The sequence below is a fragment of the Rhodanobacter ginsengiterrae genome, assembly GCF_050026815.1.
GTDB lineage: Bacteria > Pseudomonadota > Gammaproteobacteria > Xanthomonadales > Rhodanobacteraceae > Rhodanobacter > Rhodanobacter ginsengiterrae.
Map to the genome: position 1 here is coordinate 1 of NZ_JALBWO010000037.1, position 53,194 is coordinate 53,194.

Here is a 53,194-nt window from a genome sequence, read left to right on the forward strand (position 1 = left end):
AACGTTTGACGCCGCATCAACCTGACAAGCAGCACGCAACACGAAGCACAACACGATCGACAGCAGTGGCCCGAAAGCTCAGGGCAAAAGCATCATGCACCCGGGGTTGACCGGAAGTCTCCTAAGGAATTATTAGACCTGTCCCCAGGGTAAATAAAGTCTGAAAGATGGGCTGATCGATCTGAAGGAGTCACCTACTGCGTGAAGCTGTTCTTCAAGGGCGTCGGCGTCGATTGCGCCCCTCTCCGCATCGTGGACCGCGGAGGAGACTCGCTTGTTGCCCGAAAGGATCGCTTCCGCAGCTACGGGATGCCCAAAGTGGGCAAAGTCGCTAGCCACTTGAAAAAGCTTGGCGCTTGAACCGCGATTCACAAGAACGTGGCTAGTTTCCTGCATGTACTCGATGCTATTAACGTGACGAAACAGCTCTGCTCTAAACGAGTCAAACCGATTGCGTCTGGAAATGATGAGTCCAGAGTAAAGCCCGGTTACTAGACCCGAAATTAAGCCCGTACCGAGCCCAATGAGAATGTTTGCACTGAGAGCTTCCATGATTGGCCTAACGCTGGAGTTAAGCGGCGGCGTAGCCGTCCGCCTTGAACGAGTGGCTAAACCCCACCGCGAGGTTCAACCATGAAAAGCGCACACCGCAGGGTTCCTTGGAACAAGGGCAAGTTGGTCGGGCCAACTGTTCTCCCGCGGCCGTGTGAGCCATTTATTTAGGCTTGCTAACCACGTCATGAGGTGGCGTCAACATGTTGTTGCCTGCCGGCGCCGACTCTTTGGCCGCGTGAGGTGGTGTCGCCATGGCTGTAGTAGGCAAGTGCGCATCAAGCGATGTCGTCCGGCTCCCGAGCGGCGATGCGACGCGCAGATGCCACGCCATGCCGAGTACAAGCACCGCAACGATGACAATCAAAACTAGTACGCCATTGAGGGTGCGGTTTTGCTTGTTGACGCGGACGGTGATTTCGGTAAACGCATCAGCAAACCGTGAGGCGACAGCCACGGGTTGCTTGTCCACCAATTCCTTTCGCAGTTTCACTTCGTTCGCGATCGAGCTGACTGAACTTTTCTGATTGCCCACAAGAGCCATCATGAGGGCGGCGAAAATCATGACTCCTACCACAATCGAGACGTTCTTGACGCCATTCCCTGGCTCGAGGCTGCCTGCCGCGAGGATCAACGCGGCGGGCAGTGCCAGGAGTTGATTCTGGATATCGGCGAGTGTCTTGTTTAGGCGTAAGGTGTCGTCGAGGTTTTGCTTTTCGATTTCGGAGCGAACCTTCTGGTAGGAAAAATCGGCAGCGAAAATAGCGTAGGCATCTGTCACCTGCTGCACGAAGAACTCGAACTGATCGATCAATGCGCCCAATGTGGTACGTCCTGGGCCCAGAATATCGATCAGGGCGGCGCGCACCATGTCGCGCTTTTGTTCGCGATGCAAATCGGTTCTTACAAAGTCACTACTGAACTCCTCCAGGCCCGGCAAGGGCCGCAGGTTCGCAGCGGCATAGCGCAAACTGACTTCGATCTTGCGCGTAGGGCTCTCGATGAAGAACAGCGAGGGCGGCACTTTGATCACGTGATCAGCCAATTCCGTGACCAGCGACCACAGCTGAACGGCCTGAAGATATCCCCGTATGAGTTCAGGAACTGGCTCAGCAGGGGTGGTGTAAGCGAGCTCGCGGACGGTAAATGGGTCGGGCACGCGTTCCTGGTTGACGGGGGTGCATACCAGTTGTGCGACGGTCTGATAGACGTTGCCTGCGGCCGGCAAAAATTCAATCGACCGGCTTGCCGCCAAAGTGAGTCCGCACACCTTAGGCGCGGAACGATCAATCTCATCCACCACGGTATCGAAGTCATACGCCAGCGGCAGGATGCCACGATAGGTCCCATTGCCGAGTTCGTGGACACGCTCGAGGTTCGCGAACAACCACCGCGCCCAGTCGTGGGGTGTTTTAGGGAGCGAGGGCATTGTCTTCGATCCCTTGAATCAGCTCGCGCGTCGGATCGCGCAGGATGATCACGTTGGCGTCCGGGTCGTAAGCGACGCGACTTTGCTGCACATCTTCGACCGAGAAGCTGAGCGTGATCGTCTTGCCGATGCGGCCCTGAATGCGCTTGAGTCGATCGAACGTTTTCCGATCCGGCTGGAACCGGTGCGAGAGTTGATATCGATCGGCCAAAGCGGCGTCGCGGATGAAGTCCATAAAGTTGTCCGGGTCTTCCGGCATGATCGCCGCTGCGAGCGTTTGGAGCACGACTTCCTTCCGGTTCTGCGCAAAGCAATCATAAAGTCTTGCACGCATGTCGATCAGCTCGATCCGGCGCGCATCGTCGGTCGTCAGATCTTCCCTCGCCTCGACAAAGTCCGTGGCAGCCTTGATCAACAATTCGGTATGAAACTTGGCGCTCGTGAAATTTTGGCACGCCAGAGCGGTACGGAAGTACTCGGTCACGCTGCCGGCCCGCGACTTGCCGCGGATGAAGGTTAGGTAGGGTTGCACACCGGCCTCGTACTGACTGAGGTTGATTCGCGCCGCTTCGTGCAAGAGATTGATATCGATGTTGAGCGTGGGCTCTAGGTCCAGCGTTTGCTCATTGATACCGGCACCTGGCTTGAGCTTCAGAACAGCGACAAGCAGGTAGTCGTTGTTGTTTTGCGTGTAACGCAAAAAAGCACGAAGCCGCCACTGGCGAGTAGCGTCTTGGCCATTTCCTGCTCGATGAGCCTCAAAGACTTAGTCGTGAACTCGAAAAACGACAGCGCATCCTGATGATATCGAGTCAAAAGGATCGGAAACTGGTGAACGGTCGGGTCTTCACCGAAAGTACCCGTGCTGTTCGAACGCGTGGAGTACATCGCCAACAGCTCCTTGCTGATGGTTCCGAGCGTGTCGTCGATCGGCAGCGGCGTGGTGCGCTCATGCCGGGTGACCGAACCTTCCCCGCGCGTCTGGATGGCCTTGCTCAATTGATGAATTGTCGCTTCCTTGATATCCATGCCGACTCCCCTGTGTCGCTGTCAGCTTACGACGTGTGGACGACCGCCTCAAATCGCCCTGCAGCGGCGAAGCCTAGCCTCACATTCCGTTGTCGCGCACAGTGAGACGCCAGAGCACCTTGCCGTCCTGTGGTTCTAGCGTGCGAACCCGAAGTCGCCAGGCCTACTTGCCGAGGCGTCGAGGGAGCGTTGCTTTCGCGGTGCGCGATGCACCTTCGGTTTGGTGGGGGAACAGATGCCCGCCCTACCCACAATGACACCACCTAATCGCCCTGTCCTACGTCCGCTTCCGGCCAGAAGCGGACGTTGGGAAAGCTTGGCCGACTGTCCGCGTTTGACTGGTTTCTGCCGCTCGCTGCGAGGATGCTGGGGCGGCGGCTTTTGATTCAGAGCGATAGGTCGTTTGTGTTGATTACGCCGATGACCGGTCGCTCAACGTTGAGCTTGGGCCACTGACGTATCGGCGGGGAATGGTACATGCCTCACCTGCAGGTCTGGAACTGATGCTGTTGGTCTTCACGCCTCCGGCGCGGCCACGACACCTGTAGACTCAATCGGCGTACTCGAGGTGCCTTCATGGCCGCGCTCCGAAAGCCTCTTGGTCAGGCTCATCAAATTGCTACTCAATTAACGCAGGCACGTTGAACACGAAACACCTGCATCAGGAAGAAACCACAGCCTACATCGGCCAACAATTCAGGGAGGGAGCTCCAATGACGAATGATCCTGCCGGCTCGACTTGGAAAAAATGGGACTTGCACGTCCACACTCCATCGTCGGTCGTCCACAACTACCCTGGCGCCAGTCAAGACGATGCGTGGGAGGCCTTCCTTCAAGATCTCGAGGCCCTGCCGCCCGAGTTCAAGGCCATCGGCATCAACGACTACATCTTCATCGATGGTTACGAGCGTGCGCGCAAAGCCAAGTCCGAGCAAGGCCGGCTCAAGAACATCGACCTGCTGCTGCCCGTCATCGAGCTGCGCTTGGACAAGTTCGCCGGGGTGGTCAAGAAGGAGAAGGACGGGACCTACTCGCAGTCCGGCTGGAACCGCATCAACCTGCACGTCATCTTCGACGCGATGGACTCCGAGGTCATCCAGCAACAGTTCCTCAACTCGTTGACTCCGAGCTACCAACTGATTCCCGACTCCAGCGACTGGAAGGGCAAGTGGAAAGGCGTCATCACCCGCGACAGCTTGTCCGAACTCGGCAAGATGATCGTGGAGTCGGCGCCGGCCGACAAGCAAGGAGACTATGCGCCGCACTTGCAGGAGGGCTTCAACAACCTGTGCGTGAGCCTGGAAAAGGTGCTCGAGGCGCTCGACAAGCACTACTTCGCCGGCAAATACCTGATCGCTGTGGGCAAGACGGAATGGGACAACCTCAAGTGGGATGACCAGTCCATCGCCGAGAAGCGCAACATCATCAACCAGGCCGACTTGGTCTTCACAGCCTCCGCCAATCCGGCCGCATACGACGCGGCTCGTAAGAAGCTCTCGGAGTCAAACGTCAAGGCCACGCTCCTGGACTGCTCGGATGCCCACGCGCCGAGCAGTTCGGAGAACAAGGATCGCGTCGGAAACTGCTTCACCTGGATCAAGGCCGACGCCACCTTCGACGGCCTCGTCCAAGCCATTACCGAGTTCGAGGACCGCGTGTTCATCGGCGACGCGCCGTCCAAGCGCTTGCTGGTCGAGGCCAACCGCACCAAATACGCGTCCAAAATTCGCATCGGCCGCAAGGCGAGCTCCACGCTGGCCGACACTTGGTTCAACGTGGACATGCCGCTGAGCCATGACTTGGTCGCCATCATCGGCAACAAGGGCAGCGGCAAGAGCGCGATGGCCGACATCGCCGCCCTGGCCGGCGACACCAAGAACTTCAAGAGCTTCTCGTTCCTCAAAGACACGCGGTTTCGCAATCCGAGGAACAAGCTCGCGCAGCACTTCCTCGGCGCGCTGGGATGGCACGATGGCACCGAGTCCGAGCGCCAGCTCGACCAAGACCCGTCCGAGACAAGCGTGGAGCGGGTGAAGTATCTGCCGCAGAGCTACCTCGAGACGCTGTGCAACGAACTCGGCGACGGCGGCTCGGCGACCTTCGACACCGAACTGCGCAAGATCATCTACACGCACGTCCCGGAAGAAGCCCGCCTAGGCTACACCTCGATGGACGAGCTGCTCGACTTTAGAGTCGCCGAGATCGACAGCGCGCGCGAGCAAGTCATCAAGGAAATCTCGAAGGCCAACGCCGAGATTTTGCAGACCGAGCGCCGGCTCACGCCGGAGTTCAAGCAGTCGCTGCAAGAGCAGCTCGACGCCAAGATCGCAGAGTTCAACTCCCTCGTGGCCTCGAAGCCCGCTCAGGTGGAAGATCCCACGGCGTCGGAAGCCGCGCAGGAAGAATCGACAGCGGCCACCGAGAAAATTCAGGCGCTCGAGGACGAACTCAAAAACCTTCGCGAAGAGGAGAAGCTGCTTCGCGACAAGAAGGCTGCCGACGCGAAGTGCCAGGCCGTCTTGAGCCGTATCGCCCAGGCCATCGCCAACCACAAGAAGGCCCACGATCAATTCGTGGCTGAGCTGGCGCCCATGCTGGCCGAGGCTGGCGCGGAGTTGAAAGCCTCCGAGCTGGTCGAGTTGAAGATAGACACCACGAAGATCGACGCGCTGGCCAAGGCCGCCAAAGAGTCGATTGCCGGAGTGGATGCGGCGCTCGCCAATCAAGAGCTCACGGGCCTCTCCAAGCGGCGCGAGGTGGCCGAGGTGGCAATGGCTGAAATCAAGAGCAAGCTCGGCGAGAAGCAGCGCTTGTTCATCATCTTCAGGGACCAGATCGCCAAATGGGAGCAGGCCAAGGAGGAGCTTGTCGGCAACAAGCACAAGCCCCAGTCGATTGAATGGTTCAAGGCCGAGATCGAATCCTTGGCCGTCCTGCCCGACAAACTAGCGGCGCTGCGCGCAAACCGGGTGGAGTTGGCCAGGGCCGTCCACGAGCAGATCGGCAAGACCGTCGAGGAATACCGCCGCCTGTATGAGCCGGTGCAGCAGTTCGTCAAGTCCGCCGCCCAGTTGGAGATGCACCTGCCTCTGGACTTCGACGTGCGCATCGAAGAGTCGAACTTCCAGGAGCAGTTCTTCCCTCGCATCAATCGGCAGTCGCGGGGCAGCTTCTCAGGCGTGGACGAGAGCAATCAGCTCATGCGCGGGCTGCTCATGGAGGTCAACTTCGGAGATGTGGACTCGACGCTGAAATTCCTCGAGACCATCGACGACATGCTGCACTTCGACCGGCGCGAGTCCGGCGCTGGCCGCGAGACCCGGATCGTCGATCAGCTCCGCAAGGGTGGCGAGCCCCAAGACATCCTCGACTACCTCTACGGCATGAGCTATTTGGCGCCGAGGTATTCGCTGACGTTCGACCAGCAAGAGATCAGCCAGCTCTCGCCCGGCGAGCGTGGCCTGCTTTTGCTCGTCTTCTACCTGCTCGTGGACAAGGACGACATCCCGATCATCATCGACCAGCCCGAGGAGAACCTAGACAACCAGACCATCTTCAAGGTGCTTGTTAAGTGCATCAAGGCGGCCAAGCAACGGCGCCAAGTCATTATGGTGACGCACAACCCGAACTTGGCGGTGGTCTGCGACGCCGAGCAAATCATTTGCGCGACCTGTGACAAGGCGACCAATACGTTCAATTACGTCTCTGGCGGCATCGAGTCGCCAGTGATCAAGAGGACAGTCGTTGAAATTCTTGAGGGCACCGAACCTGCCTTTAAGAATCGGAAGCGCAAGTACGGTCTTTGATGGAGATGCACTGGTGCACAAGGCTTTGAAGTCACAGTCATTGGGTACGCTGGCCGGACCGCAGAACCGCTTGTCCCACTCACTGACCCACAAGCGGAGCGCGCAGGTCCACCAGGACTGAACGCATCAGGGATCAAAGCCGAATGGCCGCAACTCCCGGAGGCGCGGGGCGCAGCCCACGAGACCGGAGGCGGCACGCCGAAACACTTCAAAGAAGCCGGTGGCCACTGCGCCACACCCTATTCAGCAGACCGTCCTCGAAACAGGACAGCGAGCTTCGACAATCGAGCGGCTTTCGGGTCAACAACACGCACGAGGATCCCGACAGGCATTCGGACTCCTGATCTACTCTCGCGGCTAACCCCGCCTGGGACAGCTTCGATAGATGTTCTTAGATCTCTCGGAAGCCTTGAAAGCAGCAGCGGGAAGAGGTTCCTTTAACTTCATTTGATCCGAGTAGCGGCGGTCGAATGAATCGCGACTCATGCGGCGGAATGACGTGTTCTCGATGGACGGACCTCGGACGAGATTTGCCGAGCCGGCGTAGACCTCGCTCCAGTTTTCTGAGATGCCGGCATAGAACTTGGCATGGAAGTCCTGCTTGCTTTGCCCAGCGGAGACGACCTTGTTCTCCAAGCCGAAGTTCTCAAGCACATCCGAAGGCAACCCTGCGTCCGCCAGCACCCTGCGGTAGCTCTTCCATGTCGTCGACCGGGTGAGGAAGATAGCGATCTGCGGATCGAGCAGACCGAGGAGCCATTCCCAGATCGTCAACTGCTCTGCGGCCGACATGTATTGGTGGCCGACGAATGGAGAAGCGACGAGTACCTGGTCGGCCAAGAGGTTCCAGCGCAGGATTAGCTTGCCGAGCAGATCCATCGCATCGGTCTTCGAACGGATTCCGTCCAGCACCTCTCCCAGTTCCACTCCGCTGACATCTGCGAGGATGTAGTCCTCCAGCCTCGGCCGCTTCGCGGGGTCGATCAGGAAGCGCGTATACAGCGTGGCCGTATGGGACAGGCTGCAGGAACACTCGAAGGCGACATCCACCGTCATATAGTGCGCGTTGAAGTGGCCCTTGAGGGCATAGTTCAAGTGACTCGTGAATTCGCCCTGTATGTCTTCGAATTCAGCAGCTAGCTGTTTATAGGCGAGTTCATCCAGCGGTTGCCCGCAGGGGCATTCGTAGAGTGCGCAGCTCGCCAGGTCGTACACCAACGCTAGGCGGTTCAAGTCCAGCCGGTAGATCGCGATCTCGGTCGCCACGGGGTGCGGGGACTCGTCGACGTCGTCCTCGCTTCTGTTCACGATGTCGACCTGCGCATCCGCGTACGAGTCGAAGACGTCGTGCAAGCCGGGAATGCAGAAAATCTCCCTGCACTCCATACACCTCACCTCCCAGTACCCTGGATCATTGATGATCGGATGCCGCAGATTGGTGTAGTGGTGCGGTTTACTACACCCCGGGCACTTCGCGACCATCGAGCGCGTACGGTCGGAGGTTAAGCTTTCCAGGCTGAACATCAATCAATCCCGAGGGGCAGTTCGGCAATATTGCGGGCTTCGCGGCGTTGTGGCCAGACCGCCCGCGCGATGTCGGCATTCCTATGAAGCCGGCAATCGCTCGCGCGTTGGGGTCACTCCCTCAAACGCGAGCAAGGTCGCAATATAAGACAAACCAATCGACCAGGACGAAGAGACATGGAATGCGCCGCTCCGAGCAATCGAGTCACCTTGAAGGTGAAGATAACCCGCGATGCGAAAGCGCGTCGCAAGATCGTGACGCTGGACAAGAGTGGCCTGGCTCGGATCAAGAACTGGAACGCGACCGCGTGCGTCTATGTGATCGTCAGCAATAAGATCATTCAGTACGTGGGCTGCTCGTCAAGCAACTTCTTCGGACGCTTCACCTACGGGATAAGCCAAGCCCACGCAAAAGGGTACCGCTGGCCGACATATGACGGGCCATACCAGCTATTCATCTGGAAAATCGCCGAATCTCGCCATTTCGTGGAAGCTGTCGAAGCAGAGGTCGCGTTCCTCCACCGCGCGGTACTCGGAGATTGGCCCATCGAACTCAACCAGATATCGCCGAAACGGCATCTAGTCCACGCCGGGGCGTCTGCGTTCGGAAAATCATTGGCCTTCGGCATCTACTCTTGGTTGATACGCAAGGGATATGTTATCTCCAATGGCGACGACGTCACCTTCCTGAGGCTGCTACGAGACCGCTCGATCATCTGCTGAAAGCAAGGCGGACGTCCGTGTTCAAGTCGGTATCTGCCCCGGACGCGCGGCACAGAGACCGAAAAGGTAGCGCCAAGCCCGCCCGCTTCCTGCGTCGCGACAAGCTCAGTCATGCCGCCACCCGGCCCTGCACGATCAGGACACCGTGATCAGCTTCAGTATCCGCTCGGCGGGCCGGTACTCAAGGACGACCACCATGCGCTCCGGCGGCCCGTCCTGCCGCGGGAACTCGAGCATGATGTTGAACTTGCTGAGCCGGTGCGTGTCCTCGTCGACCCATTCCATGTTGTAGAGGTAGCTCATCCGCAGCTTCTCGCGGATGGCGGCCTCCAGCTCGGCCTTGGTCAGGCCGTCGAGGCCGGCCCTCCTAAGCTTTCCCAGCTTGGCGGTCTTGAGGTACTTGTCGAATTTATCGTCGCCTATGGCGACCGTGAACTCAGCGAGCGGCGCGACCTCCTCTGACATCGACCGCAGCGCGATCTCCAAGTCGTCGTCCGATTCCTGCAGGAACATCTGCTCGGGCTTGTAGGACAGGAAGGTGCTGAAGTACATCGACTGGAGGCTCTTCAGCCGAAGCCCGAGCGCGGTGTAGTCGAGGAGATGGAGGTTATGGTTCTCGGTGTTCGGGCGGTCATCCTCGTGACCGAGGATCACAGTGCCGCCCTGCTTGATCGTCAGGTGAACCAGGCGCATCGAGACGAAGGTCTTGGCCAGACTCGCATAGGTGCAGGGGACGTAGCCGAGATAGGCATTGTTCTCCCGTAGCTTGCCGTCGATGGCGGCGATGCTCGCTGCCGAGAGGTTGTTGACGTAGAGGACGTAGCAGAAGCACGGGTGCTTGAAATCGAGGTCCTTGGCGACCACCGCCGAACGGGCCAGCAGCGGGCGCGCGATCTCGTCCCGATCGTCGACCAGCTCGCCGCCCAGGATGCTGTGGGTCGTCTTGGGGTCGAGCGCCCTTAAAAGCGCATCGGCACATTCCACGCCCGGCACGAACGTGTTGTCGCAGCGGTCTTCGTCGAACAGAAACGCCGCCTCGTGCTTGGTCGGCTGCGGGGTCAGCGCGCTTCGCAGGGAGGCGTAGTCGATGCGCTTCGCGCGAAGGATGTCTAGCAGATCGCGGTGGAAGTGCTGGATTTCCCGAAAGGTCTGCGCATCGACCCACGCGAAGTGCTCGCGGAGGGTCGAGAGCATGACGTTACCGCGCGAGTTGAGCGTATGGATGCCGGCCATATCCGGAGAAAACACCAGCCGCCCTAGATCGTCAAGGCGCGGTCAGGGCCGGGCCCGGCAGGCTCGAGGGACCCGATTTCCGACGACCGGGACCTGAGCCCTGACTCAGCCGCGAACCACCAGGGGTTCGCCGTTCTCATCGAGATGGGCCGCCAGACAGAATATGCGCGCGCGATGGGCTTCGGGCACCGATTCCGCCCAGGTCTTCGGCGAATCGATGTTGATGAAAACGCCGAGCGGGTAGTTCAGGGCGTCGATCATCGCGACCAGGTTCCTGAACGCGTTGGCGGCGGTGTCGGGAGTGGCACGTCGCTTAAGCTCCATCGCCGCATGGTTGCCCTCATCCCGACCACGATGCCGACTAGGATCGAACGGCTCGTGGAGAATGATGTCTGGACGGATCCGCAGACCATGCTCTGCCAACCTCTTCTGGTACTCCTCCCGAAGCAACGCGCCCTCCGGCAGCGCCATGTCCCGCAGCCGCAGCCGCAGTTGCGCGTATAACTCGCCTTGGAACCCTCGCTCATCCTCGTAGTAGTGCGGGTCCGTGACCGAAGTCAGCGCCGCTGCGATGACGTTCAATAGCTCTTTGCTGTCCATACGAGGAACCTTAGGCTGTACCGCGCCCACTAGCGGCTGCGAATCCTAACTCAAACTCGCTATGCGCCAGCTAGTCGGATGTCTCCTTTGGGTCGACAAGAGACGGTCAACTAATTGGCCACCCGTGTAGCAAACTGGGTCAAGTCGTTTCGCGAGCATCGTCAACAGTGGTGACGATCTGCGCCGCTGTGCAGGAAGGCATCGAAAAATCGTTTTAGAGCGTCCCCGAATCGCATTCGAAGGCGATGGTCGTGCATGGTCCGTTCCTGTGCCTACAACGAAGTGACTAGAGAGAAACGCGCAACGAAACACAACGAACTCGAATCAGAAACAAAAACGGCTGGCATACCAAATGGCATACCAGCCGCTCTTGCTTACAAATAAATTGTTGTCAATCAACAACTTATTCCACGGTGTTGGCGGAGAGAGAGGGATTCGAACCCTCGATCAGGTGTTTAGCCCGATACTCCCTTAGCAGGGGAGCCCCTTCGGCCACTCGGGCATCTCTCCGGGGTTTTGTTCCGCATTGCTGCGGAGCCGGCAAGGATACTGACCGGCGCGGTCGAGGTAAAGGCTTAATTCACTCGATCAGTGTTCGACGGACTCATCGGAGCCACTGCCGGGTTCGCCTTCGCCCTTGATGCGCTGATAGATCTCTTCGCGATGCACAGCCACGGTCTTCGGTGCATTGATACCGATGCGCACCTGATTGCCTTTCACGCCAAGAACGGTGACGGTCACCTCGTCGCCGATCATCAGGGTCTCACCGACCCTGCGGGTCAGAATCAACATGATTTTGCTACTCCATAAAAGCTGTTGGTCACAGGCCTGCAGATCGACGCTGCCTCACCCCTGAGCGTCCGTCTTTCCGCAGTTCGACGAATGATCCGTCGAAGGCCCTACCGCCTTCCCGGCTCACAGCCAAAACACTCCATTAGCGTCCTGACTGGCGACGCGGCCTTTCTCGACCGCGTCGACACTGTTTTGATAGTAACTGAGCACGATTCTCCGGCGCAATCCGCCGACATCGTGACGAATGGCACGTGCAAGCGCCGGCGAAGGCTAACGCGCCGAAATCCACTGCGGCAATGCCGCCAGCAGCGCTGGCAGGTCGGGCGTGTCCATTCCGCCGCCCTGGGCCATGTCCGGTCGGCCACCGCCCTTGCCGTCGATCTGACTGGCCACGTGCGCCACGACGTCGCCTGCCTTGACCCGGGTCAGCGCCTTGCCGTGTACCCCGGCGATCAGTGAAACGCGACCATCTGCCGCACCGGCGAGCAGGATCACGCAGTCGCCGAGCTGCTGCTTCAGCTGATCGATGCTGTCGCGCAACGACTTGGCATCGAGTCCTTCCAGGCGCGCGGCAACCACCTTGATGCCATCGACCTCCATGGCCGAAGCGGCCAGGTCGGCGGTGGCGGAGCCGGCCGCCTTGCTGCGCAGCGATTCCAGTTCGCGCTCGAGTTTTTTCTGCCGATCGAACAGCTGCCGCAGCTTTTCCACCGCGTCGTCGCCACTGCTGGAAAGCAGTTGCGAGAACTCCGCGAGACGGCGTTCCTCGTCGGCCACATGCGCCAGCGCGCCGGCGCCGGTGACCGCCTCGATGCGGCGCACGCCGGAGGCCACGCCAGCCTCGCTGACGATCTTGAACAGGCCGATGTCGCCGGTGCGTCCTACGTGCGTGCCACCGCACAGCTCGGTCGAAAAATCGCCCATCTTGAGCACGCGCACCTCGTCGCCGTACTTCTCGCCGAACAACGCCATCGCGCCGAATTCGATCGCCTGGTCGTAGCCCATGTTGTGGGTCTCGGCCACCGCATTGCGGCGCACCTCGGCATTCACCATCGACTCGATTCGGGCCAGCTCGTCGTGGCTCATCGGCTTGTGGTGCGAGAAATCGAAACGCAGTCGCTCGGCCGCGACCAGCGAGCCCTTCTGCGTGACATGGGTACCCAGCACCTGACGCAGCGCCGCGTGCAGCAAATGGGTGGCTGAGTGGTTGAGCACGATCGCCTGGCGTCGCGAGGCATCGACTTCGGCGTCGACCACATCGCCGCTGCGCAGCGGCTGCGCGCCGTGCCAGCGACCGGCGTGACCAAAGAACACCCCACCCATCTTCAGCGTGTCGCTGACCTCGAAACGACCGGATGCGGCGGACAGCGTGCCGGTGTCGCCGACCTGGCCGCCCGACTCGGCATAGAACGGCGTGCGATCGAGGATCAGCAGACCCTCCTCGCCCTCGGCCAACCGGTCCACCTGCTTGCCGCCGCGCACAATGCCGAGCACCTTGCTGCCGGCACCGTGCAATGCCTCATAACCCAGAAAGGCGGTGGGCGGGAGCTGGCTGGCCAGCTCGGCCGGCATCTGGCCCCTGGCTTCGAACTTGCCGGCGGCGCGGGCACGTTCGCGCTGTTCGTTCATGGCCCGCTCGAAGCCGGCCATGTCGACGTCAAGCCCGCGTTCGCGCGCGATATCGGCGGTCAGGTCGACCGGGAAGCCGTAAGTGTCGTACAGGCGGAACGCGTCGACGCCGGGAATGGTCTTGCCCGACTTTCCGGCTACCTCGTCGAACAGGCGCATGCCGTGTTCCAGCGTCTCGCCGAAGCGCTGCTCCTCGGTGCGCAGCGCATCCTCGACGAACGCCTGTTTCGCCCGCAGTTCGGGATACGCTTCGCCCATTTCCTCGACCAGCGGCCGCACCATCTTCCAGAAGAAGTCGCCACGCACGCCGAGCATCCAGCCATGCCGCAGCGCACGGCGGATGATTCGGCGCAGGACGTAGCCGCGCCCCTCGTTGGACGGCAGCACGCCGTCGACGATCAGGAAGGAACAGGCGCGGATATGGTCGGCAATCACGCGCAGCGACTTGTTGGAGAGATCCTGCGTGCCGGTAAGTTCGCCAGCAACGCGGATCAAGTGCGCAAACAGGTCGATCTCGTAGTTCGAATGCACGTGCTGCAGCACCGCGGCCAGGCGCTCCAGGCCCATGCCGGTATCCACGCACGGCGCCGGCAGCGGGCTCAGCGTGCCATCAGGCGCACGGTCGAACTGCATGAACACCAGGTTCCAGATCTCGATGTAGCGGTCGCCATCCTCGTCCGGCGAACCGGGCGGACCGCCGGCGATGTCCGCGCCGTGGTCGTAGAAGATCTCGGTGCATGGGCCGCACGGGCCGGTATCGGCCATCTGCCAGAAATTGTCCGAGGCATACGGCGCGCCCTTGTTGTCGCCGATTCGCACGATGCGTTCGGCGGGTACGCCGACCTGCTTGTTCCAGATGTCGAAGGCTTCGTCATCGGTGTGGTAGACGGTGACCCACAGCTTGTCCGCCGGCAGCTTGAAGACTTCGGTCAGCAGTTCCCATGCGTAGGCGATCGCGTCGCGCTTGAAGTAGTCGCCGAACGACCAGTTGCCCAGCATCTCGAAGAAGGTGTGGTGGCGCGCGGTATAGCCCACCGCGTCGAGATCGTTGTGCTTGCCGCCCGCGCGCAGGCAGCGCTGCACGTCGGCGGCGCGCACGTAACCTGGTTTCTCGCTGCCGAGGAACACGTTCTTGAACTGCACCATGCCGGAGTTGGTAAACAGCAAGGTCGGGTCGCTGGATGGCACCAGCGAGCTGGACGGCACGATGGTGTGGTCCCTGGAACGAAAATAGTCGAGAAAGGCGGAGCGGATTTCGGAGGTTTTCATGCGGATCGCGATGGCTGGCGGCAAAGGCCACGCCGCGATCGAGCCAATCGCTCCGTCAATCCATGGCCGTTGGGCGAGGGGTCTCAGGAAATGTCGTCGGCGTCGTCCACGTCGGCGTGGGTGACACTCCGTACTGTGGCGGCCGCAAAGCCGCGACGCAAGAGGAACTGCGCCCGGCGGGCCCGGTCGGCGGGGTCTGCATGGGCTGCACCGCCATAACGACGGCGAAGCTGGGCGGCAGCGGACGCGTCCCAGTCAACCTCGGCGGCGTCCAGCAACTGGCGAATGCGCGCGTCGGACAAACCGTGGGTTTTCAGCTCCATCCTCAATCGCATCGGGCCGTAACCTTGTGCAATCCGGCTGCGCAGCAGCACTTCGCCGAAGCGGTCGTCATCCTGGTAATGCTGTTCGCCAAGACGATCGATCGCCTCACTGGTTTCGTCGCCCTCGTAACCGCCCTGGCGCAGCTTGGTTTTCAGCTCCTTGCGCGAATGTTCGCGACGGGCCAGCAGCCCGAGCGCCTTGTCGTAGGCGCTGCGCTTCGGCTTGGCGGGGGCGTCCTTGCCGGGCGGACGCTTCATGACCATGCAAACGGACATGGTCCGGGCAAGCCGGACCATGTTTTCTGCAGCAGACTGTTACAAGTCACCGCTCACACTTCCTCGAGCGCCTCTTCCGCTGCCGCAGCGGCAGGCTTGCCGACCGGCACCAGCAGGCGGGCACGCAGCTCGGCATCCACTTCGTTGGCGATGGCCGGGTTGTCGCGCAGGAACTGGCGCACGTTTTCCTTGCCCTGGCCGATGCGGTCGCCCTTGTAGCTGTACCAGGCGCCGGACTTGTCGATCAGGTTTTCGCGCACGCCCAGCTCGATGATCTCGCCCTCGCGCGAAGTGCCCTCGCCGTACAGGATCTCGAACTCGGCCTGGCGGAACGGCGGCGCCACCTTGTTCTTGACCACCTTGACGCGGGTTTCCGAACCGATGATCTCGTCACCCTTCTTCACCGCGCCGATGCGGCGGATGTCCAGCCGCACCGAGGCGTAGAACTTCAGCGCGTTGCCGCCGGTGGTGGTTTCCGGGCTGCCGAACATCACGCCGATCTTCATGCGGATCTGGTTGATGAAGATCACCAGCGTGCCGGACTTCTTGATGTTGGCGGTGAGCTTGCGCAGCGCCTGGCTCATCAGGCGGGCGTGCAGGCCCACATGGGAGTCGCCCATCTCGCCCTCGATTTCCGCCTTGGGGGTCAGCGCGGCGACCGAGTCGACCACGACCATGTCCACCGCGCCCGAACGCACCAGCATGTCGGCGATCTCCAGCGCCTGCTCGCCGGTGTCCGGCTGCGACACCAGCAGGTCGTCGACCTTGACGCCGAGCTTTTCCGCGTAGGTCGGGTCGAGCGCGTGCTCGGCGTCGATGAACGCGGCGGTGCCGCCGGCGCGCTGGCAGCTGGCGATCGCCTGCAGGGTCATGGTGGTCTTGCCGGACGACTCCGGGCCGTAGATCTCGACCACGCGGCCACGCGGCAGGCCGCCGACGCCCAGCGCAATGTCCAGCCCCAGCGAACCGGTGGAAACCGTCTCGATGGCTTCGTTGACGCGATCGCCCATGCGCATGATCGCGCCCTTGCCGAACTGCTTTTCGATCTGGCCGAGGGCGGAAGTGAGCGCCTTGCGCTTGTTGTCATCCATCGTCTTTGTTCCGGTTGGGCTGTGAATGGGAAGCATGATGCCCGGGTCGAATCTCACGGGCTGCGATCTGCGCCATCGACGCGAATCGGCGTTTGCGCAAGCAGTATCCCACACCGGTCAAGCCGGTCTGGCGGCGGAGCGCGCTTCATTCGGTCAGCGCTTTGCGCAGGCCGATGAGCGCGGCCGCCACCGTCTGTCGGCGTACCGCCTCACGATCACCGGGAAAATGGAACAGCTTCGCGTGGCCGTAGCCACCGCGACGCTTCCAGCCGATCCACACCGTGCCCACCGGCTTGTCCGGAGTGCCGCCGGATGGCCCGGCGATCCCGGTTACCGCCACCGCCACCCCGGCGCCGAACCGCGCCAGCGCACCGGAGACCATCTCCAGCACGGTCTCCTCGCTGACCGCACCGGCATGTTCCAGCGTGCGCGGATTGACCCCGAGCAGGGCTTCCTTTGCCTCGTAGCTATAGGTCACCACGCCGGCATCGAACCAGGCCGAGCTGCCTGGCAGGTCGGTCAGGGTCTTGGCGATCCAGCCGCCGCTGCACGATTCGGCCGTTACCAGCATCAGCCGGCAGCGCTGCACCTCGGCAGCAACCTCGCCTGCCAGCTGAAACAGCTCGGCATCGGTAGGAACAGACGACAACTCCATGCGAGACTCCCGGGACTTGAATGCACTTTGCGCCACGCGCGAAGGCACCGTTCTACCTGTTCCGCGCGACCACGCCAAGACTTGCATTGCATGAGCCACGACGATCTCACCAAGCACACCCCGTTCATGCGCCAGTACTTGTCGGCCAAGGCCGAGCACCCGGAGGTGTTGCTGTTCTTCCGCATGGGCGACTTTTACGAGCTGTTCTATGACGATGCGCGCAAGGCGGCGCGACTGCTCGACATCACCCTGACCCAGCGCGGGCAGTCTGCCGGCGCACCGATCCCGATGGCCGGGGTGCCGTATCACGCGGCGGAAAATTACCTGGCGCGGCTGGTGCGGCTGGGCGAGTCGGTGGCGATCTGCGAGCAGATCGGCGATCCGGCGCTGGCCAAGGGCATCGTCGAGCGCAAGGTGGTGCGCATCATCACGCCCGGCACGGTGACGGACGCCGCGCTGCTGGAGGACCGCCGCGACAATCTGCTGCTGTCGATTGCCGCCGGTCCGAATGCCAGCTATGGCCTGGCCTGGGTCGACCTGTCCAGCGGCCGCTTCCTGCTCAGCGAAGTACCCAGTGCCGAAGCGCTGGCTGCCGAACTGGCGCGCCTGCAGCCGGCCGAAACCCTGGTCGGCGAGGATGTGGTGTGGCCGAAGCTGGTCAGCAGCCTGCCCGGCTTGCGCAAGCGCCCACCATGGCACTTCGACGCCGACGCGGCCAAACGCGAGCTCAACCGCTTTTTCGGTACGCGTGACCTGGGCGGCTTCGGCGTGGACGGCATGCCGTTGGCGATTGCCGCTGCCGGCTGCCTGCTCGGCTACGTCGAGGAAACCCAGAAGAGCGCGCTGCCGCACCTCACCGGCATGGCGGTGGAAAGCGCCAGCGAAACGATCGCGCTGGATGCCGCCACCCGCCGCAACCTGGAGCTGGACACCCATCCCAGCGGGCGCACCGAACACAGCCTGCTCGGCGTGCTGGACGAAACCGTGACACCGATGGGCGCGCGCCAGCTGCGCCGCTGGCTGACCCGACCGTTGCGCTCGCGCAGCCTGCTGCGCCAGCGTCACCAGGCGATCGGCATGCTGATCGACAGCCGTCGCCACGACAGCCTGCGTGAACAGTTGCGCGGCATCGGCGACCTTGAGCGCATTCTCGCCCGCGTGGCTTTGCGTTCGGCGCGACCGCGCGACCTGTCCACCTTGCGCGACGGCCTCGCCGCGGCGAAGGGTATTGGTGCGATCATCCTTGATCGCCAGAATCAAGAAGCGGCCATCCTTGACCGCGCTCTTCAACAACAGACTTCTCCGCTGCTGCATACGCTGGTGCAGCGCATCGGCGATCACGCCGACAGCGCCGCCCTGCTCGCCCGCGCCGTGGTCGAACAGCCGCCGGTGCTGCAGCGCGACGGCGGCGTGATCGCCGACGGCTACGACGCGGAACTGGACGAACTGCGCCGGCTGTCCACCCACGCCGACCAGTACCTGGTCGAACTGGAGGAACGCGAGAAAGCCGCCAGCGGCATCAGCACGCTCAAGGTCGGCTACAACCGCGTGCACGGTTATTACATCGAGATCAGCCGCGCCCAATCGGACAAGGCGCCCACGCACTACACCCGCCGGCAGACCACCAAGAACGCCGAGCGCTACATCACCGAGGAGCTGAAGACCTTCGAGGACAAGGTGTTGTCGGCGAAGGAGCGCTCATTGATGCGCGAGCGCGCGCTGTACGAAGCGCTGCTCGACACGCTCACCGACAAACTCGAACCGCTGAAAGCCGCTGCCAGTGCGATGGCCGAACTGGACGTGCTGGCGACCCTGGCCGAGCGTGCCGAGGCACTGGACTGGAACGCGCCCGAGCTCACCGACGAACCCGGCATCGCGATCGAACGCGGCCGCCATCCGGTGGTGGAGAAAGTCCGCGACGAGCCGTTCGAACCGAACGATCTGCGGCTCGACGACAGCCGTCGCATGCTGGTGATCACCGGCCCCAACATGGGCGGCAAATCCACCTACATGCGGCAGAACGCGCTGATCGTGCTGCTCGCCCACATCGGCAGCTACGTGCCGGCCAGTCGCGCCGTGATCGGCCCGATCGACCGCATCTTCACCCGCATCGGCGCCGGCGACGACCTCTCGCGCGGCCAGTCCACCTTCATGGTGGAAATGAGCGAGACCGCGAACATCCTGCACAACGCGACCGCCGAAAGCCTGGTACTGATGGACGAAGTCGGCCGCGGCACCAGTACCTACGATGGCCTTTCGCTGGCCCGCGCCGCCGCCGTGCACCTGGCGCGCAGCAGTCGCGCCTATACCTTGTTCGCCACGCACTACTTCGAGCTGACCGAACTGGCCAGCGAATTCCCGGCCATTGCCAACGTGCACCTGGACGCCGTCGAGTACGGTGAACAACTGGTCTTCATGCACGCGGTGAAGGAAGGCCCCGCCAACCGCAGCTTTGGCTTGCAGGTCGCCGCACTGGCCGGACTGCCGAAATCGGTGATCGCCGATGCCAGGCGCACGCTGGCCGAACTCGAGCGCGGCGTGCACCAGCACACCAACGCCTCCGCACGCGCCGCCGAAGCCTCGCCGCAGTTGGGTTTGTTCGCACCGGCGCAACCTTCGGCCGCAGAGCACGCGCTGGAAGCGCTTGATCCGGATGCGCTGAGTCCGCGCGAGGCGCTTGAGGCGTTGTATCGGCTCAAGTCGCTGCGTTGATGGTGGATGGTGGATGGCGGATGGCGGCGACTGCGCCATGAAAAAAGGCCGGCGTCGCGTGACGCCGGCCTCTCCAGGCCCTCCCAGCCAATCGCCGATGATCAGGACCGGCGATACCCCTCCCCAACCGTCGCCGCCCGCAAGCGGCCTGATTCGTCAGGCCGCTTCGCTGAGCCGCGCCGCATCCAGCGCCTGACGCAGATCGGCCCACAAATCCTCGACATGCTCGATGCCGACCGACAGGCGCAGCAGTCCAGGCGTGATGCCGTGCAGTGCCTGGGTGGCGGCGTCGACGACGCGATGGGTCAGCCCGGCGGGGTGCTGGATCAGCGTATCGACCGAGCCCAGGCTCACCGCCGGTGTCGCCAGCTTCACCGCCGCCATCACCGCGCTGGCGGCGGCATGACCGCCATGCATCTCGAACGCCATCAGGCTGCCCGGGCCGTGCATCTGCGTATCAACCAGATGCGCATTGGCTACCGTGCCGAGGCCGGGATAGCAAACCTTGGCCACTGCCGGATGCGCCGCCAGTCGTTTGGCCAGCTGCCGCGCGTTGTCCTGCGCTTTCAGCACGCGCAGCGACAGCGTCTGCAGGCCGCGATGCAACAGGTAGGCGCCCAGCGGATGCAGCAGGCCGCCGGTGGCCGCGCGCACCTGACGCAAGGCCGAAGCCCACTCCGCGTTGCAGGCGACCACGCCGGCCATCACGTCACCATGACCGCCGAGGAACTTGGTCGCGCTGTGCAGCACCAGGGTGGCACCCAGCGACGCCGGCTGCTGCAACACCGGCGTGGCGAAGGTGGAATCGACCAGCACCGGCGCCGCGCCGGCGGCCTTCACCACCGCGGCGATGTCGATCAGGTCCAGGGTCGGATTCGCCGGCGTCTCGATGATCACCAGCGCCGTCTCCGCATTGATCGCGCCGGCCACCTCCTGCGGCTTCACCCACCGCGTGGTGATGCCGAGCAGGCCCGAGTTGAGCAGGTGATCGTTGGTGCCATACAGCGGGCGCACCGCCAGCACATGCTTGCCGCGCTGGCCCGCGGCGAGCAGGCAGGCGGACAGCGCCGCCATGCCGGAGCCGAACGCGACCGCGTCGGTGGTGCCTTCCAGTTGCGCCAGCGCGTTCTCGAAACGCGCCACCGTGGGATTGTGCAGACGCGCATAGATCGGGTTGGCCGCCGTCGCCGCGCCGCCCACCAGCGCGTCGAAACTGTCGGTGCCCTCGGCCAGGTCACGCACTGGATAGGTGGTCGACAGATCCAGCGGCGGGGCATGCACGCCCAGTTCGCCGAAATCTTCCCGACCGGCATGCACACCCAGTGTTTCAAGACGCGCCATGAGCTCAACCCCATTCGAAAGAATGGGTCGATACTAGAATCATCCATTATGCTTAAAACCTGCCACCGAATTATATTTCGAGCAAGCCCTATTCATGCGTCTGGACCGAATCGACTTCGAGATACTGCGCGAATTGCGGAAGAACGCGCGGGTGCCCAACAAGACCCTCGCCGAGCGCGTTGGCGTGGCGCCCTCGACGGCGCTGGAACGGGTGCGTCGCCTGCGCGAGAGCGGCGCCATCAGCGGCTACCACGCCGAGGTCGCCCCGGCGGCCGTGGGCATCGGTCTGCAGGCGATGATCAGCGTGCGTCTGGCGCGCCACTCACGCGAAGATCTGGATGCGTTTCACGCCTACCTGCTGACCTTGCGCGAGGTACTGGCGTTCTATCACGTGGCGGGCGCCAACGACTACCTGCTGCACGTGGCGGTGGCCGACAGCGACCACCTGCGCGATTTCGCGCTGGATGCGTTCACCACCCGGCCGGAAGTGGCGCACATCGAGACCAGTCTGATCTTCACCTTCCGCCGCAATCCGGACGTGCCGATCTACCGCACGGTGGATGAAGGCTGAGCGCCCGGAGTCAGGCGAGGCCGGGCGCCAGCTTCAAGGCGAGCGGCGGCAGCGTTGACGGAGCCAGCTGCGCGGTCACCTGCGCATCGGGCATGGCGATATCCGGAATGTCGGCCAGATCCTCGGCGGACAACTCCACCGCCGCCGCAGCGGCGGCGGGCTGCTCAAGCTGGGGCGCATCCACCCGGCCGGGCAGCCGCCCCGACTGCACCAGCTGACCGATCCGCAGATACACCTCATCGCGATCGAACGGCTTCTGCATGAAATCGTCGGCGCCGAAACGTTGCACGTAGAACTGTTCGGTGGCCTGCGGATTGCCGCTGATCATCACGATCGGAATATCCCGCGTCAGCGGGTCATGGCGCAGCGCACGCAGCACCGCGAAACCGTTCATGCCCGGCATCACGATGTCCAGAAAGATCAGGCTGGGTTGCTCGCTGCGCGCCAGTTCGATCGCCGTCTTGCCGTCGGCGGCCTTGAGCACGGCATAGCCATCCTGACGCAGCATCTTGCCCAGCACGGCGCAGATCGTGGGCGAATCATCAACCACCAGCATCGGCGCGCCCAAGGCTGCCTGCGGCTCCACGCGATGGCTGGCCGCGGCATGGTTGCCGAGCAGGCGCTTGAAAAAACCGATGCCGTTCATCAGTGCGTGTCCGTCCATGCAAGCCTCCGCGGCCGTATGGGCTGGTTTATTTCGCCAACCCGTGGATTTGAAGGGATATTCCTCCTTCCACGCCGGTTATTCTGCGAAGCACTGCTCAGAGCACGTGAAGAAACCCGCTTCCCGGGGGCCATCGCGAGTCCGGCACGTGTCCGTGCTCAGCGATCGTGCTTGAGTCGTCGCAGATCACGGCGTGCCTGTTTGTCCGGACGCTGCGGCGGCCCGCCGGGGCCGACCAGTCGATGCAGCTCGCGCGCCGCTTCGCGTGTCACGCGGCTGGACTCGGTCTCGGCATAAAGTGCCTGCGCCACGCTGGCCGGCCCGCGCCGATCGGACAACGCCAGCACCTCGACGTCCAGCCGCTCCGCGCCGCGACTGATCTTCAGGCGATCGCCCACGCGCAGCGTCCTGGCCGGCTTGCAGCCCGCGTCGTTGACCTCGATGTGACCGCCATCAATCGCCTGCCTGGCGAGGCTGCGGGTCTTGAAGAAGCGCGCCGCCCACAGCCATACATCGACCCGGGTGGTGCCGGTTTCCGGCGTGGGGATCCTGCTCATGGCGCCATGCGCGCGCCAGTGCCAACCATCAGTCCTGGCTGCCGGCCGGCACGATCATGTCGTGCGGATCGGGCATCGCGATATCGGGGATCGCGGCATGCTCGGCCGCGGTGTGCTCGGGCTCGCTCGCCAGCGCTTCCACCGCGGCGCGCTCACGCACGACCAGGCGGCCGCTGCGGGTCAGGTGCTCGATGCGCGCGAACACTTCGCCCCGGCCAAACGGCTTCTTCATGAAATCGTCGGCGCCGAAACGCTGCACGTAGAACTGCTCGGTGGCCTGCAGGTTGCCACTGATCATCACGATCGGAATATCGCGGGTCAGCGGATCGTGGCGCAGTGCGCGCAATACCGCGAAGCCGCTCATGCCGGGCATCACGATGTCGAGGAAGATCAGGTCGGGACTTTCCTGGCGCGCAGTCGCCAGCGCCTGCTCGCCGTCAGCGGCCTTCAACACCACGTGGCCATTCTGGTCCAGCATCTTGCCGATCACCGCGCGGATGGTGGCCGAATCGTCCACCACCAGGATGCAGGCTCCCCGGGGCTCGCCCGTGCGCGGTACCGCACGGCGTTCGCCATGCTCGCTGCCGAACAGCCGCTTGATCAGTTCGAAACCTGCCATGCCCCGAGCTCCCCTGCCCCATTCCGGTTAGTTTCGGCGTACTGCGGGCCGGACGCAAGAACAGCCTCAGCCGCCGAGCAGCCAGTTGCCCAGCGGAACGGTCAGCAGCGACAGCACAATGCCGGCGCCCAGCACGGTATTGGCGAGAGTCGGTTCCAGTCCGTATTCGTCGGCCAGGATCGTGGCCGAAACCATCGGCGCCATTGCCGCCTGCAGCACGCCGACGGTCAGCACCAATCCATCCACGCCGGTCGCGGTCCCCAGCAGCCAGCACAGCAGCGGTGCCAGCAACAGCTTCCAGCCCAGTCCCCAGCTCACCGCGGCCAATTGCCGCTGGCCGGGGTGGAACTTGAACTGCAGGCCCACCGAGAACAGCGCCAGCGGGGTCAGCGTGGCGCCGATCGGTGCGAACACGCCATCCAGCAGCGGTGGCCAGCCACCGCACAGACCCGCCAGGATGCCGACCAGCAACGCGATGGTCGGCGGAAAAGTGAAGATGCGCCGGGCCACCAGGCCCAGCTCCGGCTTGCGTCCCGAATACAGCGAAGCCACCACGATGCCGCCGACAGCCAGTACCGGAAAGCAGCCCAGCTGGTCGGCAACCACCGCCAGTGTCAGGCCCTGCTTGCCATGCAGCGCCTGCATCAGCGGATAACCCATGAACGAGGTATTGCCCAGCCCACACACCAGGATCAACGCGCCGGTGCGCTGGCGCGACCAGCCCAGCCGCGGCCCGAGCAGGCCGAACAGCAGCCAGGCGCCGCCAAAGGTCAGCCACATCACCGCCACCAGAAACCACAGCTGCGGATCGAAACTGATCCTGGGAATCAGCTCCAGCACCAGCGCCGAGAGCGCGACATTGAGCACCCACCAGTTGATCCCCTGCACGATGCCGGCCGGCGGCTTCGCATAGCGCGCCACCAGGGTGCCGAGGATCAGGCAAACGAACAGCAACAACATCGCACTCATCGAAAAGGGTGCCGCCGTGGAAAGTCGTCATTAGACGCGATGCGGCCACGAGGCGAAAGCCGCCGCGATCCCGGCGTCGACGACAATCCGCCACCCGTCGATCGCACGTGGCACCATTCCAGTGATGAACGAGCCCACCCATCTCTCCCACGGACTGGCCGGCGACAACACGCCACCCGACTGGCCGGCATTGACCGTGAGCGAAGTCGAGGCGCTGCTGCGCGACTATCCCGCCGTCGGCGCGGTGAAGCGCGTCGCTTGGCACAGCCCGCGCCCGCTGTCGGCCGCCTGTCTGGTCGAAACCGCGCACGGCGCGTTCTTCGTCAAGCGCCATCACCGGCGCGTGCGCAACATCGAAACGCTGGGTGAGGAACACCGCTTCATCGCGCACCTGCGCCGTCGCGGCATGCCGATTCCCCGGGTGCTGGCGGATGCCGACGGGAACGCGGCCATCGCGCGGGGCGACTGGGTCTACGAGGTGCATCAGTGCGCCGAGGGCGTCGACCTGTATCGCGAGTCGGTCTCGTGGGAGCCGTTGCGAAACCGCGCTCACGCGCTCGCTGCCGGGCACATGCTGGCGCGCCTGCATGATGCCGCCGCCGACTATCATGCCAGTCAGCGCGCTACCCACGTGCTGGTCGCGCGCAGCGAACTGATCTGCGCCGCCGATCCCGTGGCCGCCTTGCTTGCGCAGCTGCCGCAGCGAGCGGGACTGGCCAGCTTCCTGCGTGAGCGACCCTGGCAGGACGAGCTCACCCATTTGCTCGCGCCCTGGCATGCCGCTGCGCAGCCGCAGCTGGCACGGCAGACGCCGCTGTGGACGCACGGCGACTGGCATGTTTCCAACCTGTACTGGCGCGACGACACGGCCGGCGCGCAGATCAGCGGCGTGCTCGACTTCGGCCTGTGCGCGCGCAACTTCGCGCTGTTCGATCTGGCCACCGCGATCGAACGCAATGCGATCGCGTGGCTGGCGCTCGGTGGCGATGCCGATATCGCCCACCCGACCATCGCCCGTGCGCTGATCGAAGGCTATCGCCAGCAGCGCCCGCTGAGCACTCCGCAGTTGCACCTGCTGGCCGACCTGCTGCCGCTGGTGCACGTGGATTTCGCGCTGTCCGAGGTCGAGTACTACCACGCCATCACCGGCTCGCAGGCGAACGCCGAGGTGGCTTACGACACCTTCCTGCGTGGCCACGCGGCGTGGTTCCACACGCATCACGGGCAAGCCTTGTTGCAGGCCATTCGCCACCCGGCTTGAGCACGTCGCGGCAATCCGTGTTTCAATAGGCGTTCTTGAAGCGGGGGTGCCCGGCGTAGCCGGGCTGAGAGAGTCCCTTGGAACCTGACCCGGTTAGTACCGGCGTAGGGAGCTTGCAGATCCGGCATGTCCTCGCGACAGCCGGGTCGCCGTCGCTTCGTCCGTACCCCCTTGACGACGACGATGATGATGCCTTTTCCCCGCACTCCCCTGATCCTCGCCCTGCTCACGGCCATGGCGCCCGTCCACGCCGGCGACACCACCAGCGAACCGCAGGCCACGCGACTGGCACCGGTGCACGTACAGGCCGACAGCGCCAAGGGCTACCACGCGGACAACTCGCAGCTGGACACCTTCGGCAGCTTCGGCAACGCGCCGCTGCAGGACACGCCCGCCGCGATCACGGTGATCACCCGCGACCAGATCGACGACCGCCAGCCGCGCACGCTGAGCGAACTGGCGCGCAGCGATGCGGCGCTGGGCGACAGCTACGCGCCGGTCGGCTACTACCAGGACATCGCGATCCGCGGTTATGCGCTGGATCCCGCCACCGGCTTTCGGTTCAACGAAATGAGCATGGCCGGCGAGCAGCTGCAGCCGCTGGAAGACAAGCAGCGTGTGGAAATCCTCAAGGGCCTGGGCGGCCTCGAAGCGGGCGTGGTCGCACCGGGCGGGCTGATCAACTACGTCAGCAAGCGCCCGGCCGACGTGCACAGCGCCACCGTCGGCACCGACTCGCACGGTTCGCGCTACCTCGCGATCGATGTCGGCGGCTGGCTGACGCCCACCTTCGGCGTGCGCGTGAATGCCGCCCACGAGGACATGAACTCCTACGTGCGGCACGCCGACGGCCGCCGCACGTTCCTCTCGCTGGCCGCCGACTGGAAGATCAGCCCGAATGCCATGCTGCGGCTGGACACCAATTACCAGACCAGCGGGCAGCGCTCGGTCTCCGGCTACCAGTTGCTCGGCGGCAGCATGATTCCGGCGCATCCCAGCCGCACCCGCATGCTCGGCTTCGAGCCGTGGCAGCGGCCGGTGGGCATCGACGCCAGCAACAGCACGTTGCGCTTCGACTATCGCTTCAGCGACCGCTGGAGCACGCAATTGTCGGCCGGCCACAGCCATGTCGTGATCGACGACAACGTGGCGTTCGCCTACGGCTGCTTCTACTCGCCGGCCTGCGCCAGCGGTGCCACGCCCGGCTGGTTCTTCGCGCCGAACGGCGACTACGACGTCTACGACTACCGCAGCCCCGACGACACCCGCGTCAACGACGAGGCACGTGCCGTAGTGAAGGGATCGTTCGACACCGGCCCGCTCAACCACGAAGTCAGCCTCGGCGCCAGCGCGTTCCGCCGCACCATCGATCGTCGCCCCTACGTTTATGACTACGTCGGCACCGCCAATATCGACGAGGTCGATCCGCCCTACTTCGCGCCTTCGCCGAACCAGCCCGGGTCGTCGGCACGTCGGCTGACCAGCTGGCAGCATTCGGTGTTCGCGCTGGACCGCGTGCATCTCGGACCGCAGTGGCAGGTGCTGCTCGGCGGCCGCTTCGTGCGCCTGCGCGAGCGCGCCTACGACGAGGCCGGCGCCCCCGAACGCGACACCCGCCTCGGCAAGGCGCTGCCGCAGGCGGCCGTGCTGTGGCAACCCACCACGCACTTGACCACCTACGTCAGCTACAGCGAAAGCCTGTCGCTGGGCAACGAGGCGCCGTACTGGACCTCGAACGGCGGCACCACGCTGGCCCCGCTGCTGGCGCGCCAGGCCGAGGCCGGCGTGAAGTACGCCTGGAGCGACGCACTGAGCCTTTCGGGCGCACTGTACCGTCTCAGCCAGCCATACCAGTTCGCCCGGCCGGACAGCACCGCCGCAGGCTTCACCTTCGTGCAGCAGGGCAACGAGGCGCACAGCGGCCTGGAACTCAACGCCGCCGGCCAGGTCAGCGACAACCTGCGCCTCACCGCCAGCCTCAACCTGATCCGGGCGCGCGCCAAGGGCACCGGCGCCCCGACTTACGAAGGCCACCAGGTGGTCAACGTGCCGCGCCTGCGCAGCGCGTTGTATGTCGACTACCGGCTGCCGTTCGCGCCCCGGCTCGGCCTGCTCGGCGGCTGGCGCTACGCCAGCCCCAACGTGGCCACGCCGAACGGTTTGATCCGCGTGCCGGCGTACAACGTGTTCGATGCGGGAGTGCGCTACGCCAGCCAGTGGAACGGCCACGCGCTGACCTGGCGGCTCAGCGTCGACAACGTGTTCAACCGCTTCTACTGGCGCGACACCGGCAGCTCCGGCGGCGACAGCTACCTGTTCCCGGGCGCGCCGCGGCTGGCGCGCCTGTCACTGACGTTCGCGTTCTGACATGAGCTGGGTCGAACTCATCGCGGCCATCGTCAGCGCCCTGGGCGTCTGGCTCACCACCCGACGCCAGCCATGGTGCTGGCCGGTCGGGCTGGTGTCGGTGCTGATCTACGCGTGGGTGTTCGTCGACGCCAAGCTCTATTCCGATGCGCTGCTGCAACTGGCCTTCGCCGGCTTCATCGGCTATGGCTGGTACCGCTGGCTGCAACATCTGGGCGAAGACGGACGGGTGCAGGTGGCCCCGCTGCCGCGGCGACAGGCGCTCATGCACCTGGCCATCGGCGGCATCGGCGCCGTCGCGCTCGGCGCCTTCATGCATCACCTGACCGACGCCGCCCTGCCCTGGCTGGACGCGGCACTCACCGCCTTCAGCCTGGTGGCGCAATGGTGGCAGGCGCGGCGGCACGTGGCGGCATGGTGGCTGTGGATCGTCGTGGACGTGATCTATGTCGGCGAGTACGTCTACAAGCACCTGCTGATCACCTCGGTGCTGTATGCCGGCTTCGTGGTGCTGGCGCTGATCGGCCTGCGCGCGTGGCAGGGCGCGGGCAGCAAGACTGCCGCCGCGCCGGTCTTGCCCTCCACCATGCCTTGACGGCGACCGGGGCGAACCTCGGTCGACTTGTCGCACGCGCCATGTTCAGCGGAATCTAACCCGCGTTCTGGCACCATTCGGCCATGCGAGGTCATGCAGGATGGAAGCCCACATGAAAGCCCGACCGAACCGGATCCAGCTGGCCTGCGCTGCCGTCCTGCTGCTGGCCGCAACCGGCATCGCCAGCGCGCAGAACATCTACAAGTGCAGCCAGGGCGGGCAGGTCAGCTACACCGATCATCCCTGTCCCAAAGGTACCGGCGAGTTGCTGCACCAGGCCGATGACAGCGAAGTGATCGACCGCTACCTGCGCCTGGGCCAGGACAACCTCGCCAAAAGCTATGCCGATTCGCATCACCTCCAGGCGCTGTACCAGCAGCGCCTCGACGCGCGGCAGCAGGCGCAGGACGAGAAAGAGCAGCGCCAGGCCGACGACGCCTATGCCGCGCGGCAGCGCGCCGAACGCGAGCAGCAGCAGGCGCTGGCCGACGAGGCGGCCGAGCGCGAGCGCCTGCGGGGCGAGAACAACGTGCTGCGCCAGCAGAACGATGCCTACCAGCAGCAACTGCAGCAGCAGACGTACAACCCGCCGCCGGCGTATTGGGTGCCGTATCCAAACCGGCGCCCCGGGCGTGGCCATGACCACGACGGCGATGGCGATGGCGACCACCATCACCCGCCGCCGCAAGAGCCGGTATTCCATCCGTGCAAACAGCTGGCCGGTGGCCGCACGCAGTGCTGACCGGATCGCTTCGAAGCAAGCCGCGTCCGACGACCGCTGCCTGACTCACGCCAGCGATCTCAAGGCAACGCGGGAATCGTCAGGCTGCGTTCGGGATCACCGGTGGCGCCGGTGCGCAGATTCGGCGGCAGATGCCCGACATCGCCGACCGAGATCACCTTGAAGCGGCCATCCGCCTCCACCAGAATTTTGGTGATGCTGGCATTGCCCACCGACATCTCCAGCCAGGCCTTGCTGTCCACACCAAGCGCGCGCACGACCATGTTGCGGATCACGTTGCCATGGCAAACCATCAGCTCGGTTTGCGCGTGTCCCGTCGCCGGCCTGAAGTAGCGGGCAAACAGGCGATCGAGCTGCTTCTTGCAGGCGAGCAGATCGGCCGGCTTCTCATCCGCAATGACCTCGCCGCGCCGCGTCGGCGGCGTGCATTCGGCAAGATCCTCGACCACCTCGAAGTGACGCCCGGGAAAGTCCTCGCCGATGATCGCCGCGGTGTCGCGCGCCCGTTGCACCGGGCTCACCAGCAGCGCATCGAAACGCGTCGGCAAACCGGCCAGCCTCGCTCCGACCAGTTGCGCCTGCGCCACGCCGACGGGAGCCAGATGCGGGCCCAGCTTCTTGTCTGCCGTCGCATCGGGCAGATAGTAGCCATGGCGCACCAGCACGATGGTGCGCGTTGCCGGCGCCGGGACCTCCGCAGCGCACAACGGTGTGGCCAGCAACAGCCAGGAAAGCAGCAAGAGGAGTCGGGACAGCATGGCGTGCTCGGTGCGGTGGATCAGCGGAGTATCCAACGGGAGCGCGCCACGCACCAACCCGGCGGCCTCACTTGCCGACCGACACCGGAACGAAGCGCAGATCCTGATAGTCCCAGCTGAAATCCGCGATCGGCGAGATCGCCTTCATCGTCATCCGGTCGACGCTGCCATCGGGCTTGAGCGCGAAGGTGACATAGGCGTCCTCCACATCCGGCATCGCCCAGTGCGTGCGGAAGGTGTCGTATTGCACGTGTTCCAGCGCACCGTGCAGGCCGGGTGAGCGATCGAAGCTGATGGTCAAGCCCGCCTTGCCGCCCTGCGCGATGGTGGCCGTGCCATACCAGGGGTCGCGATAGACACCGGCGTATCCGGACAACGGCAACGACGGACCTTGCGCGGAATGCGTGTCGCCGCGATGTGCGTTCAGCGCCGTGGTGGCCGCGGTGTTGATGCTGTCGAACATCTGCCGGTAACCGCCGATCCAGTCCGGCGATGGCAATCCCAGCAGGGTATCCAGCAGGTGTTCGCGCATCGCGAACAGGGTGCCGGCGTCTTCGGCATTGAGCATGATGGCAAAGGCCGCGTGCCGCTCCGGAATGATCACCACCGCCGACACGCCACCCAGCACGCCACCGAGATGGGTAATGATCTTGTGGCCGCGGTAATCCTGCACTTCGAAGCCGAGCGCGTACGCATCGAACTGCGGCTGCGCCAGTGCGACGGCAGGCGGCAGCGCCGAAATCGGGATCAGCGTCTGCGGCGTCCACAACATCTGCGCGGCGGCGGCGCTGAAGATCCGCCGGCCCTGGTCGAGTTGGCCGCCAGCGAGTTGCAGCCGCAGCCAGCGCCCCATGTCCGCGGCGCTTACCTGCAGTGCGCCGGCCGGCGCAAACACGCTGCCGGTCATCACCGTGCGCAGCACCTGCTGCGCGCCCACACCACGCACCGGCGTGGTGTTCTTGCCGTGCAGCGCTACCTGGTCGCCGGTACGCGCGTCGATGCTGGTCTGCGTGTCATGCATCTGCAGCGGGTTGAGGATGTGCTGCTGCACGAAGTCCTCCCAGCGCTGGCCGGACACCGCCTCGACGAGTTGCCCGGCGACCACGTAGAGCACGTTGTCGTAGTCATAACCGCCGCGGAACGAACGGGCCGGTTTCAGGTAACGGATGGCGTGCACCAGCTCCGCGCGGCTGCGGTCGGTGGTGGGGAACATCATCAGGTCGCCCTCACCCAGACCCAGCCCGCTGCGATGCACCAGCAGGTCGGTGACGGTCATCTCGCCCGACGCATACGGGTCGTACATGCGAAAGCCCGGCAGCTTGTCGACCACGCGGTCGTCCCAGCGCAGCTTGCCCTGGTCGACCAGGATCGCCAGCGCCGCCGTGGTGAAGGCCTTGGTGTTGGAACCGATCGGGAAGATCGTGTGCGCATCCACCGGCGCCGCATCGCCCAGCTTGCGCACGCCGTATGCATGCGTGGTGATGAGGTTGCCATCAACAATCGTCACCGCCATGCCGGGCGTGTGGAAGGTCTGCATGGCTCGCTGCGCATACGCATCGATGGCCGACGCCGAAACCGCCGACGGGACAGCGGTTGCCGACGCGCCACAGGAAACCAGCAGCACCGTCAGCAACCACGCATGCCAGCCGCCGAGCCTGTCTGGCGACATGGTGCTGGTCCGGGTCAGATGGTTCATCAAGCACGCTCCCCTGTGGTGGATGCTGCCGGGCAAGACGCACGACGGCGGCATGACGGTTGCTTCAGGTTTTCGGTTTGCCGGGTCGCTTGCGGGTGCCTGGCTTGCCGGTGACCGTCCTGGCCGACCCGACCTTTCGCGACCTTCCGGCAGCAGCGTCCGCACGCTTTTCCATCGCCGGCGCTTCGACATAACCCACCAGCTTCTGCCGCAACTGGGTGATGTCGCCGATGCGATCGAACATGTCGCCCTGCTCGCGGGTGACCGCGCCAATCAGCAGGCTGAGCAGGCTCGTGGCCGCGGTGAAGTTGTGCCACGGCCGCTCCATCTCGGCCGGCAACATCAGCACGTGGTCGGTGAGCTGGCGCGCCCAGTAGCACTGGCTGTCGGTGATGATCACCAGCGGGATGCCCCGCGCCGCACACTCTTCGGCCAGGATGCGGAAATGCCGCGAGTAGCGCCTGAAGTCGATCAGCAGCACGCAGCTCCTGGCAGTGGAATCCATCAAGGTGTCGGCATAGGCACCATCGAGACCCTCGTCGAATCGCGTGCGCGGCTTGACGTGCTGCATCAGGCTGGCGAAACCCAGGCCGAGAAAACGGCCCTGGTGGAAGCTCGCCACCGACAGCCGGTCGGCATCCACCAGCAGCCGGACGATGGCCTTCCATTCGGGGGTGCGGGTCAGCGCATGCGCGATGGTGATGCCACGGATCTCGGTCTTGAGGCTTTCCGACATCGTCACCGGGTCACCGGCCTGGTCCGGATTCTTGTACAGCTGCAGCCACGGTGCATCGCCGCGCAGCTCCTTCTTCAACGCATTCAGGCCGTCGTAGCCCAGCGTGCGCAGGAAGCGCCCCACCGTCATTGCGCTGACGCCCACGCGCTGGCCCAGCGAGGCGGCAGTCTCGAACGGAATGCCGCTGAGGTTGTGCAGCAGGTAGGTGGCAATCTTCTGCTCGGCCGTGGTGAACGTGTCCCAGCGGTCTTTCAGTTTCTTTTGCAGATCCTTGATCATCGGTGCCCACTCATCGTGCCAGCACCGCGGTGCCGTCAGCCTGTCCATGTTGCCCCACGCCGCGATGGCGACGGCTGAGCATATACAAAAGCACGGCGGACAGTCCCGCCACCGCACCGATCAGCACAAAGAACGCGCCGTGACTCATCCGGCTCCACAGGGTGCCGAGCGCACCGGCCAGCAGATTGCCGAAGAAGCCCGCAAAGAACCAGGTGGCAATGCTGGTGGCGCGAAAGCCCTCCGGCGCCATGCGACCGAACAGCGCCAGGCCGACCGGCAGGATGTACAGCTCGCCGATGGTGAACACCACGAACCAGACGAACAGCCAGATCCAGCTGGCGCGCGTACCGTGCGCCTCGCTCCATGCCGCCACCATGCCCAGCGCCACGTAGGAGGCGCCGACGATCGCCGCGCCGAACGCCATGCGTGCCAGCAACGGGGTATCCACGCCGCGCCGCGCCAGCCGGGCCCAGCGCGCAACGAGGAAAGGCGTGAAGGCAAATACCGCCAGCGAGTTGATCGACTGGAACCAGGTCATCGGTATCGCCCAGCCCGCGGTCAGCTGCCGGTCGATGCCGCTATCGGCCCACAGCGCGATGGTGTTGCCGTTCTGTTCGTAGGCACCGCGGAATACCACCACGATCGCCGCAATGCCGATCAGCAACGCGAAGCGATCGCGGGCCGCGCGATCCATCGGCGGACGGGCCGCGCGTGCTTCGGCGCCGCGCATGGGCTCCGGCGGAAGATAGCGGCGGCCGGCCAGATAGATCACCAGTGACAGCAGCATGCCGATTCCGGCCGCGGCAAACCCCCAGTGCCAGCCGAACGATTCGCCCAGCGTGCCGCAGACCAGCGGCGCCAGGAAACCGCCAAGATTGATGCCGACGTAATAGATGTTGTACGCGCTCTTGCTGCGCACATCGCCGTCGCGGTACAGCCCTTCGATCTGGCTGGCCAGGCTGGGCAGGAACAGGCCGTTGCCCAGCGCGATCATGCACAGCGCCGGATAGAACAGCGCCTCCGACGACATCATGAAATGCCCCAGCGCCATCATCGAGCCGCCGATCACCACCGCGCGTGCCTTGCCCAGCCAGCGGTCGGCGAGCATGCCGCCGAACACCGGGGTGAAGTAGACGAAGGCCGCGTAGGCGCCATACACCAGCGAGGCGTATTCCTGGTCCATGTCCAGGTGCTTGGTCATGTAATAGACCAGGATGGCGCGCATGCCGAAGAAGGAGAACATCTCCCACATTTCGGTCAGGAACAGCACGGTCAGGCCGCGTGGATGGCCAAACCAGTTCTTCTCCGTGGATGCTGAAGCAATGGACATCACGTGAACCGCTCTCCCCGCTGATCACACATGCTCACGATGCCGGCACCGCCAGCGGACCGCCCCACAAGGTTTCGGGACACCAGATGGTACCGCCCTCGTAGACCACCGCCGGCGAGTAATCGGCAAGCAGGCTGATCGGGCCATCCAGATCCACCACGTCGCACAACTGGCCGACCACGAAGGCCGGTGCCATCGCCAGCGACGAACCGCCCATGTTGCCGACCATCAGCTCGAAGCCGAGCTGGCGCGCTTCATCGGCGATCGCCAGCGCCTCGGTAAGTCCGCCGCACTTGTCCAGCTTGATGTTGATCACGTCGACCCGACCGACCAGCCCGGCCAGGTCGCCGCGATCCTGCACGCTTTCGTCGGCCGCGATGCGGATCGGTCGCGCCATGCCGTCCAGCCACGCATCGCGGCCGACCGGAAACGGCTGCTCGACCACGTCCACCCGCGCCTCCACCAGGGTGGGCAGCAGTCGCGCCAGCGACTCGCGGGTGAAGCCCTGGTTGGCGTCGACCATCAGCCACACATCCGGACGCGCGGTGCGCACGGCCAGCACGCGTTCGGCGTTGTGCTCGTCGTCGGTAAGCTTGAGCTTGATCGCGCGCGCCATCGGATAAGCGCTTGCCCGCTCCGCCATCAGCGCCGGCTCGTCCGCGCCCACCGTATACGTGGTCAGCAGCGGCTTGGGCGCCGGCAGTCCGGCCAGTGCCCAGACCGGCTTGCCGGCGCGCTTGGCCTGCAGGTCCCACAAGGCGCAATCCAGCGCATTGCGCGCCCCGCCGGCCGGCAGCAACTGCTGCAACTCCTCGCGCGTGATGCCGGCCTCGATCCGCGCGCGCAGTGCTTCGACCTGCGCCAGCATCGAGGTCGAGGTGTCCTGGTGGTAATAGACGCCCTGCGCCTCACCGCATCCCTTGCGACCATCCTCATCCACCAGCTCGACGATCAGCGCGTCGAAACCGGTGAAGGTGTAGCCGGTGATGTGGAACGGGGCCTCGATCGCCCACGTCTTTGGCGTGGCGTGCAGGCGCAGTCGCCCGCCATCATGCATGTTCATGATCATTTCCCTGGATGGAGCGCGTGGCGACGGGGTTCCGTCGCCACGCGAATGAGGTCAGTAGCGGACGTTGAAGCTGACCATGCCGAACGCGAAGATCAGCCAGCCGAGATAGATCGCCGCCAGCGCCAGCAGGGTTTCGCCGGCCAGCACCCAGCGTGAGCGGCGCGGGGCCATCCAGCTGCGCACGGCATGCACCACCACCGCCAGCGCGCCGAGCAAGCCCAGCACACCGAGCACATAGAGCAGGTACAGCCACGGCGTCATCGTGCCCTGCAGCAGCATGTCCTCGCTGATCGACGAGGCAACCAGCAAGGCCATCCAGCCGGCGATGTCGACAAACAGCAGCAGCACGCCTAGCCGCGACAGCAGGCGGGAACGACGCTGCGCCACATCCAGAACCAGTGGCCGGCGATAGTGGCGGCGCACCCAGCCACCGATGCCCCAGCTCAGCAGCGCCACGATCAACGCGAGGAAGGAAAGACCCAGCCACAGACTGACCGTGCCCATCGAGCGCGCCGCGGATACGCGCTGGAACACGAACACCGGCGCCTCGACATCGGTAGCCCAGTACTGGATGGCGCCGTTGCCGTCGGCGACGAACTTCAGGTGCGCGTCACCGTTGACCTCGCGCCAGGTCAACGGACCCACCTCGCGCCAATGCAAGGGTTTGCCGGCGTAGTTGTTCCAGGCGGAGACCACGATGGTGCCGTCTTCCTGCGCGACGACGCTGGTTTGTCCGAGCAGGTACAGCGCCCGCAGCGCGCTGTCGTTGCGCCGGCTCGACTCGTACCAGCCGGCGACATGGGCGGCGTCCGCCTTGGCGGTGGCCAGCGTCGCCTGCGCAGGTGCGGTGTACGGGAAGTAGCGATCGAGGAAGGACTGGAACACCGCCTTGCGGATCACGTGCGCGCCACCGGCACTGCCGGCGCTGTTGAACGACATGAACACGCCGACGTTCGCATCGAGCATCAGGTGCAGATCGCTGTGGAACACCATGGTGTCACCGGCATGGCCGATGATGCGCTGCCCGTGGCTGTCTTCCTGATAGAAGCCGAGGTCGAAACCGTTCAGACCCGGCGCCGCCGTGTGCTGCGGGCTGTGCATCAACTCTGCGGTGGCCGGCTTCAGGATCTGCGTGTCGCCGAAGCGACCGCCCTGCAGCTGGGCGATCATGAAGTTCGCCATGTCGGTGGCCGAACTGCTCAGCGCGCCGGCCGGCGCGGGGTCGACCGGTTCGAACGGTCGTGGCTTGCCGGCGGAAACACTTTCGTAGCCCTTGGCCATCAGCGGCGCAAGGTTGGCCGGCAACGGTTGCGCAAAGCTCGAATGCGCCATCCCCAGCGGATCGAAGATGTGATGCTTGATGTACTCGTCGAACGGCTCGCCGGACACGCGCTGCACGATATAGCCGGCCAGTCCGCAACCGTAGTTGGAATACGCCACGATTCCGCCAGGCGCATAGATGCGCGCCGGGATGTGCGACTTCAGGTATTGCTCCAGATTGACGTCGGCGGTGGACGCCGGCAGCAAACCTCGAGCAGTGTCCTCGAAGCCACCAGTGTGGGTCATGAGGTTGCGCAGGGTGATCGGCTTGCCGTCACGCGGCGGGATCTTGAAATCAAGGTAGTCGTTGACGTCCTTGTCCAGATCCAGCTTGCCCTGCTCCACCTGCTGCATCACCGCCGTCCAGGTGAACAGCTTGGAGGTGGAGCCGGGCCGGAACAGCGTGGTTTCCGGCGAAGGCGCCGCGCGCGTTTCCAGATCGGCGTAGCCGTAGCCGCGGGCGAACAGCAGCTTGCCGTCCTTGACCACGCTGATCACGCCACCGGCCACGTCGCCATTCTTCAGGGCGTACGGAACCAGGCCGTCGAAGAAGCTCGACAGATCCTCCGCGGTCAGCGCATGCGTGGCGCCGTCGATAGCCGTCGCCGCGACAGTCGCCGGCACGGAAGGCGCTGCGGTGGGTGTCGTTGGCGGCACCGACGGTACCTGCGCGGTGCTGATGCCCACGACGAAGGTCAAGGCGATCGCCGCAACGAGTTTCGCGTAGCTGTTCATGCAATCACTCCAGAAATGACTCGTTCGAGACGGCAGCTCAGAAATTGACGGTGGCCGAAAGTCCGACCGTGCGTGGCGTGACATAAGTGGCGGCGAACGGGCTCGCGGTCGGGTCGGTGGTCTCCGGACCGATCGAAGTGAGACCGCGCTTGTCGCCCAGATTCTTGACATACGCCTTGAACGTCCACGCGCCGTGGTTGACGCCTGCGCGCAGGTCCACGCCGCTGTAGCTCGGCATGGTGTAGCGCGGACCCGGCGCCGTGGAGAAGTCGGACAGGCGCGAACCGACATAGCGGTAGCTGCCGCCGACAAATGCGGACCAGCCATCGGCCAGCGGGAAGTCGTAGTCGATGCCGAAGTTGGCATTCCATTTGGGCACCGAAGGCAGGCGATCGCCCTTGTAGCCATAAAGCCCCGCCGGGGTGTCCTCGGACAACTGGGCGTCCGTCCAGGTCGTATTGGCGGTGAGCATCAGCCCCGGCGCCGCCGCATACTGCCAGCTGCCCTCGAAGCCCTGGCTCTGCGCCTTGCCGCCATTGCCAAGGAAGCTGAACCCCCCGGCAAACGAGGTCAGCTGGATCTTGCTCCAGTCGATGTAGAACGTGGCCAGATCGAACGTCATGTGCCGGTCCAGCAAGGTCGACTTCAGGCCCAGCTCGTAGCTCACCAGCTTGTCGGGACCGAAGGTCACCGGCGCACCCAGGCCCGGCGGCACGCCGACGTTGGGACCACCGGGCCGGAAGCCCGAAGCGACGCGCCCGTAAGCCATCAGGTTCTCGCTGAACTTGAAGCTCGGATTGAACAGGAAGGTGGTCGGACTGTCCGAGCCCTTGATGGTGAAGTTGCTGTCGCCGACCAGGATGCCGGTGCCGGTCTGGGTAAAGGTGGTCTTGTCGCTGCTGTAGCGCGCCCCGAGCAGGATGCTGAAGCGATCGGTGGCGTGCCAGGTCACGTCGCCATAGCCTGCCCATTCGGTGAACACCGCCGGGCCCACCGCGATGTGGCCAAGCGTCAACGGGAAGTCGATCGGCGTGCCGGCGTTCGCATCGAACAGCAGCACGTCCTGCACGTTGTGGGTGTGCTCGCGCGTGTAGAAAACGCCGACGCGCCACTCCAGCGTCTGGTCTTCGCGCGACTGCAGGCGCAGTTCCTGGGTGAACTTGCCCAGCGACATCGGATTGCGGATCGAGAAGCCCGCATCGGTCAGGCCCAGCGCCGGACCGAGGATCGGGCCATAGGCCGCCGTGACGTCACCGTTGTAGCCGCGATCCAGCGTGCCGTAGCTGGTCGACGACACCAGTTTGCTCCAGCCGAAATCGGCGTTGATCGACGCGTCGTACAAGCGGTAGCGCACATCGAACTGGCCGGTGCCGGGGGCACGGCTCTGCTTCAGGTCGCCGTGGATCGGCTGCAACCCCAGCGGATCGACATCCACGCCATTGTTCGCCAGCGCATCGCCGGTGAGGTTCTGCGCCAGCGCGGACAGCCGCAGCGAGAACCGGTCGCTGGGCGTCCACAGCAGCTGCGCCCGGCCACCGCGAACCTTGGCATCGTTGACGTCCTTTTCGCCGGTGGCCACGTTGTCGACGTAGCCGGCGTCGTGGCGGCTGTACGCATTGACCCGCAGCGCGAGCTTGTCCTGCACCAGCGGCAGGTTGATCATGCCGTGCGTGTCGAAACCGTCACCGCCACCGGCAACACTGCTGGCGCCCGCCTGCAGGCGGCCGGCGAAACGGGTGCTGTCCGGCGGCGTGGTGACGAACTTGAGCAGGCCACCCAGGGTATTCGCTCCATACAAGGTACCCTGCGGACCGCGCAGGACTTCGATGCGCTCCACGTCGTCCGGATCGATGTCCGGGGTCAGCACGCTGCCCGCCGCGTACACAGTGCTGGAACCGTACGGGGTGTCATCGATATACGTGCCCACCGTGGCGTTCGGCGTATTCGCGCCGGAGGTGATTCCGCGCAGTACCAATTGCGTCTGACCCGGGCTCAACGCAACGGTATTGAGTCCCGGAATTTGCGTGGCGTAGTCGGCAAAGCTCAGCGCGCTCTGGCGTTCGAGCTGATCACCCGACAAGGCCGAAACCGCCATCGGCACGTCCTGCAGGCGCTCGCTGCGCTTGTTGGCGGTGACCACCACCGTGCTCAGATCCGTGGTGTTGGGCGCCGCTTTCTGGCGCGCTTGCCCGCCGGCCTGAGCCAATGCCGCACCCTCACCCGGCGTACCGGACTGGTTGCTGACGCCGTCACTGCCCGGCGCCGATTGCGCCCACGTGCTCACCGGAAGCAACAGCGCAAGGGCGACAGCCATGCTGAGGCTTCGCCGGCCGCGATAGGGATGATGCAGTTCCATGACGTACTCCCCCGAGATGGTCCAGTGGACAGCCCACGATGCAGTGTTATCTCTTTATCATTTGAATGTCAATGGTAGTTTTCTACCATATGTCGCAGACACCCCGTGGTTGGGACAGCCGGACGCATTGCGTCGCGCTTGGCACATCACGTGATTGCGCATGGACGTAAAGCAGTCCAATCGATCGCGACATCAACCAGGCAAACGTGCAGAATGGCGATCGCCGGAGCCGCCGCGCTCCCACCGGCCAATCGGAACGGACCACACCGATGCTTCCCACGCCAGACGACGCCATCATCATCGGGGCCGGCCCGGCCGGCCTGGCCTGCGCAGCCACCTTTGCGCAGCGCGGCCTGCAAGCCACCGTGCTGGAGAAAGGCGCGAGCATTGCGCCGGTCTGGCATCGCCACTACCAGCGGCTGCACCTGCATACCGATCGCAGCCACTCCGCCCTGCCCGGGCTGCCGATGCCGCGCGACTATCCGCGCTACCCTTCGCGCACGCAGGTCGTCGACTATCTGGACGCTTATGCATCACGTTTCGGCGTGCGACCGGTCTTCGGCAGCGCGGTTCAACGCGTGCGCCGTCAGGACCATTCATGGTGCGTGGAAACAGCCTACGCCCACTGGACCGCGCCGGTCGTGGTGATCGCCACCGGCTGGGCCGATTTTCCCCATCGTCCGCACTGGCCGGGCATGGACGGCTATCGCGGTGAGATCGTGCACAGTGGCGAATACCGCAACCCCGCACCGTACGAAGGCAAGCGCGTGCTGGTGGTGGGCTTCGGCAATTCCGGCGGCGAGATCGCGCTGGACCTGGCCGAAGCCGGCATCGACGTCACGCTGGCCGTGCGTGGTGCGGTGAACATCCTGCCGCGGGAGATGCTGGGATTGCCGATCCTGACCTGGGCGATCGCGCAGGCGTGGATGCCGCCGCGTGTGGCCGACTTCATCAATGCGCCGATGATCCGCCTCGCCGTCGGCCCGACCCGGAACCTGGGACTGACCCTGCTGCGCAAGGGGCCGCGCCAGATGATTGCCGAGGACGGACGCGTGCCCTTGCTGGACGTGGGCACGCTGGAGCGCATCCGCGACGGCTCGATCAAGGTGCGCGGGGGAATCGCCGGCTTCGCCGGCGACATCGTGGCGTTCATTGACTCACCGGCCGAGCCGTTCGATGCGGTGATCCTCGCCACCGGCTTCCGGCCCGACCTGCGTCCGCTGCTGCCTGACCTGCCGCACGTGCTCGATGAGCACGGCCGGCCCCTGGCCACCGGCCGCGCCACCGCGGAACCCGGCCTGTTTTTCTGCGGCCATACCGTGTCGCCCACCGGCCAGCTGCGCGAGATCGGCATCGAGGCGAAACGCATCGCCATGCTCGCCGCCCAACAGCTGCAGCGACGCTGAGAGGCCGGCACTACCCACCAGGTTTGCAGAAGGCATACGCTGCGATGACCACTCAACCACGTCGGCTCGAACAGGGGAACACGCATGAACCATCGCTCGCTGCACCACGTTCTGGCCAGCTGCCTCGCCATCGGTCTGGCAGGCATGTCGCTGCAGGCTTCGGCGCAAGCGGCGGCGAAAGCCGCGCCCCACGCGCTCGTTTCCGCTCCACCCGCCGGCGCTCGCGCCGCGATGCAGACCATGCAGATTCCCAGCCATGGCGCGCTGATGAACGCGCTGGTCTACGTCGCCGCCGGCACCGGACCGCATCCGGTGGTGATCCTGCTGCACGGCTTTCCCGGCAACGAACGCAACCTCGATCTGGCGCAGGACATGCGCCGTGCGGGCTGGGACGTGCTGTATTTCAATTACCGCGGCTCGTGGGGTACGCCGGGCGACTTCTCGTTCGCCCACGGCATCGAGGACACCGCCGCCGCGATCGCCTATCTGCGCCAACCCGAGGTGGCCAAGGCACTGCGGCTCGATCCGCAACGCATCGTGCTGATCGGCCACAGCATGGGCGGCTTCATGACCGTCGAGGCGGCTGCCGCCGACCCGGCCATCAAGGCCTTCGCCACCATTTCCGCGGCGGACATGGCGGGGCGCACGCAGGCACTCGTCAGCAAGGACGGTGAAGCGCAGGGCATCAAGGCCATGAGCAGCGGACTGGCCAACGAAGGCATGGCGCCGTTGAGCGGCTGTACACCCGACGGTTTGGCGCGCGAACTGGCCGTCCATGCGTCCGACTGGAATTTTTCCTCCAGGGTGCACGCACTGAAAAACCGCACCGCCCTCATCGTCACTTCCGACGATGGACTCGCACCGGCGAACCAGGCCTTCGCCGCCGACCTGCGCAAGGCCGGCGACAGCCACGTCGAAACGGTGCACCTGCCCACCGACCACGCGTATTCCGATCGGCGGCTTGAGCTGTCGAAAGCGGTGTTGACGTGGCTTGCCAAGCTGCCAAGGTAGTCACCAAGCCAGCCTTGCGATCAGGCTCGACCGCGTAAGCATCAGCGGACGTCGCACGCATGGAGTCCATGTCAGTCCGTGTGGTGCTTGACACCCCTACCCGCTCCGGGGGGGGCTGGAGAAACGCCGAGAAAGCCGGGAATGAAACGCGTCGGAGCCTGCTCATGAAACCTGCCAGAATCACCGCCATCGCGCTCGCCTTCGCCATCTTCTCCGGCACGGTCGCCGCCTCCTCCGGCTCGCTCAACGCGTTTCCACCCAAGGTGCTGCCGGTACTGGTGCAGGTGAACGCCCATGGCAAGGTGACCGACGCCTCGCCAGCCCTGGAGCTGTCACCCCAGCTGCGTCGATTGCTACACCGGAATCTGGACGAGATGATCAGCGCGCCAGCCACCGACAAGCATGGCCGCGCGATCTCCAGCCAGTTCATCGTGAATCTGGCGTTGCAGGCGGCGCCACGCACGAACGGCAACTACGACGCCCACTTCACCTTCATTTCGACCGCACCGGTGCCAGCCGGGTCCTGGTACTGGGTACACATCGATGGCCACCGGCTGGCGCTCGCCCGGCAGGGTTCCAGCGTTGGGGAGCGGCGTGTCCGTTACCAGCACGAACGCCATGAATCGCCCTACCAGCACAGCCATGAGCGGGCGCCGACACCGCCCGTCGACAACACCTTCCGCAGTGCTCCCGCAGCCTCGCCGGCGCGCAGCCCCGCCCAAGGTCGCTGAGCCAGGGTCGCCAGGCAAGAAGCAAAAGCCCGCCGATTGGCGGGCCTTTCGTATGGGCAACCTGTCACCCGGCTTGTCGTTGCAAGGTGGTCGAACGATCTTTCGGCCAACCCTGCATGATCAGCCCCCCGACAGAAACGAGGCGAGCCCCCAATCAGCCATCCCGCGGAATATCCGCCGCGAGCGGCGCCACTGGAAATGGCAGGCGACGCCATCCCGGAAGCCATCAAGAACCGCACAAACCGTGTCGGCGGATTCGGCCAACCGGTTATGCCAGACTTTCCCGCGCTTCCCAATCCACCAGCGAGCATCCGACAACCATGTACCTGCCCCGCACCATCCTGCTCGCCACGCTGCTTGCCTGCGCCCCGGCACTGACCCACGCGACCGAAGTCGCGCTCAAGCCGGCACAGATCGCCGCCATCGATCGCTATGTGGCCGCCGAAATGGCGCGCGAACACATCCCCGGCGCGGAAGTCGGCATCTACCGAAACGGGCAAGCGGTGCTGACCAAGGGCTACGGCCTGGCGAATGTCGAATGGAATGCCCGCGTCACGCCCACCACGCCGATGCAGTCCGGCTCGGTCGGCAAGCAGTTCACCGCCACCGCGGTGATGATGCTGGTGGAACAGGGCAAGCTGAAGCTCGATGACAGCATCACCCAATACTTCCCCGACGCACCGGCAAGCTGGAAGCCGATCAAGGTAAAGAACCTGCTGTCGCACACCTCGGGCCTGGCCGAATACGAAGACCCCTCGCGCATGCAGCCCGGCGGCCTGTTCGACCAGCGCCAGGACTTCACCGAAACGCAGTTGGTGAAGAAAATCGAAACGCTGCCGATCGAGTTCAAGCCCGGCGACGACTGGGCCTATCGCAACACCAACTACGCCCTGCTCGGCGTGCTGATCCACAAGGTCAGCGGCCAGGATTACCGCGACTACATGCATGAGCACATCTTCGCTCCGCTCGGCATGGTCGCCACCCGCGGCATCTCCGATCGCGACATCATCCCCGGTCGCGCGGCCGGCTACGAGCTCGTTGCCGGGCAGCTGAAGAACCAGGCCTGGGTGTCACCCAGCCTGAACTCCACCGCCGATGGCACGCTGTACTTCAACGTCGTCGATCTGCAGAAGTGGGACCGTGCGCTGTATGGCACCACCCTGCTCAGCCGCCAGTCGCTGGACACGATGTGGACCCCGTTCGTGCTCGACAACGGCAAGCCCAACGCCAGCCACTACGGTTTCGGCTGGGCTACCGACCGCATCAATGGCCATCGCGTGATCCAGCACAGCGGCGCATGGCAGGGCTTCACCTGCACCATCAACCGCTACGTCGACGACAAGCTCACCGTGGTGGCGCTGACCAACCTCGACGCCGGCCACGCCAGCCCGGTCTACCTGTCGCACGTCATCGCCGGGCTGGTGCAGCCGGCGCTGATGCCCAAGCCGAATGCCGCGATCGCGGACCGCAAACCCGAGATCACCGCGCACGCGCGCGAGGTGCTGAAAGCCATGCTGGCCGGCAAGAACATCGCTGGCGAATTCAGCGCCGACGCCGGCTACGCCTTCGACCCCAACGACGCCGTCGACATGCGCAGCCAGCTTCCCGCCAGATGGGAAGCTGCACCGCTGGTGCTGATCAAGCGCAGCGAACACGAAGGCGCGGTGCGCTCGGTCTACCGGGTGGGCCCGCAAGGCGACACCCGGATCATGCTGGTGGAGCTCGATGCCAAGGGCAAACTGCTGGATCTGGCAGTGAAGGCCGACCCGGACAATCGCTAGCAGCTGCGACGCAACGCCCCCGTCGACCGCGCCGGCCGCGCGACGCGAAGCCGGGCGCATGTGGGCAAGCCCGACATCGCGTCCGGCACCCATTGTCAGGTGGCCATGAGCGGCCGGCTGATTCTTTCGCGTATCAGGACGATGGCGCGATGCCATCCAGCTCGGCAATCACATCCGCACGCAACTGAAGATCGGTCGCCGCCAGATTCTCGCGCAGATGCCCGACCGATGAAGTACCCGGAATCAGCAGCATGTTCGGCGCGCGCTGCAGCAGCCACGCCAGCGCCACCTGCATCGGTGTCACCTGCAGCCGCGACGCCACCTCGGACAAGGTCCGTGATTGCAGCGGCGTGAAACCGCCGAGCGGGAAGAACGGCACGTAGGCGATGCCCTGTTTGCCGAGGGCGTCGATCAAGCCATCGTCATCGCGGTGCGCCAGGTTGTAGTGGTTCTGCACGCAGACCACCGGCGCGATACGTTGCGCTTCGGCAATCTGGTTGGCAGTGACGTTGCTGACACCCAGATGGCGGATCAGGCCCTGCTGCTGCAGTTCGGCCAGTGCGCGGAACTGCGGCTCGATGCTGCCTTCGCTCGGTGCATGCACGGCGCCCATGGTGCGCAGATTGACCACATCCAGCACATCCACGCCGAGGTTGCGCAGGTTGTCGTGCACCGCCTGCGTCAGTTCGGCGGGGCTCTGTGCGGCGTTCCACGAACCATCGTCGCCGCGCACCGCACCGACCTTGGTCACGATGACCAGATCCCCGGCATACGGATGCAGTGCCTCGCGAATGATCCGGTTGGTGACGTGCGGGCCGTAGAAGTCGCTGGTGTCGATGTGATTGACGCCCGCCTCACGCGCCGCACGCAACACCGCCAGCGCGGCGGCGTGATCGCGAGGCGGACCGAACACGCCCGGGCCGGCAAGCTGCATGGCGCCATAGCCCATCCGGTTGACCGTGCGGTCGCCGAGCAGAAACGTGCCGGCTTGTTCAAGCTGACTCATGATGAATCTCCGTGGGCTGTCGATGGTGGGGAGCAACCGACTATAGGCGCACGCTGCACGCCTGATAATCCGCCACAATCCGCACGGGCCGTACGGAGCGCCGAACAGTGGCAGCAGACACGCAAGATCTCATCGCCTTTCTCGCCGTGGTGCAGGCCGGCGGCTTCCGCGAAGCGGCACGCAGCGGCCATGGTTCCGCGTCGCAATTGAGCGAAGCGGTGAAGCGGCTGGAGACGCGCCTGGGCGCGCGCCTGCTCCATCGCAGCACCCGCAGCGTGTCGGCCACCGAGGCGGGCCAGCGTTTGGCCGAACGACTGGCCCCGGCGCTGGCCGAAGTGCAAGCCTCGCTCGACGTGGTCAACCACTACCGTGACCACCCCGCCGGCACCTTGCGCCTCAACGTGCCCGCCAACGTGGCGCGCACCGTGCTGCCACCGATCATCACGCCCTTCCTCAAGCGCTATCCCGAGATCCGGCTGGAAGTGACCGTCGAAGACAGCTTCGTCGACCTGCTCGCCGCCGGTTGCGACGCCGGCATCCGCTACGACGAGCGCCTTGCGCAAGACATGATCGCCGTGCCGATCGGCCCGCGCATCCAGCGACTGGTCACCGCCGCCGCACCCGCCTACCTGCAAGCCCACGGCCACCCCGAACACCCCCGCGACCTGCTGCAACACGCCTGCCTGCGCGGCCAGTTTTCCGGCGGCGCCGTGCCCGTCTGGGAGTTCGAGCGCAACGGCGAAATCGTGCGCATCGACCCGCCAGCGCGCCTGCAGGTTCGCCAGGGCGCCGCCCTCGACCTCGCCGTGCAAGCCGCCATCGACGGCCTCGGCATCATCCACCTGTTCGAGGACTGGCTGCACCCGCATTTCGAAAGCGGCGCCTTGCTGCCCGTGCTCGAACCGTGGTGGCAAAGCTTCAGCGGGCCGTTCCTGTATTACTCGGGAAGACGGCAGCTGCCGGCGCCGTTGCGGGCGTTTGTGGATTTTATTCGCGAGGGGTGAGCTGCGTTGAATACACATTGTCATCGCGCCAGCCCTTCAGCTTTGCTCGACCGCGAAAACGTGCGACGTTGCGAGGACGGTCAGGCTCGCGGGCACATTGGCAGGACATGGTGCTCTATACCAATCACTGTATGCCGGCCAGCGATCACTCATTCGTCATGTATCGCCTCGATTAGCAGCGCCTCGTAGGCATCCCAACGCGTGCCAAGCCCCACCAGCCACCACGAGATCAGGTAGGCAAGAAACAACGCCCACAACAGCAGACCGCCGACCATGTGAACTTGCCCAAACGCCTGCCAGTCGCCAAAACGCCAGTCCTTGAACTGCAGGTAGAGGATCGCCAGCAGCGGCAGGACGCCCAGTCGTTGAACGCTTCCGGTGAAAAGTCCCATGCGATACGCCAGCGACGACTTGCGCGCACTCAGGTAGCGCAGCCGTCGCGCTAGCTGCGGCCTCGGGAAGCATCGCAATTCGGCCACTATCAGGCGCCACTGCTCATAGTCGTGATCCAGCTCCTGCGAGACCTTGTCGTTTCTGCGATGGAACGTGTGCCACTCGCGGCGAACAAAATAGCCAAAACCGATCAGCATGGAGATCAAGCAAAGCGCCAGGTCGGCTTGAAGAAACCGCAACGCCGCCACGGTTTTCACAAAAGGCGCAGCGACACACGCGACCGCCAGTAACCCCAAAGCCATCAACGTGGCGCAGCGTTCCAACCTGCCCGGCTTTTCATCGGCGATTTCCCGGACGTACCTCTCGATCTTCTTCTCGATCAGCGCATAGCTGAGTGCTTCGTCGCCCATTTGCATCCCTGCCAGTCCAAGCGCTCATTCAGCGCGCGACGCCTAGCGTAATGCAGACGACTGCCCGCGGTTGAGTCAGCACTAACATCAGCCTTACCTCTGGCCTCGACGGAGCAAAACACGCATCCTGGTCGAAGAGTGGATCAACAGAACAGGGGCGCTCACGATGGATGCACACCATACTTTCGAGGAGGCCTTTCCAAGTTCGGGCAACTGGACGGAAGAACAGCTCAAACTCGCGATCAGCATCTATCTGCATACGCCTTTCGGCCAACTACACAAGACCAACCCGGAAATCGTCCGCACCGCCGCACTCATCCGACGCACGCCGAGTGCGCTGGCGATGAAGCTCAGCAACTTCGCCAGCCTTGATCCTTCGATCATCGACAGCGGCCGCAAGGGGCTCGCCGGTGCATCTGCGCATGATCGAAAGATATGGGACGCCTTCCATGAGGACTGGGAGCGCCTCGCACTCGACTGCGCAGCACTACAGCAGCAATTGACGCATGCCATGAACTTTGCGCCTGGCGGCGTGCGCGACGATCCTGCGGATGACCTCACCGACTTCACCGGGGAGACGCGCGTTGCACTGGTACAACAACGGGTCAAGCAGGATTTCTTTCGTCGCACCGTGCTCGCCAGCTATCGCTACCAATGCTGCATCTCAGGCGTCAGCGATCCTCGACTGCTGATTGCCAGCCATATCGTTCCGTGGAGCCAGGACAAGGCCAACCGCCTCAATCCACGCAACGGCCTGTGCCTTTCCGCCATCCACGACAAGGCCTTCGACAACCATTTGTTCACGCTCAGCGAAGACCTGCGCGTCGTGCTGTCAAAGCGCCTCAAGGCCAGCCGCGATGATTTCCTGAGAGACGTATTCCTTCCCGTGGAAGGCCAACAAATCGATCTACCGGAACGCTTCCGACCCGACGCCACGCTGATGGCGTCTCATCGTGATCGCACCCTGCACGGTGCGTGAGCGCACCGCGCGTCCGTGATGAGGGATGACCCGCCCTATTCCGTTACGGGCGTCAGAAAAAGCCGGAAACACGTCGGGCGCCCGGCGGCGCAGCATCGCCCCTGCACTACTCGATCCGCCGTCACTCAGCGCCAGCTCAGCACTGGTAGTCATCAATGAAAAATCATTCGGCTTGGATGTAGCGCCAGTCGGCCTCGATGAACTTTTACTCGGCGTCGCCACAGCTCAGGCCGTGAACGGCTTTGCCGCGGCGCGGCTGCCGTGGACGTCTGGGAAACGGGGGTGCAAGACGTCGCATATATCCTGGGCGCCGTCGCAGCTGTGACGGGCGGTCTCGCGCATGCCCTGGTAGTACACCAGTTGCGCAACCAACACCTCGATGGATACCAGCTGCACCGCAAAGGGCAACAACCACCTCCGCGGAGACCGATCCTTCACCACCACGGCCGCGCCCATAAAGCCGGGGATGCGATTGGCGTTACTCATTCAACACTCCTTCTAGCCATGCCCCAACGGAGGCCCAAGGAGCTTGGCGATCGTCAGGCGCAGGTTAGGCCGTGATGTGGTGTAGCGTATGGATGACGGGCTATCGGAGATGTCGATAACTGCCGGCCCTGAACGATTTGGCCGATTTCGGCCAACAACGGTCATTCGAAAGTACACTCTGACCGGATTTAAAGGCTCAGCGCTTCACGTCAGTCTCGGCTGTCCCTCCAACGTCGCCGGGATGGCCTCGAAGGGGCCGGCACTCAATTCTTGCAGCTACCTCAGTTCTGTTCTGGTGAAGGTCCATCCTCGGACTTGAGATGGGGCGACCAACTGGCTAATAGCGCCTCAGCGAGGTGGACATTCTGACCCTCTCTGGTGCTCATTTCCGCCAGCCAGTCGGAAATCGTTTGTCGAGTTTCTGGAGCGGCTCCGGTGACCAGAGGTGCGAGAGCGACTGCATAGGTGATCAAGTATTCGCGTGCTCCCGGCTGGGTGTAGAACGGCGGGACGAGTAGGCGGATGAATTCGTCCGCTCTCTCGTCGAAATGGCCTTCAGTGATGAGCGCATCGCCGCCCAGCCCCAGGATCGGCACAAGTCCGGTCGCGGGCGGGGCATTGATGATGCGGTCGCGCAGCGTTCTTAGAAGCGTTTGGCGGTTCGACGGTGCTAGGAACCCGCCGAGAAGGAACCACCGCTCCAGCCAATCCTGGGATGGTGGTTCAAAAATCTGATCCATCGCCATCGTCAGGGGTACTGCAAGCTTTGGGATCGCGATGGATCGCGATGACCGCTGCCTAAGCTGATTGACAGCTTGCATGGCGATATTTGGATTCGCAATTGCCTCCGTCCAAGTCTCGGAAGGGATCTCCTCTACCAAGGCCGCGAGCGCCTCGCCGGGACGTTCCGCGCGGCCCGGGTTCTCGTCGTGAAGAATTTTCAGTGCGGCCAGGGAACTCTGATCAATTGGTCGAGCTGCCAGTGATCTCCAGAAGTCATCTGTTCTGGCCAGAAGCTTCAGCAGACTATTGAAAGAGTCAAAGCCAAGCACCCCTTGCAGTTCATCGTACCGCGCAAAAAGCTCGCGCCCGGTGAAGTCGTCGACTTGTTCGTGTGCCACACGCCGGGAGAGAAGCTGGCTGAGTAGAAGCCCTGTAGATGGGGAGGTTAGGGTGACCCTTGCAAGCGCACCGAAGGTCACGGCCGAAGGCTCGCTAAATTCGCGGAGCGCGGATTCGAGTGGCTCGACCAGATCTCCGACGAGCAGGGGCAACGGCAAGGGAGTCGAAAGTAAGGGGTACTGTGTCGGCTGGAGGAGTATGAGAAGCGCAGATGACCGGGTGAAGGTCTCCGGCGTATCTGGCGTCCAGGACTCCGTGACAATGGCAGCCAGCCGGCCAGTACTTACAAGACTTGAGGCCGCCGCTACTGCATTCGGATCATTTGTCTTTCTCCCGAATCCGATAGCGAGCAACGTCGTGGCGGCACCCGGAGAATTCACCGTGGCGAGGTTTTGCGCCGCAGCTTCATAGAACGCGGCGCTGAAGGCATTATGTCGTGTCTGAACCACGGCCATGAAGCGTCGGTCCATCTCTTGGGGCAAGTTCGTATTGAGGCCATTGAGGAGGACAACGCCAATTTCATCCGTTAATGCGCCGCTTTTCAGGCGATTAAGGACTCTAGGACGATCTATGCAGATCGCTGCCACGCGGACGAACGTTTCCGGGTTGTTCGGGATCACAAGTTCATCGAAGCCCTCGATGATTTGGGGGTAACTATCATCGACTTGGTTGAATAGGGCGCCAAGCTGATCAGCCAAATTTGGATCGGAAGCAGCTGGAGAGCCGATGACATGCGAGATGGTCGAAGCAAGGATCAAGTGCCTCTCTCTATCACTGGACCGCTCGAGCAAGTGACCTACCGCTTCCCGCTCGACGACCCCTAGGCCAACCCACATTGCCGTGTGATCGAAAGCCTCCTGCAAGAGCTGCCATTCTTCCGACAGGTCGACCGAAGACTCCGATGTAGCGCGCGCTAGAACGTTGATGGTGCTCATAACGGCATCGGGTGCGAGATTTTCGGTATCGCGTAGCTTCTGCACTATGCGATGGAAGACAGGATGAAAGCCAGGGGACTGTGTCAGCGAGGAAAATTCCTTGTCGCTGTTGGCGGCAATAGCGCTGCGGAGAGGGCCTTCCAGTAGGACCTGGTACGCCTTTGTCGGGTCAACCCCATAGTGGAGCGCGGCAACTGATCTTTGCCAGTCGGGGTCATATCGGCCAATTGACGCATGAGGCACGACGATTTCCGTCTGCAGTGCTTTGTCGAAGAGATCTCGGAAGGTGCAGTAATAGGCAACGGAAGCGAATGGGACGCCTGCGCCTTCCCACTGTTCCCACGTTACGCCAATTGTATTGAGCAGCGTGTTTATTCGCCGTGGCGTAATGGGCCGGACCGGCATCTGGAGGAATTGCGCATCCAGGAAAGCCGTTGTCTGGCGAACCCAAGTCTCTTTGAGGTCTGTACCAAATAAAACGGTCATTTGTGAACGAAGGTAGGATTGCCAGTCTGTCAGGACCGGACGAGTGATGCGGAAAGTCAGGTCGAACGTTTTTTCCATGAAGGCCGAAGCACGGCTATTTGCATCGCCGACCGATGACTCCCCGTAGATCTCTTGCACGGCTTGTTCGTCAAGTGGAAGGATGACCGTTGGCAGTTCAGTGTTGTCCTTTTCGTCAAGGGATTCGGCAGCGCCAAGAAAAAAGCTTCGGATCGTCGACCACATTTCAATAGCTTCGTCAGGTGGAAGCCTATCCAGGTTGTCAACGACGAATACAAATCGGCGATTTTTTTTCGCTACCGCATGCATGATTGTCCGAAAAATCTTCTGGAATTCGATCGCGGTCGGAACCGGGTCCCGCGTCACACTGTTCTTGTGGCTGGTGATTTCCTTGCTCATAAACATGGCAAGGATCGATTGGCCTTCCATCGGCTTCCGGTGCTTTGCAAGATTTTTTTTCGTGAAGTACCCGTCATCCCACGGTTTACGGACAGGACGCCACGCGAGGTAGACACCGAAGGACGCCAACACTGGCGCGATGAGCAGAACCGCACCGATGACCATTTTCCACGGGAAGCCCGGCGTACCGTGGAGGGCATCTTCGATGCCGGCCTTCATGAGAAGGGAAGCTCCGAAGGGGGATAGCAGAAGTGAAAAGAAGATGGCCGCCCCGCCAGTAGTAAAGAGCGGCGTCTTAGTAACCAGTGTGTCTTCGATTTGCCCGTTCAGTTGATCCAGCTTCCGCTGCCATTCGCTGCGTAAAGTCAGGCCCTTCGAAATTAGGAAATGAATCAATTCCTGGAGAAAGGCCCGTCGAGGCGGATCGTTCTGATGAACCCAAGCGTCGTAGGTGAACACATGGCTTTCTATCCCCTCGTCGGCCCTGAGCTCCTGCTCTAGAAAGCCGACAACGGTCGATTTTCCGCTGCCCCATGGACCTATTAATCCCACCACCTTGAGGTCTGGGTTTGCGCGAATGGCATTTGCCATACCCTTTGCGATGCGCTTGTGTGCTCCAAACTTGTCCTCGAGTGCAGGTTCGTCCCGGAGATAACGGCGGGTGGATGTGTGCCTGGACGGCGTATCTGCATCCATGGACTGATTCCTTTTGAGAGTACCCAGAGGTTACGTCGACATGGAGGTGCTTGCCAGCAGTTTTGATGGCGGCGCGCTAGACAACAAAAGGGCGTCCAACTCAAGCTCCGGCGCATGCGCAGGGACGTGCTTCGACCTTGGTGCGTGTTGCTACTAAATGTGTAACCACCGGGCAAAAGCTGAAATGGATCCCATGACGTATGGCCGCCGAACCAAATTCCGTTAGGCGCCGGAGATTTAGGTCAATGCCTGCTTCGGGTCGAAGGCGGACGGCCAGCAACCACAACTTACGTCCAGAGGACGTTGCCCGCGTAGCGAGCGCATAGAGTGCGGGCCAGGATGGCCCGCCGCTCTTCCCGGGTCCCCTGTGCGGCGGTGAGTCGGGGACGACAGGCCGCGTAGCGGGAGTCGACAGGACGTCGACTCCTTTTCGCACGGGCAGGCGACGGCATGGATGCCAGAGTTGAGGCAACGCAGGAGCGGTTGCCCGATGCCCGTTCGAAAAGCCCGGCCCCGGCTCACGGACTTGTTGGGCAGGAAGCCCAACAAGCGCCAAGCGGGGTGGCCTCTCTTTGGGCCACGTTTCTCTGGCCACATGTTTGGACCGGGGACATGGGTAACAGGTGTGCCAGGACATGGGTTACACCTCACCGCTGATTTCTAGCGCGGTGGAGGTGTTATTTCATGGCTTGGAAGGAAACCACATCAATGACTCTGCGAACT

40 protein-coding genes, 1 tRNA gene, 1 pseudogene and 1 riboswitch are annotated in these 53,194 nt (G+C 63.8%); of the genes and pseudogenes, 15 read left to right on the forward strand and 27 right to left on the reverse strand.

Translation table 11 applies throughout. The features are described from left to right. The first annotated feature begins 201 nt into the window (after nt 1–201). The gene (locus tag ACQGNJ_RS02075; protein ID WP_426687572.1) at nt 202–360 is read left to right on the forward strand and encodes a hypothetical protein; all 159 of its coding nucleotides are present in this window, start codon (nt 202–204) and stop codon (nt 358–360) included. A 355-nt stretch (nt 361–715) separates the two neighbouring features. Here ACQGNJ_RS02075 and ACQGNJ_RS02080 read toward each other — a convergent pair whose 3' ends face one another. Together ACQGNJ_RS02080 and ACQGNJ_RS02085 are read right to left on the reverse strand one after the other, a co-directional pair. After that, on the reverse strand, nt 716–1,981 hold the full coding sequence (locus tag ACQGNJ_RS02080; protein ID WP_426687573.1) for a hypothetical protein: 1,266 nt from the start codon (nt 1,979–1,981) through the stop codon (nt 716–718). Continuing rightward, nucleotides 1,965–3,010 (reverse strand): annotated as a pseudogene (locus tag ACQGNJ_RS02085) (nucleoid-associated protein). Before ACQGNJ_RS02085 ends, ACQGNJ_RS02080 begins: the two are co-directional and overlap by 17 nt. A 713-nt stretch (nt 3,011–3,723) precedes the next feature. On the opposite strand from ACQGNJ_RS02085, the gene ACQGNJ_RS02090 reads away from it, so the two are divergent. Continuing rightward, nucleotides 3,724–6,816 carry a TrlF family AAA-like ATPase gene (locus ACQGNJ_RS02090; RefSeq protein WP_426687610.1) on the forward strand — a complete coding sequence of 1,031 codons (3,093 nt, stop codon included), beginning with the start codon at nt 3,724–3,726 and terminating at the stop codon, nt 6,814–6,816. A 357-nt stretch (nt 6,817–7,173) separates the two neighbouring features. On the opposite strand, the gene ACQGNJ_RS02095 is transcribed toward ACQGNJ_RS02090, so the two are convergent. Further along, entirely contained in the window at nt 7,174–8,340 is a 1,167-nt protein-coding gene (locus tag ACQGNJ_RS02095) for a phospholipase D-like domain-containing protein (protein WP_426687574.1), read from the reverse strand. 177 nt (nt 8,341–8,517) lie between these two features. On the opposite strand from ACQGNJ_RS02095, the gene ACQGNJ_RS02100 reads away from it, so the two are divergent. Further along, on the forward strand, nt 8,518–9,063 hold the full coding sequence (locus tag ACQGNJ_RS02100; RefSeq protein ID WP_426687575.1) for a hypothetical protein: 546 nt from the start codon (nt 8,518–8,520) through the stop codon (nt 9,061–9,063). 135 nt (nt 9,064–9,198) lie between these two features. Here the strand turns inward: ACQGNJ_RS02100 and ACQGNJ_RS02105 are convergent, their stop codons facing one another. The 8 genes from ACQGNJ_RS02105 to ACQGNJ_RS02140 all read right to left on the reverse strand — a co-directional run bounded on the left by ACQGNJ_RS02105 (nt 9,199) and on the right by ACQGNJ_RS02140 (nt 16,931). Next, nucleotides 9,199–10,257 carry a hypothetical protein gene (locus ACQGNJ_RS02105; RefSeq protein ID WP_426687576.1) on the reverse strand — a complete coding sequence of 353 codons (1,059 nt, stop codon included), beginning with the start codon at nt 10,255–10,257 and terminating at the stop codon, nt 9,199–9,201. 144 nt (nt 10,258–10,401) lie between these two features. Further along, entirely contained in the window at nt 10,402–10,896 is a 495-nt protein-coding gene (locus ACQGNJ_RS02110) for a hypothetical protein (protein ID WP_426687577.1), read from the reverse strand. Between the two features lie 417 nt (nt 10,897–11,313). Continuing rightward, nucleotides 11,314–11,406 (reverse strand) — tRNA-Ser (locus ACQGNJ_RS02115). 78 nt (nt 11,407–11,484) lie between these two features. Next, nucleotides 11,485–11,688: a carbon storage regulator CsrA gene (gene csrA / locus ACQGNJ_RS02120; RefSeq protein ID WP_426687578.1), complete on the reverse strand. Its 204-nt coding sequence runs from the start codon at nt 11,686–11,688 to the stop codon at nt 11,485–11,487. 270 nt (nt 11,689–11,958) lie between these two features. Continuing rightward, complete coding sequence (gene alaS, locus ACQGNJ_RS02125; protein WP_426687579.1) at nt 11,959–14,586, reverse strand: alanine--tRNA ligase; 2,628 nt, start codon at nt 14,584–14,586, stop codon at nt 11,959–11,961. Nucleotides 14,587–14,669: 83 nt separating this feature from the next. Next, nucleotides 14,670–15,206 (reverse strand): regulatory protein RecX, encoded by a 537-nt coding sequence (locus ACQGNJ_RS02130; protein ID WP_426687580.1) that lies wholly within the window; start codon nt 15,204–15,206, stop codon nt 14,670–14,672. A gap of 32 nt (nt 15,207–15,238) precedes the next feature. Next, nucleotides 15,239–16,276 (reverse strand): recombinase RecA, encoded by a 1,038-nt coding sequence (gene recA, locus ACQGNJ_RS02135; protein WP_426687581.1) that lies wholly within the window; start codon nt 16,274–16,276, stop codon nt 15,239–15,241. Between the two features lie 145 nt (nt 16,277–16,421). Then, the gene (locus ACQGNJ_RS02140; RefSeq protein ID WP_426687582.1) at nt 16,422–16,931 is read right to left on the reverse strand and encodes a CinA family protein; all 510 of its coding nucleotides are present in this window, start codon (nt 16,929–16,931) and stop codon (nt 16,422–16,424) included. Nucleotides 16,932–17,021: 90 nt separating this feature from the next. Here ACQGNJ_RS02140 and mutS point away from each other — a divergent pair, with 90 nt between their 5' ends. Next, nucleotides 17,022–19,643, forward strand: coding sequence for a DNA mismatch repair protein MutS (gene mutS, locus ACQGNJ_RS02145; protein WP_426687583.1), 2,622 nt, complete (start codon nt 17,022–17,024; stop codon nt 19,641–19,643). A 156-nt stretch (nt 19,644–19,799) separates the two neighbouring features. Here mutS and ACQGNJ_RS02150 read toward each other — a convergent pair whose 3' ends face one another. Continuing rightward, on the reverse strand, nt 19,800–20,984 hold the full coding sequence (locus tag ACQGNJ_RS02150) for a trans-sulfuration enzyme family protein (RefSeq protein WP_426687584.1): 1,185 nt from the start codon (nt 20,982–20,984) through the stop codon (nt 19,800–19,802). Nucleotides 20,985–21,078: 94 nt separating this feature from the next. Between ACQGNJ_RS02150 and ACQGNJ_RS02155 the strand changes: the two genes are divergently transcribed. Continuing rightward, a complete protein-coding gene (locus tag ACQGNJ_RS02155; protein ID WP_426687585.1) occupies nt 21,079–21,555 on the forward strand; it encodes an Lrp/AsnC family transcriptional regulator in 477 nt (158 codons plus the stop codon). Nucleotides 21,556–21,565: 10 nt separating this feature from the next. Here ACQGNJ_RS02155 and ACQGNJ_RS02160 read toward each other — a convergent pair whose 3' ends face one another. The 4 genes from ACQGNJ_RS02160 to ACQGNJ_RS02175 all read right to left on the reverse strand — a co-directional run bounded on the left by ACQGNJ_RS02160 (nt 21,566) and on the right by ACQGNJ_RS02175 (nt 24,355). After that, the gene (locus ACQGNJ_RS02160) at nt 21,566–22,219 is read right to left on the reverse strand and encodes a response regulator (protein WP_426687586.1); all 654 of its coding nucleotides are present in this window, start codon (nt 22,217–22,219) and stop codon (nt 21,566–21,568) included. 158 nt (nt 22,220–22,377) lie between these two features. Next, nucleotides 22,378–22,776: an RNA-binding S4 domain-containing protein gene (locus ACQGNJ_RS02165; protein WP_426687587.1), complete on the reverse strand. Its 399-nt coding sequence runs from the start codon at nt 22,774–22,776 to the stop codon at nt 22,378–22,380. A 28-nt stretch (nt 22,777–22,804) separates the two neighbouring features. Next, entirely contained in the window at nt 22,805–23,395 is a 591-nt protein-coding gene (locus ACQGNJ_RS02170; protein ID WP_426687588.1) for a response regulator, read from the reverse strand. A 66-nt stretch (nt 23,396–23,461) separates the two neighbouring features. Next, nucleotides 23,462–24,355, reverse strand: a complete 894-nt coding sequence (locus tag ACQGNJ_RS02175; RefSeq protein ID WP_426687611.1) for an AEC family transporter — start codon at nt 24,353–24,355, stop codon at nt 23,462–23,464. 133 nt (nt 24,356–24,488) lie between these two features. Between ACQGNJ_RS02175 and ACQGNJ_RS02180 the strand changes: the two genes are divergently transcribed. The 4 genes from ACQGNJ_RS02180 (at nt 24,489) to ACQGNJ_RS02195 (ending at nt 29,329) form a co-directional block, all read left to right on the forward strand. Beyond that, nucleotides 24,489–25,625, forward strand: coding sequence for a phosphotransferase (locus ACQGNJ_RS02180; protein ID WP_426687589.1), 1,137 nt, complete (start codon nt 24,489–24,491; stop codon nt 25,623–25,625). A 32-nt stretch (nt 25,626–25,657) separates the two neighbouring features. After that, nucleotides 25,658–25,753, forward strand: a riboswitch (TPP riboswitch). Nucleotides 25,754–25,811: 58 nt separating this feature from the next. Next, nucleotides 25,812–27,992, forward strand: coding sequence for a TonB-dependent siderophore receptor (locus ACQGNJ_RS02185; protein WP_426687590.1), 2,181 nt, complete (start codon nt 25,812–25,814; stop codon nt 27,990–27,992). 1 nt (nt 27,993) lies between these two features. Further along, complete coding sequence (gene pnuC, locus ACQGNJ_RS02190; RefSeq protein ID WP_426687591.1) at nt 27,994–28,587, forward strand: nicotinamide riboside transporter PnuC; 594 nt, start codon at nt 27,994–27,996, stop codon at nt 28,585–28,587. Between the two features lie 112 nt (nt 28,588–28,699). Next, entirely contained in the window at nt 28,700–29,329 is a 630-nt protein-coding gene (locus tag ACQGNJ_RS02195; RefSeq protein WP_426687592.1) for a DUF4124 domain-containing protein, read from the forward strand. A 59-nt stretch (nt 29,330–29,388) separates the two neighbouring features. On the opposite strand, the gene ACQGNJ_RS02200 is transcribed toward ACQGNJ_RS02195, so the two are convergent. The 7 genes from ACQGNJ_RS02200 to ACQGNJ_RS02230 all read right to left on the reverse strand — a co-directional run bounded on the left by ACQGNJ_RS02200 (nt 29,389) and on the right by ACQGNJ_RS02230 (nt 39,608). Beyond that, entirely contained in the window at nt 29,389–30,087 is a 699-nt protein-coding gene (locus ACQGNJ_RS02200; protein ID WP_426687593.1) for a histidine phosphatase family protein, read from the reverse strand. Nucleotides 30,088–30,154: 67 nt separating this feature from the next. Continuing rightward, a complete protein-coding gene (locus tag ACQGNJ_RS02205) occupies nt 30,155–31,783 on the reverse strand; it encodes a serine hydrolase (RefSeq protein ID WP_426687594.1) in 1,629 nt (542 codons plus the stop codon). 64 nt (nt 31,784–31,847) lie between these two features. Then, nucleotides 31,848–32,798, reverse strand: coding sequence for a MurR/RpiR family transcriptional regulator (locus ACQGNJ_RS02210; protein ID WP_426687595.1), 951 nt, complete (start codon nt 32,796–32,798; stop codon nt 31,848–31,850). 10 nt (nt 32,799–32,808) lie between these two features. Continuing rightward, nucleotides 32,809–34,128 (reverse strand): peptide MFS transporter, encoded by a 1,320-nt coding sequence (locus tag ACQGNJ_RS02215; RefSeq protein WP_426687596.1) that lies wholly within the window; start codon nt 34,126–34,128, stop codon nt 32,809–32,811. Between the two features lie 34 nt (nt 34,129–34,162). Continuing rightward, on the reverse strand, nt 34,163–35,191 hold the full coding sequence (locus ACQGNJ_RS02220; protein ID WP_426687597.1) for a dipeptide epimerase: 1,029 nt from the start codon (nt 35,189–35,191) through the stop codon (nt 34,163–34,165). Nucleotides 35,192–35,248: 57 nt separating this feature from the next. Further along, a complete protein-coding gene (locus ACQGNJ_RS02225; protein WP_426687598.1) occupies nt 35,249–37,252 on the reverse strand; it encodes a serine hydrolase domain-containing protein in 2,004 nt (667 codons plus the stop codon). A gap of 37 nt (nt 37,253–37,289) precedes the next feature. After that, entirely contained in the window at nt 37,290–39,608 is a 2,319-nt protein-coding gene (locus ACQGNJ_RS02230; protein ID WP_426687599.1) for a TonB-dependent receptor, read from the reverse strand. Nucleotides 39,609–39,877: 269 nt separating this feature from the next. Here ACQGNJ_RS02230 and ACQGNJ_RS02235 point away from each other — a divergent pair, with 269 nt between their 5' ends. The 4 genes from ACQGNJ_RS02235 (at nt 39,878) to ACQGNJ_RS02250 (ending at nt 44,537) form a co-directional block, all read left to right on the forward strand. Next, nucleotides 39,878–41,014 (forward strand): flavin-containing monooxygenase, encoded by a 1,137-nt coding sequence (locus tag ACQGNJ_RS02235; RefSeq protein ID WP_426687600.1) that lies wholly within the window; start codon nt 39,878–39,880, stop codon nt 41,012–41,014. A gap of 84 nt (nt 41,015–41,098) precedes the next feature. Further along, the gene (locus ACQGNJ_RS02240) at nt 41,099–42,025 is read left to right on the forward strand and encodes an alpha/beta hydrolase family protein (protein WP_426687601.1); all 927 of its coding nucleotides are present in this window, start codon (nt 41,099–41,101) and stop codon (nt 42,023–42,025) included. 164 nt (nt 42,026–42,189) lie between these two features. Continuing rightward, nucleotides 42,190–42,756, forward strand: coding sequence for a hypothetical protein (locus tag ACQGNJ_RS02245; protein ID WP_426687602.1), 567 nt, complete (start codon nt 42,190–42,192; stop codon nt 42,754–42,756). Between the two features lie 320 nt (nt 42,757–43,076). Continuing rightward, nucleotides 43,077–44,537, forward strand: coding sequence for a serine hydrolase domain-containing protein (locus ACQGNJ_RS02250; protein WP_426687603.1), 1,461 nt, complete (start codon nt 43,077–43,079; stop codon nt 44,535–44,537). Between the two features lie 133 nt (nt 44,538–44,670). Here ACQGNJ_RS02250 and ACQGNJ_RS02255 read toward each other — a convergent pair whose 3' ends face one another. Next, nucleotides 44,671–45,543: an aldo/keto reductase family oxidoreductase gene (locus ACQGNJ_RS02255; protein ID WP_426687604.1), complete on the reverse strand. Its 873-nt coding sequence runs from the start codon at nt 45,541–45,543 to the stop codon at nt 44,671–44,673. 107 nt (nt 45,544–45,650) lie between these two features. On the opposite strand from ACQGNJ_RS02255, the gene ACQGNJ_RS02260 reads away from it, so the two are divergent. Continuing rightward, complete coding sequence (locus ACQGNJ_RS02260; protein WP_426687605.1) at nt 45,651–46,547, forward strand: LysR family transcriptional regulator; 897 nt, start codon at nt 45,651–45,653, stop codon at nt 46,545–46,547. A 149-nt stretch (nt 46,548–46,696) separates the two neighbouring features. Here ACQGNJ_RS02260 and ACQGNJ_RS02265 read toward each other — a convergent pair whose 3' ends face one another. Then, a complete protein-coding gene (locus tag ACQGNJ_RS02265; protein ID WP_426687606.1) occupies nt 46,697–47,350 on the reverse strand; it encodes a hypothetical protein in 654 nt (217 codons plus the stop codon). A gap of 166 nt (nt 47,351–47,516) precedes the next feature. Here ACQGNJ_RS02265 and ACQGNJ_RS02270 point away from each other — a divergent pair, with 166 nt between their 5' ends. Further along, on the forward strand, nt 47,517–48,329 hold the full coding sequence (locus tag ACQGNJ_RS02270) for an HNH endonuclease (RefSeq protein ID WP_426687607.1): 813 nt from the start codon (nt 47,517–47,519) through the stop codon (nt 48,327–48,329). Nucleotides 48,330–48,554: 225 nt separating this feature from the next. On the opposite strand, the gene ACQGNJ_RS02275 is transcribed toward ACQGNJ_RS02270, so the two are convergent. Together ACQGNJ_RS02275 and ACQGNJ_RS02280 are read right to left on the reverse strand one after the other, a co-directional pair. Beyond that, nucleotides 48,555–48,815 carry a hypothetical protein gene (locus ACQGNJ_RS02275; RefSeq protein ID WP_426687608.1) on the reverse strand — a complete coding sequence of 87 codons (261 nt, stop codon included), beginning with the start codon at nt 48,813–48,815 and terminating at the stop codon, nt 48,555–48,557. 281 nt (nt 48,816–49,096) lie between these two features. Then, the gene (locus ACQGNJ_RS02280) at nt 49,097–52,471 is read right to left on the reverse strand and encodes a KAP family P-loop NTPase fold protein (protein ID WP_426687609.1); all 3,375 of its coding nucleotides are present in this window, start codon (nt 52,469–52,471) and stop codon (nt 49,097–49,099) included. Nucleotides 52,472–53,194: the final 723 nt, after the last annotated feature.

Coding starts and splice junctions, on each gene's coding strand:
- ACQGNJ_RS02140 (WP_426687582.1), bottom strand. CDS start 16,931: ATGGAGTTGTCGTCTGTTCCTACCGATGCCGAGCTGTTTCAGCTGGCA.
- ACQGNJ_RS02240 (WP_426687601.1), top strand. CDS start 41,099: ATGAACCATCGCTCGCTGCACCACGTTCTGGCCAGCTGCCTCGCCATC.
- ACQGNJ_RS02130 (WP_426687580.1), bottom strand. CDS start 15,206: ATGGTCCGGCTTGCCCGGACCATGTCCGTTTGCATGGTCATGAAGCGT.
- csrA (WP_426687578.1), bottom strand. CDS start 11,688: ATGTTGATTCTGACCCGCAGGGTCGGTGAGACCCTGATGATCGGCGAC.
- ACQGNJ_RS02095 (WP_426687574.1), bottom strand. CDS start 8,340: ATGTTCAGCCTGGAAAGCTTAACCTCCGACCGTACGCGCTCGATGGTC.
- ACQGNJ_RS02100 (WP_426687575.1), top strand. CDS start 8,518: ATGGAATGCGCCGCTCCGAGCAATCGAGTCACCTTGAAGGTGAAGATA.
- ACQGNJ_RS02210 (WP_426687595.1), bottom strand. CDS start 32,798: ATGATCAAGGATCTGCAAAAGAAACTGAAAGACCGCTGGGACACGTTC.
- ACQGNJ_RS02175 (WP_426687611.1), bottom strand. CDS start 24,355: ATGTTGTTGCTGTTCGTTTGCCTGATCCTCGGCACCCTGGTGGCGCGC.
- ACQGNJ_RS02245 (WP_426687602.1), top strand. CDS start 42,190: ATGAAACCTGCCAGAATCACCGCCATCGCGCTCGCCTTCGCCATCTTC.
- ACQGNJ_RS02265 (WP_426687606.1), bottom strand. CDS start 47,350: ATGGGCGACGAAGCACTCAGCTATGCGCTGATCGAGAAGAAGATCGAG.
- ACQGNJ_RS02250 (WP_426687603.1), top strand. CDS start 43,077: ATGTACCTGCCCCGCACCATCCTGCTCGCCACGCTGCTTGCCTGCGCC.
- ACQGNJ_RS02220 (WP_426687597.1), bottom strand. CDS start 35,191: ATGAACATGCATGATGGCGGGCGACTGCGCCTGCACGCCACGCCAAAG.
- ACQGNJ_RS02160 (WP_426687586.1), bottom strand. CDS start 22,219: ATGGACGGACACGCACTGATGAACGGCATCGGTTTTTTCAAGCGCCTG.
- ACQGNJ_RS02255 (WP_426687604.1), bottom strand. CDS start 45,543: ATGAGTCAGCTTGAACAAGCCGGCACGTTTCTGCTCGGCGACCGCACG.
- recA (WP_426687581.1), bottom strand. CDS start 16,276: ATGGATGACAACAAGCGCAAGGCGCTCACTTCCGCCCTCGGCCAGATC.
- ACQGNJ_RS02080 (WP_426687573.1), bottom strand. CDS start 1,981: ATGCCCTCGCTCCCTAAAACACCCCACGACTGGGCGCGGTGGTTGTTC.
- ACQGNJ_RS02090 (WP_426687610.1), top strand. CDS start 3,724: ATGACGAATGATCCTGCCGGCTCGACTTGGAAAAAATGGGACTTGCAC.
- ACQGNJ_RS02155 (WP_426687585.1), top strand. CDS start 21,079: ATGCGTCTGGACCGAATCGACTTCGAGATACTGCGCGAATTGCGGAAG.
- ACQGNJ_RS02235 (WP_426687600.1), top strand. CDS start 39,878: ATGCTTCCCACGCCAGACGACGCCATCATCATCGGGGCCGGCCCGGCC.
- ACQGNJ_RS02205 (WP_426687594.1), bottom strand. CDS start 31,783: ATGAACCATCTGACCCGGACCAGCACCATGTCGCCAGACAGGCTCGGC.
- ACQGNJ_RS02150 (WP_426687584.1), bottom strand. CDS start 20,984: ATGGCGCGTCTTGAAACACTGGGTGTGCATGCCGGTCGGGAAGATTTC.
- ACQGNJ_RS02170 (WP_426687588.1), bottom strand. CDS start 23,395: ATGGCAGGTTTCGAACTGATCAAGCGGCTGTTCGGCAGCGAGCATGGC.
- ACQGNJ_RS02105 (WP_426687576.1), bottom strand. CDS start 10,257: ATGCTCTCGACCCTCCGCGAGCACTTCGCGTGGGTCGATGCGCAGACC.
- mutS (WP_426687583.1), top strand. CDS start 17,022: ATGAGCCACGACGATCTCACCAAGCACACCCCGTTCATGCGCCAGTAC.
- alaS (WP_426687579.1), bottom strand. CDS start 14,586: ATGAAAACCTCCGAAATCCGCTCCGCCTTTCTCGACTATTTTCGTTCC.
- ACQGNJ_RS02165 (WP_426687587.1), bottom strand. CDS start 22,776: ATGAGCAGGATCCCCACGCCGGAAACCGGCACCACCCGGGTCGATGTA.
- ACQGNJ_RS02215 (WP_426687596.1), bottom strand. CDS start 34,128: ATGTCCATTGCTTCAGCATCCACGGAGAAGAACTGGTTTGGCCATCCA.
- ACQGNJ_RS02110 (WP_426687577.1), bottom strand. CDS start 10,896: ATGGACAGCAAAGAGCTATTGAACGTCATCGCAGCGGCGCTGACTTCG.
- ACQGNJ_RS02195 (WP_426687592.1), top strand. CDS start 28,700: ATGAAAGCCCGACCGAACCGGATCCAGCTGGCCTGCGCTGCCGTCCTG.
- ACQGNJ_RS02200 (WP_426687593.1), bottom strand. CDS start 30,087: ATGCTGTCCCGACTCCTCTTGCTGCTTTCCTGGCTGTTGCTGGCCACA.
- ACQGNJ_RS02270 (WP_426687607.1), top strand. CDS start 47,517: ATGGATGCACACCATACTTTCGAGGAGGCCTTTCCAAGTTCGGGCAAC.
- ACQGNJ_RS02230 (WP_426687599.1), bottom strand. CDS start 39,608: ATGGAACTGCATCATCCCTATCGCGGCCGGCGAAGCCTCAGCATGGCT.
- pnuC (WP_426687591.1), top strand. CDS start 27,994: ATGAGCTGGGTCGAACTCATCGCGGCCATCGTCAGCGCCCTGGGCGTC.
- ACQGNJ_RS02185 (WP_426687590.1), top strand. CDS start 25,812: ATGATGCCTTTTCCCCGCACTCCCCTGATCCTCGCCCTGCTCACGGCC.
- ACQGNJ_RS02225 (WP_426687598.1), bottom strand. CDS start 37,252: ATGAACAGCTACGCGAAACTCGTTGCGGCGATCGCCTTGACCTTCGTC.
- ACQGNJ_RS02180 (WP_426687589.1), top strand. CDS start 24,489: ATGAACGAGCCCACCCATCTCTCCCACGGACTGGCCGGCGACAACACG.
- ACQGNJ_RS02280 (WP_426687609.1), bottom strand. CDS start 52,471: ATGGATGCAGATACGCCGTCCAGGCACACATCCACCCGCCGTTATCTC.
- ACQGNJ_RS02275 (WP_426687608.1), bottom strand. CDS start 48,815: ATGAGTAACGCCAATCGCATCCCCGGCTTTATGGGCGCGGCCGTGGTG.